56 protein-coding genes and 3 pseudogenes (2 of these 59 cut by a window edge) are annotated in these 57671 nt (G+C 33.0%); 56 read left to right on the top strand and 3 right to left on the bottom strand.

Annotated elements, in window-relative coordinates:
* The 3 genes in view from rsgA to CS873_RS05665 are tightly spaced (at most 11 nt apart) and all read left to right on the top strand, a layout consistent with a single transcriptional unit that may run on beyond the window.
* A protein-coding gene (gene rsgA, locus CS873_RS05675) for a ribosome small subunit-dependent GTPase A (RefSeq protein WP_099974905.1) crosses the window boundary here: on the top strand, positions 1-452 show its 3' portion. The gene continues 439 nt to the left of window position 1, outside the view; the window shows 452 of its 891 coding nt (coding positions 440-891); its start codon lies off the left edge, out of view; its stop codon occupies positions 450-452.
* A gap of 11 nt (positions 453-463) precedes the next feature.
* Positions 464-1132 carry a ribulose-phosphate 3-epimerase gene (rpe, locus tag CS873_RS05670; RefSeq protein WP_099974904.1) on the top strand — a complete coding sequence of 223 codons (669 nt, stop codon included), beginning with the start codon at positions 464-466 and terminating at the stop codon, positions 1130-1132.
* A complete protein-coding gene (locus CS873_RS05665; RefSeq protein ID WP_099974903.1) occupies positions 1132-1803 on the top strand; it encodes a thiamine diphosphokinase in 672 nt (223 codons plus the stop codon). The genes rpe and CS873_RS05665 overlap by 1 nt, the downstream gene beginning before the upstream one ends.
* A 17-nt stretch (positions 1804-1820) precedes the next feature.
* Here the strand turns inward: CS873_RS05665 and rpmB are convergent, their stop codons facing one another.
* Complete coding sequence (gene rpmB, locus CS873_RS05660; RefSeq protein ID WP_099974902.1) at positions 1821-2006, bottom strand: 50S ribosomal protein L28; 186 nt, start codon at positions 2004-2006, stop codon at positions 1821-1823.
* Positions 2007-2189: 183 nt separating this feature from the next.
* On the opposite strand from rpmB, the gene CS873_RS05655 reads away from it, so the two are divergent.
* The 14 genes from CS873_RS05655 (at position 2190) to rplS (ending at position 17245) form a co-directional block, all read left to right on the top strand.
* The gene (locus tag CS873_RS05655) at positions 2190-2558 is read left to right on the top strand and encodes an Asp23/Gls24 family envelope stress response protein (RefSeq protein WP_099974901.1); all 369 of its coding nucleotides are present in this window, start codon (positions 2190-2192) and stop codon (positions 2556-2558) included.
* A 33-nt stretch (positions 2559-2591) separates the two neighbouring features.
* Positions 2592-4274, top strand: coding sequence for a fatty acid kinase ATP-binding subunit FakA (locus CS873_RS05650; RefSeq protein ID WP_179946629.1), 1683 nt, complete (start codon positions 2592-2594; stop codon positions 4272-4274).
* Positions 4275-4339: 65 nt separating this feature from the next.
* On the top strand, positions 4340-6382 hold the full coding sequence (gene recG / locus CS873_RS05645; RefSeq protein ID WP_099974900.1) for an ATP-dependent DNA helicase RecG: 2043 nt from the start codon (positions 4340-4342) through the stop codon (positions 6380-6382).
* A gap of 11 nt (positions 6383-6393) precedes the next feature.
* On the top strand, positions 6394-7404 hold the full coding sequence (plsX, locus tag CS873_RS05640; protein ID WP_099974899.1) for a phosphate acyltransferase PlsX: 1011 nt from the start codon (positions 6394-6396) through the stop codon (positions 7402-7404).
* A 12-nt stretch (positions 7405-7416) separates the two neighbouring features.
* A complete protein-coding gene (gene acpP, locus CS873_RS05635; RefSeq protein WP_099974898.1) occupies positions 7417-7659 on the top strand; it encodes an acyl carrier protein in 243 nt (80 codons plus the stop codon).
* A 92-nt stretch (positions 7660-7751) separates the two neighbouring features.
* The gene (gene rnc / locus CS873_RS05630) at positions 7752-8441 is read left to right on the top strand and encodes a ribonuclease III (RefSeq protein WP_099974897.1); all 690 of its coding nucleotides are present in this window, start codon (positions 7752-7754) and stop codon (positions 8439-8441) included.
* Between the two features lie 13 nt (positions 8442-8454).
* On the top strand, positions 8455-11997 hold the full coding sequence (gene smc, locus CS873_RS05625) for a chromosome segregation protein SMC (RefSeq protein WP_099974896.1): 3543 nt from the start codon (positions 8455-8457) through the stop codon (positions 11995-11997).
* An 11-nt stretch (positions 11998-12008) separates the two neighbouring features.
* Complete coding sequence (gene ftsY, locus CS873_RS05620; RefSeq protein WP_099974895.1) at positions 12009-13325, top strand: signal recognition particle-docking protein FtsY; 1317 nt, start codon at positions 12009-12011, stop codon at positions 13323-13325.
* Positions 13315-13656: a YlxM family DNA-binding protein gene (ylxM, locus tag CS873_RS05615; RefSeq protein ID WP_099974894.1), complete on the top strand. Its 342-nt coding sequence runs from the start codon at positions 13315-13317 to the stop codon at positions 13654-13656. Before ftsY ends, ylxM begins: the two co-directional genes overlap by 11 nt.
* 13 nt (positions 13657-13669) lie before the next feature.
* Positions 13670-15109, top strand: coding sequence for a signal recognition particle protein (ffh, locus tag CS873_RS05610; RefSeq protein WP_099974893.1), 1440 nt, complete (start codon positions 13670-13672; stop codon positions 15107-15109).
* An 85-nt stretch (positions 15110-15194) separates the two neighbouring features.
* Positions 15195-15467, top strand: coding sequence for a 30S ribosomal protein S16 (gene rpsP / locus CS873_RS05605; protein WP_099974892.1), 273 nt, complete (start codon positions 15195-15197; stop codon positions 15465-15467).
* Positions 15468-15540: 73 nt separating this feature from the next.
* Positions 15541-16056 carry a ribosome maturation factor RimM gene (gene rimM, locus CS873_RS05600; protein ID WP_099974891.1) on the top strand — a complete coding sequence of 172 codons (516 nt, stop codon included), beginning with the start codon at positions 15541-15543 and terminating at the stop codon, positions 16054-16056.
* Positions 16056-16781 carry a tRNA (guanosine(37)-N1)-methyltransferase TrmD gene (trmD, locus tag CS873_RS05595; RefSeq protein WP_099974890.1) on the top strand — a complete coding sequence of 242 codons (726 nt, stop codon included), beginning with the start codon at positions 16056-16058 and terminating at the stop codon, positions 16779-16781. Before rimM ends, trmD begins: the two co-directional genes overlap by 1 nt.
* A gap of 113 nt (positions 16782-16894) precedes the next feature.
* On the top strand, positions 16895-17245 hold the full coding sequence (gene rplS / locus CS873_RS05590) for a 50S ribosomal protein L19 (RefSeq protein ID WP_099974889.1): 351 nt from the start codon (positions 16895-16897) through the stop codon (positions 17243-17245).
* Between the two features lie 51 nt (positions 17246-17296).
* On the opposite strand, the gene lexA is transcribed toward rplS, so the two are convergent.
* Positions 17297-17920 (bottom strand): transcriptional repressor LexA, encoded by a 624-nt coding sequence (gene lexA, locus CS873_RS05585; RefSeq protein WP_099974888.1) that lies wholly within the window; start codon positions 17918-17920, stop codon positions 17297-17299.
* Between the two features lie 85 nt (positions 17921-18005).
* Here lexA and CS873_RS05580 point away from each other — a divergent pair, with 85 nt between their 5' ends.
* The 15 genes and pseudogenes from CS873_RS05580 (at position 18006) to purD (ending at position 29944) form a co-directional block, all read left to right on the top strand.
* Positions 18006-18254: a DUF896 domain-containing protein gene (locus CS873_RS05580; protein ID WP_179946642.1), complete on the top strand. Its 249-nt coding sequence runs from the start codon at positions 18006-18008 to the stop codon at positions 18252-18254.
* 63 nt (positions 18255-18317) lie between these two features.
* On the top strand, positions 18318-18533 hold the full coding sequence (locus CS873_RS05575) for a YneF family protein (RefSeq protein WP_099974886.1): 216 nt from the start codon (positions 18318-18320) through the stop codon (positions 18531-18533).
* Between the two features lie 159 nt (positions 18534-18692).
* Complete coding sequence (purE, locus tag CS873_RS05570) at positions 18693-19178, top strand: 5-(carboxyamino)imidazole ribonucleotide mutase (RefSeq protein WP_099974885.1); 486 nt, start codon at positions 18693-18695, stop codon at positions 19176-19178.
* Positions 19138-20307, top strand: a complete 1170-nt coding sequence (gene purK / locus CS873_RS05565; protein ID WP_099974884.1) for a 5-(carboxyamino)imidazole ribonucleotide synthase — start codon at positions 19138-19140, stop codon at positions 20305-20307. Before purE ends, purK begins: the two co-directional genes overlap by 41 nt.
* Positions 20297-21000: pseudogene (gene purC, locus CS873_RS05560) on the top strand (phosphoribosylaminoimidazolesuccinocarboxamide synthase). The gene purK and the pseudogene purC overlap by 11 nt, the downstream one beginning before the upstream one ends.
* A 2-nt stretch (positions 21001-21002) precedes the next feature.
* A complete protein-coding gene (gene purS, locus CS873_RS05555; RefSeq protein ID WP_099974883.1) occupies positions 21003-21245 on the top strand; it encodes a phosphoribosylformylglycinamidine synthase subunit PurS in 243 nt (80 codons plus the stop codon).
* Positions 21246-21917, top strand: a complete 672-nt coding sequence (gene purQ / locus CS873_RS05550) for a phosphoribosylformylglycinamidine synthase subunit PurQ (RefSeq protein WP_099974882.1) — start codon at positions 21246-21248, stop codon at positions 21915-21917.
* Positions 21914-24125: pseudogene (purL, locus tag CS873_RS05545) on the top strand (phosphoribosylformylglycinamidine synthase subunit PurL). The gene purQ and the pseudogene purL overlap by 4 nt, the downstream one beginning before the upstream one ends.
* Positions 24110-25516: an amidophosphoribosyltransferase gene (gene purF, locus CS873_RS05540; RefSeq protein ID WP_099974881.1), complete on the top strand. Its 1407-nt coding sequence runs from the start codon at positions 24110-24112 to the stop codon at positions 25514-25516. The pseudogene purL and the gene purF overlap by 16 nt, the downstream one beginning before the upstream one ends.
* Positions 25517-25531: 15 nt before the next feature.
* Positions 25532-25780 carry a phosphoribosylformylglycinamidine cyclo-ligase gene (locus CS873_RS05535; protein WP_099974880.1) on the top strand — a complete coding sequence of 83 codons (249 nt, stop codon included), beginning with the start codon at positions 25532-25534 and terminating at the stop codon, positions 25778-25780.
* Complete coding sequence (locus tag CS873_RS05530) at positions 25762-26031, top strand: AIR synthase related protein (RefSeq protein ID WP_169922455.1); 270 nt, start codon at positions 25762-25764, stop codon at positions 26029-26031. The genes CS873_RS05535 and CS873_RS05530 overlap by 19 nt, the downstream gene beginning before the upstream one ends.
* The gene (locus CS873_RS05525; protein WP_099974878.1) at positions 26031-26540 is read left to right on the top strand and encodes an AIR synthase-related protein; all 510 of its coding nucleotides are present in this window, start codon (positions 26031-26033) and stop codon (positions 26538-26540) included. The genes CS873_RS05530 and CS873_RS05525 overlap by 1 nt, the downstream gene beginning before the upstream one ends.
* Positions 26541-26544: 4 nt before the next feature.
* Positions 26545-27129 carry a phosphoribosylglycinamide formyltransferase gene (gene purN / locus CS873_RS05520; RefSeq protein ID WP_099974877.1) on the top strand — a complete coding sequence of 195 codons (585 nt, stop codon included), beginning with the start codon at positions 26545-26547 and terminating at the stop codon, positions 27127-27129.
* Positions 27126-28667 (top strand): bifunctional phosphoribosylaminoimidazolecarboxamide formyltransferase/IMP cyclohydrolase, encoded by a 1542-nt coding sequence (gene purH, locus CS873_RS05515; protein WP_099974876.1) that lies wholly within the window; start codon positions 27126-27128, stop codon positions 28665-28667. The genes purN and purH overlap by 4 nt, the downstream gene beginning before the upstream one ends.
* Positions 28668-28678: 11 nt before the next feature.
* Positions 28679-29944 (top strand): phosphoribosylamine--glycine ligase, encoded by a 1266-nt coding sequence (gene purD, locus CS873_RS05510; RefSeq protein ID WP_099974875.1) that lies wholly within the window; start codon positions 28679-28681, stop codon positions 29942-29944.
* On the opposite strand, the gene CS873_RS05505 is transcribed toward purD, so the two are convergent.
* On the bottom strand, positions 29941-30570 hold the full coding sequence (locus CS873_RS05505) for a lysophospholipid acyltransferase family protein (protein WP_099974874.1): 630 nt from the start codon (positions 30568-30570) through the stop codon (positions 29941-29943). The genes purD and CS873_RS05505 overlap by 4 nt on opposite strands.
* Positions 30571-30604: 34 nt before the next feature.
* Here CS873_RS05505 and CS873_RS05500 point away from each other — a divergent pair, with 34 nt between their 5' ends.
* From CS873_RS05500 to lepA, 24 genes and pseudogenes are all read left to right on the top strand, one after another.
* Positions 30605-31330 carry a tRNA1(Val) (adenine(37)-N6)-methyltransferase gene (locus CS873_RS05500; RefSeq protein WP_099974873.1) on the top strand — a complete coding sequence of 242 codons (726 nt, stop codon included), beginning with the start codon at positions 30605-30607 and terminating at the stop codon, positions 31328-31330.
* On the top strand, positions 31323-31592 hold the full coding sequence (locus tag CS873_RS05495; RefSeq protein WP_099974872.1) for a GIY-YIG nuclease family protein: 270 nt from the start codon (positions 31323-31325) through the stop codon (positions 31590-31592). Before CS873_RS05500 ends, CS873_RS05495 begins: the two co-directional genes overlap by 8 nt.
* A 141-nt stretch (positions 31593-31733) precedes the next feature.
* Positions 31734-32489, top strand: a complete 756-nt coding sequence (gene rpsB / locus CS873_RS05490) for a 30S ribosomal protein S2 (protein ID WP_099974871.1) — start codon at positions 31734-31736, stop codon at positions 32487-32489.
* A gap of 81 nt (positions 32490-32570) precedes the next feature.
* Entirely contained in the window at positions 32571-33446 is an 876-nt protein-coding gene (gene tsf / locus CS873_RS05485) for a translation elongation factor Ts (RefSeq protein WP_099974870.1), read from the top strand.
* 116 nt (positions 33447-33562) lie between these two features.
* Entirely contained in the window at positions 33563-34291 is a 729-nt protein-coding gene (gene pyrH, locus CS873_RS05480) for a UMP kinase (protein ID WP_099974869.1), read from the top strand.
* A 2-nt stretch (positions 34292-34293) separates the two neighbouring features.
* Positions 34294-34854 carry a ribosome recycling factor gene (gene frr / locus CS873_RS05475; RefSeq protein ID WP_099974868.1) on the top strand — a complete coding sequence of 187 codons (561 nt, stop codon included), beginning with the start codon at positions 34294-34296 and terminating at the stop codon, positions 34852-34854.
* A 16-nt stretch (positions 34855-34870) separates the two neighbouring features.
* Positions 34871-35605 carry an undecaprenyl pyrophosphate synthase gene (locus CS873_RS05470; protein WP_099974867.1) on the top strand — a complete coding sequence of 245 codons (735 nt, stop codon included), beginning with the start codon at positions 34871-34873 and terminating at the stop codon, positions 35603-35605.
* A gap of 14 nt (positions 35606-35619) precedes the next feature.
* Positions 35620-36414, top strand: a complete 795-nt coding sequence (locus CS873_RS05465; RefSeq protein ID WP_099974866.1) for a phosphatidate cytidylyltransferase — start codon at positions 35620-35622, stop codon at positions 36412-36414.
* Between the two features lie 17 nt (positions 36415-36431).
* Entirely contained in the window at positions 36432-37700 is a 1269-nt protein-coding gene (gene rseP, locus CS873_RS05460) for an RIP metalloprotease RseP (RefSeq protein WP_099974865.1), read from the top strand.
* A 12-nt stretch (positions 37701-37712) separates the two neighbouring features.
* Positions 37713-39419: a proline--tRNA ligase gene (locus tag CS873_RS05455; RefSeq protein ID WP_099974864.1), complete on the top strand. Its 1707-nt coding sequence runs from the start codon at positions 37713-37715 to the stop codon at positions 39417-39419.
* A gap of 45 nt (positions 39420-39464) precedes the next feature.
* Positions 39465-43763 carry a PolC-type DNA polymerase III gene (locus CS873_RS05450; protein ID WP_099974863.1) on the top strand — a complete coding sequence of 1433 codons (4299 nt, stop codon included), beginning with the start codon at positions 39465-39467 and terminating at the stop codon, positions 43761-43763.
* A gap of 118 nt (positions 43764-43881) precedes the next feature.
* Complete coding sequence (gene rimP, locus CS873_RS05445; protein ID WP_099974862.1) at positions 43882-44349, top strand: ribosome maturation factor RimP; 468 nt, start codon at positions 43882-43884, stop codon at positions 44347-44349.
* An 11-nt stretch (positions 44350-44360) separates the two neighbouring features.
* Positions 44361-45413: pseudogene (gene nusA / locus CS873_RS05440) on the top strand (transcription termination factor NusA); the annotation flags it as partial.
* 50 nt (positions 45414-45463) lie between these two features.
* The gene (gene rnpM / locus CS873_RS05435) at positions 45464-45772 is read left to right on the top strand and encodes an RNase P modulator RnpM (protein WP_099974861.1); all 309 of its coding nucleotides are present in this window, start codon (positions 45464-45466) and stop codon (positions 45770-45772) included.
* Positions 45769-46068: a L7Ae/L30e/S12e/Gadd45 family ribosomal protein gene (locus CS873_RS05430; protein ID WP_099974860.1), complete on the top strand. Its 300-nt coding sequence runs from the start codon at positions 45769-45771 to the stop codon at positions 46066-46068. The genes rnpM and CS873_RS05430 overlap by 4 nt, the downstream gene beginning before the upstream one ends.
* Positions 46069-46081: 13 nt before the next feature.
* A complete protein-coding gene (gene infB, locus CS873_RS05425) occupies positions 46082-48769 on the top strand; it encodes a translation initiation factor IF-2 (RefSeq protein WP_099974859.1) in 2688 nt (895 codons plus the stop codon).
* Positions 48770-48782: 13 nt separating this feature from the next.
* Positions 48783-49139: a 30S ribosome-binding factor RbfA gene (gene rbfA, locus CS873_RS05420; RefSeq protein ID WP_099974858.1), complete on the top strand. Its 357-nt coding sequence runs from the start codon at positions 48783-48785 to the stop codon at positions 49137-49139.
* A 107-nt stretch (positions 49140-49246) separates the two neighbouring features.
* Positions 49247-50149: a tRNA pseudouridine(55) synthase TruB gene (gene truB, locus CS873_RS05415; protein WP_099974857.1), complete on the top strand. Its 903-nt coding sequence runs from the start codon at positions 49247-49249 to the stop codon at positions 50147-50149.
* 10 nt (positions 50150-50159) lie between these two features.
* Complete coding sequence (gene ribF / locus CS873_RS05410) at positions 50160-51089, top strand: riboflavin biosynthesis protein RibF (RefSeq protein ID WP_099974856.1); 930 nt, start codon at positions 50160-50162, stop codon at positions 51087-51089.
* 121 nt (positions 51090-51210) lie between these two features.
* Complete coding sequence (gene hrcA / locus CS873_RS05405; protein WP_099974855.1) at positions 51211-52257, top strand: heat-inducible transcriptional repressor HrcA; 1047 nt, start codon at positions 51211-51213, stop codon at positions 52255-52257.
* Positions 52258-52271: 14 nt separating this feature from the next.
* Complete coding sequence (grpE, locus tag CS873_RS05400; RefSeq protein ID WP_099974854.1) at positions 52272-52814, top strand: nucleotide exchange factor GrpE; 543 nt, start codon at positions 52272-52274, stop codon at positions 52812-52814.
* Positions 52815-52836: 22 nt separating this feature from the next.
* Positions 52837-54669 carry a molecular chaperone DnaK gene (gene dnaK / locus CS873_RS05395; protein WP_099974853.1) on the top strand — a complete coding sequence of 611 codons (1833 nt, stop codon included), beginning with the start codon at positions 52837-52839 and terminating at the stop codon, positions 54667-54669.
* Between the two features lie 75 nt (positions 54670-54744).
* The gene (gene dnaJ / locus CS873_RS05390; RefSeq protein WP_099974852.1) at positions 54745-55884 is read left to right on the top strand and encodes a molecular chaperone DnaJ; all 1140 of its coding nucleotides are present in this window, start codon (positions 54745-54747) and stop codon (positions 55882-55884) included.
* A gap of 90 nt (positions 55885-55974) precedes the next feature.
* Positions 55975-57671, top strand: the 5' portion of a protein-coding gene (gene lepA / locus CS873_RS05385) for a translation elongation factor 4 (protein ID WP_099974851.1). 139 nt of this gene lie beyond the right edge of the window; 1697 of the gene's 1836 nt are visible here — the first part of the coding sequence; it begins with the start codon at positions 55975-55977; its stop codon lies beyond the right edge, outside the window.

The raw sequence follows: 57671 nt of genomic DNA, 5'->3' as shown, positions 1-57671 counted from the left end.
GTTACAGCCCAGAGCAAATTAATAGACTAAAAGGATATTTTTTAGATAAAACAACAGTTTTTACCGGTCAGTCTGGTGCAGGAAAGTCTACGATTTTAAATTATATAGATCCTGAATTGGCTCTTGCTACTGCTGAGATTTCTAAAGCTTTGAGTCGAGGTAAACATACAACACGTCAAGTTTCACTATTTGATATAGCGGGTGGGCTAGTCGCTGATACTCCCGGATTTTCATCATTAGAGCTAATAGATATTGATGAAGATGAATTACCTACTTTGTTCCCTGAAATGGTTAAATATAGCCATTTATGCCAATTCAGGGGATGTATGCACTTTAATGAACCAAACTGTGCTGTAAAAGATCAAGTAGAAAAGGGTACAATTATTAAAAGTAGATATAAAAATTATTTATACTTTTTAAATGAAATTAGAAACACAAAAAAAAGATACTGATGAGGTGAATTATGACTGAAAAATTAATAGCTCCTTCAATTTTGGCAGCTGATATTATGAACTTAAAAGAAGATGTACAAATGGCTGATAAAGCTGGTGCAGACGTATTCCATATTGATATTATGGATGGTCATTTTGTACCAAATATGTCATTTAGTCCAGAAGTAGTTGCTGGTATGAAACGAGTTACAGATAAACCTTTAGATATTCATTTGATGATTGATAATCCAGATGAATATATTAAAGACCTTGTTGATGCTGGTGCAGACACAATTATGATTCATGCCGAGAGTTCTCAACATGCTTATAGATCAGTTGAATTGATCAAGAGTTATGGTGTTAAGTCTGGAATTGTTATTAATCCTGGAACACCAATTGAAGCTGTAAAATGGATGTTTCCTATTTTAGATCAAATTCTAGTTATGACAGTAAATCCAGGATTTGGTGGACAAAAGTTTATCACAAGTATGGCTAATAAAGTTCAAAAATTAGATCAATTACGCCAAACTTCAGCCGATGCAAACTTCCTAATTGAAGTTGATGGTGGAATAAATGATAAGACAATAGTACCTTGTGCTGAAGCCGGTGCTGATATATTTGTTGCTGGATCATACTTATATAATGGTGAACCTGGATTTGGTGACAGACTAGAAGGTTTAAGAAAGATTATCGCTGGCTAATGGTCAGAGTAAATATTCTTTTAGGTGGACCTTCAGAGGATTACCCACAAGATTTTGTAGATAATCCCAAGGACATTCCTGGTTATTGGGCAGGAGCTGATAGGGGAAATCTGTATTTACTTCAACATGGAATAACTCCAGATCTTGCAGTAGGAGATTTTGATTCTATCGATCAAGCTGATAGGGAACTTATTGAAAGTAAAGTAAATGATGTTCACCAATATCCTCCCGAAAAAGATGACACTGATTCGGAATTAGTTATGCTAATTGCAAATGAGAAATATAATGCTGACGAGTATTATATTTATGGTGTAACAAGTGGTAGAATTGACCATTTCTTAGTTAATTTGTTTCTTCCATTTGACGAAAGATTTGATTCATTCTTTGATAAGATAAAATTTGTTTCGAATACTAATACAATTGAATTTAGAAGACCAGGTTCTTATACAGTCACTAAAGAAGAAAATATGAAATATATCGGATTTGTCGGCTTGGGTGCTGTCGATAATTTAAGTATTTTAGACGCTAAATACAAACTTTCGAATTTTAATAGTGATCATCCAATAAGTTGGGCTAGTAACGAGTTTGTGAGTAATAAAATTCATTATAGTTTTGATAGTGGCGTTGTTGCCGTTATTCAATCTAGAGACAAAAAAAAGACTAACAACTAAGTTGTTAGTCTTTTTAACTATACTCGAGTAACTTTTCCAGATTTCAAAGCTCTAGTTGAAACCCAAACGCGTTTAGGCTTACCATTTACAAGAATACGAACTTTTTGCAAATTTGGCTTCCAAGAACGTTTTGATGAATTAAGAGCGTGAGAACGTTTGTTACCGAACGCAGTCTTACGGCCTGTAATAATATCTTTTGCCATGGGACCGACCCTCCTTTGGCTACATGTTTTCTTTTAAAATATCACCTAAATAACTTACCATATCTAATTCTTTCTTGCAATAGACTAAATATATTGATGTAAAAACTTTTATTAGAAATGTGGCTATGATAAAATTTTATTGTTTATAACTTTGATCCATAGTGTAAATAGGAGGATCTAAAAATGACTGTTACTATTAATACAAAAAATGGTAAGATTGATATTTCAACAAATACTGTTGCTACTATAGTCGGTGGAGCAGCTTCTGATATATATGGAATTGTTGGAATGGCAAGTAAACATCAATTACGAGATGGTATGAACACAATTTTGAATCGTGAAGATTATTCACGTGGGGTTGTTATATCTCAAGAAAACGATAAATTATCTGTAGATGTTTATGTAATTGTTGGTTATGGAATTAAAATATCTGAAGTAGCTAAAAATTTAAAAGAAAAAGTTAAATATAATTTGGAATCAATGTTGGGAACACCTGCTGGTTCCATCAATGTGTATGTTCAGGGTATTAAAGTACTAGATGACATTGGTTAATATACTTACCAACCTATTTGTGGAGGATGTATTTTGAGTAAAGAGTTAATTACCAGAGATGAGTTTTCTGACATGGTACGTGTTGCTTCTCATCGATTGGAAAAGAATGCAAAGTTTGTTAATTCACTAAATGTTTTCCCAGTTCCCGATGGGGATACAGGAACAAATATGAGTTTGACCATTAAGAGTGGTTTTAAGGCTGTTAATGAATCAACTAGTAATCATGTAGGTACTTTAGGTAAAGCTCTTGCTAAGGGACTATTAATGGGAGCTCGTGGTAATTCTGGGGTTATTACTTCACAATTATTCCGTGGTTTCTCAAAAAGTATTGAAGATAAAGAAAATTTGAGTGCTATGGATTTGGCTCAAGCCTTTGATAACGGAGTAAAAACTGCATATAAGGCAGTTATGAAACCAGTTGAAGGTACAATTTTGACAGTTGCTCGAGTTGCTTCTGAATATGGAATGAAAAAGGCAAATGAAACAAATGATACTGTTGAAGTTATGAGTGCCTTAGTTGCCGGAGCAAAAGACGGTCTTGAACAAACACCGTCTCTTTTACCTGTTCTTAAAGAAGTAGGGGTTGTGGACTCTGGTGGACAAGGTCTTACTTTTATTTATGAAGGATTTCTAGAAGGACTTTCAGGTATTGCAGGTGAAGACGTTTATCAACCTGATGAGGTTGAAATGGACGAAATGGTCAATGCTACTCATCATCAATCAGTTCAAGGTAAGTTTGATACAGATGATATCGAACATGGTTACTGTACTGAAATGATGGTTGAATTAGGCGAAGGTGCAACTACTGATGAAAAATTTGACTATGAAAAAATGAGAAATGATCTAAATGAAATTGGTGATTCGTTGTTAGTTGTATCTGATGACGAAGTTATTAAAGTTCATGTACATACAAACTATCCTTACAAAGTTTGGGAAGAAGGACACAAGTTTGGTTCACTAGTAAAAATTAAAATTGATAATATGAAGATACAACATGAAAATATTATTGAAGAAGATGAAGTGGAACCAGAAAAAGAAACTGCTGAAAAACCAAAAGAAGTAGATTTTGCAGTAATTACTGTTTCTTCAGGTGCAGGAATTACTGAGTTATTTGAAAGTTTAGGAGTAACTCATGTAATTAATGGTGGTCAAACTATGAATCCTTCTACAAATGATTTTGTAGATGTGTTGAATGCTTCAAAAGCCAAGAAAGCTATCATTTTACCAAACAATGGAAATATAGTTATGGCTGCTAAACAAGCAGTTGATTTAGTTGATATTCCCGTAGTAGTAGTAGAATCTAAGACCATATCACAAGGAATGACTGCTATGTTCTCGTTTAATCCAGAAGGTGACCTTGATGAGAACAAAGAAAATATGACAGAAGCCTTGGCTACTGTTAAGAGTGGACAAGTTACTCAGGCAATTAGAGATACTGAAATTGATGGTATTAAGATTACTAATGGTCACTTCATGGGTATCGTTGATGGCAAGATTGTCATTGATAATGAAGATATTATTGAAGCTACAGAAAAAATGCTAGATATCATGATTGATGAAGAAAGTGAAGTTATCACTATCTTAGTTGGTGAGGACGGTTCTGAAGAAGGAGCCAAGCATATTGAAGAGTATATTACTTCAAAATATCCTGATTTAGAATTAGAAATTCATAATGGTGGACAACCAGTCTATCAATATTTAGTTTCAGTGGAATAATTAGATACATCTAATTCAGTTGAATTAGGTGTATTTTCATTTTTAGATAAAGGGAGGATAGTAAAGTGGAATTAATAGATATACCTATTACATCGCTTTCTGGTGTTGGTCCCAAGAGAGTTCAGGCACTCCAATCACTTGGAATAACAAATATTTATGATTTACTTTTCTATTTTCCTTTTAGATATGAGGATATGGAAGTTAAGTCGCTAGATGAAGCGTTAGATCAAGAAAAAATTTTGATCAAAGGAATAGTAGCTAGTGATCCGGTGGTCTCGAGATTTGGATATAAAAAAACAAGATTAAATGTCAGAGTTTTAGTGGAAAACGAGTCAGTTATGATTACAATTTTTAATCAACCTTGGTTGAAGGATAAATTTATGACTGGCGAAGCGACATCAGTTTATGGAAAATGGGATGAAAACAGCCGTTCACTTGTTGGTATGAAGGTAATAACAAGTTCATCAGTAAACGACTCTGGCCTAGAATCAGTTTATTCTGTAAATAAGAATATTCATCAAAAGACTCTGATTGGATTAATCAAGCAAGCATATGAAAATTATGGAGATCAAATTACAACCCTGATTCCATCCCATATTAGAGAAAAATATCATTTACTAAATGACCATGATATTGTTAAGGGAATGCACTTTCCTGAAAATGAAGAAATAAATGAAGACGCCAGGCGTAGTGCTAAATTTAGAGAATTTTTCTTATTTCAATGTGGTATTCAAGAAATTGCTCGTAAAAATAGCGATGAACAATTTGGTTTGAAACAGACATATGATAAGAAATTTATTGCAGATTTTATTGCTAATTTGAAATTCGATTTGACCAATGCTCAGTCAAGGGTTGTTGAAGAAATATTGTCAGATATGTCTTCTGAAAAACATATGAACCGGCTTCTACAAGGGGATGTTGGTTCTGGAAAGACGATTGTGGCAGTAATTGCGATGCTTGCTTCAGTTACATCTGGATTTCAAGCAGCAATAATGGCACCAACAGAAATACTTGCACAACAGCATTTTGATAAAATAGCAGGAATGCTAGAACCATATGGAATTCGTACATCATTGTTGATTGGTTCTCAAACTAAGAAACAGCGCGAACTTATAAACGAATCTATCAAAACTGGAAAAACCAATATTATTGTTGGTACGCATGCTTTAATTCAAGAAAATGTTGAATTTAAAAGTTTAGGATTAGCTGTAATAGATGAGCAACATCGATTTGGTGTTAATCAGCGAAAACAACTGCGACAAAAGGGCGTAAATCCTGATATCTTAGCAATGACAGCGACCCCGATACCAAGAACTTTAGCCATCACAACGTATGGTGATATGACGGTTTCTAAAATTGATGAGTTGCCTGCAGGTCGTAAGGAAATTAAGACTTACTGGATTAGAAATCAAAAAATTGATCAGATGTATCAATTTGTAGAGAAACAATTAAAAGACAACGCACAAATTTATGTAGTCACACCATTAATCTCTGAATCTGAAACAATAGATTTGAAAAATGCTGAACTCATTTTTGAAAAATTTGAAGAACTGTATGGCGATAAATATAGGGTGGGATTACTCCATGGTCAGATGAAAACAATAGAGAAAGAATCTGTTATGGAAAAATTTACCAATCAGAAGATTAATATATTGGTTTCTACTACAGTAATTGAAGTCGGTGTTGATGTACCAAATGCTTCGGTCATGGTAATTTATGATGCTAATAGATTTGGACTTTCACAACTTCATCAGTTAAGAGGACGTGTTGGTCGTGGTGACAAGCAATCGTACTGTATTCTTATTTCAGATCCTAAAAACAAATCTGGTGCAGAAAGAATGAAAATGATGACTTCTACGAATGATGGATTTGTTCTGGCAGAAGCTGATTTAAGAATGCGAGGTTTTGGTAATTTATTAGGAAGTCAACAGTCCGGACTGCCCGAATTCAAAGTTGCTAATCCGGTTAATGATGTTAATATATTAGAAATTGCGCAACGAGAAGCAAAAGAATTTTTTGAAAAAGAACAGAATGTAGATAATTTAGAAACTAAAGTGTTAAAATCTTTCTTATCCAAAGAATTTGATCAATTAAATAATTTTGATTAGTGAGGAAATATATGAAAATTGCAGTTGATGCTATGGGTGGAGATAATTCTCCAGAAGTAGTAGTTCAAGGAATTGAGCAAGCACGTAATGAGTGGAAAGATTTAGAATTTATTCTTTACGGAGATGAATCTAAAATTAAAGCTGTATTGACTGACTCTGAAAGAATTACAATTGTCCATACAGATGAAGAAATTTTAGGAACTGATGAACCTGTCAAAGCAATTAGATCTAAGAAACAATCTTCTATGGTTCTTGCAGCTACAGCTGTTAAAAATGGTGATGCACAGGCAGTATTATCTCTTGGAAATACAGGGGCACTTTTGGCTAGTGGTATTTTCATAGTTGGCCGTATCAAACAAGTTGATCGTCCTGCACTTATGCCAACACTTCCAGTTATTAATTCATCAAATGGTGTTAATATTCTTGATGTTGGTGCTAATGCTGAATCGAAGGCTTCATTTTTACAACAATGGGCCATTATGGGATCAATTTATGCACGTGATGTTAAGAAAATTGAAAATCCTCGTGTTGCTCTGCTTAATAACGGAGAAGAATATGATAAGGGTGATACTTTACATAAAGATGCCCATCAATTGTTAAAAAATACTGAGGGAATTAACTTTATTGGAAATGTAGAATCTGGTGATATTCTAGCCGGAGTCGCTGATGTAATTGTTACTGATGGATTTACTGGTAATGCTGCCTTGAAGGCAACTGAAGGAACTTCTACAATTCTTTTAAAACAATTAAAGCAAGCGTTGACTACTAATGGGATTTTTACAAAATTGGGTGCTGCAATAGTTTCACCAGCTCTAAATGATTTAAAAAAGATCTTTGATACTTCACAAGCTGGTGGAGCAGTTTTACTAGGTCTCAAATCCCCAGTTATTAAAGCTCATGGATCAGCAGATGCAAAAACTGTTTACTATACAGTTAAACAAATTAGAGAAATGATAATTAATGATACAATTAGTAAAGCAAATAAATATTTTGAACAAATAAATAAAGAAAAAGATGCTTAGTGAGGAAATAAAATGACACAAGAAGAAATTCAAACAAAATTAACAGCGATGATTGCTGACAAATTTGAGATTGATGCATCAACAATTACACCAGAAACTTCATTTACTAATGATCTTGATGCTGACTCAATTGATCTTGTAGAACTTGTTTTGGAAATGGAAGAAGAATTTGGATCAGAAATTCCTGATGAAGATGCTGAAAAATTAATTACTGTCAAAGATGCAACTGAATATATATCTTCACATCAAAAATAAGGCTAATTGGTCTTATTTTTTTTGTAATTTAACATAATTAAGTTAAAAATTTAGTATAATTATAGCTATGTAAACTAGGAGGAGTCTGAATATTGCTTGATCAAAAATTTATCGATTTTATACACAGAGAATATGGCGTTATTTTTAACAATATAAGTTTATTGGAACAAGCTATGACTCACTCTTCATATTCCAATGAACATAGAGAACTGGGAATTGGTGATTATGAACGATTAGAATTTTTGGGAGATGCTGTTCTAGAGATAAATATTTCAAAATATTTATTTGATCATTTTCCTGAACTACCTGAAGGTAAGCTAACTCGTTTGAGATCGGATATTGTGAGAACAGATAGTTTAGCCAGATTCTCGAGAATTGTTGGAATTGATAAATACCTTCAAGTCGGTCGTGGTGAAGAAAAAAATGGTGCACGTCAACGTAATACTCTTCTAGAGGATATTTTTGAAGCATTTAATGGTGCACTTTATTTGGATCAAGGTAATGAGGCAGTTATAAATTTTCTATCACAAGTAGTTTTTCCACATATTGAATCAGGAGAATTTTCCGAAAACACTGATTTTAAGACTAAACTTCAAGAGAAACTTCAAGAAAATGGTGAAATAGATATTGAATACAACATTCTAGATGAAGTCGGACCTGATCACGATAAAAAATTTGTAATCGAACTTGTTGTTGATGGTAAATCATTATCTAAAGGGACCGGTTATAGTAAAAAACATGCTGAACAAATGGCAGCGAAGGCAGCACTTGAACAGCTATAGGAGTTTTTAATTTATGGCGCTAAAATCGCTAACAATAAATGGATTTAAATCATTTGCAGATAAAACAAAAGTAGAATTTAACGGTGGAATTACTGGTATTGTTGGTCCTAACGGTAGTGGTAAATCTAACGTAACTGAAGCTATTCGCTGGGCAATGGGTGAACAGTCGGCCAAAAATCTTCGTGGAGATAAGATGGCAGATGTTATCTTTTCAGGTAGTGCAACCAAGCCGGCAATGAATAGGGCAGAAGTTTCACTAGAATTTGATAACAGTGATCAACAGTTGAAGACTGATTTAGAAAATATTGTTATCAAGAGAAAACTTTTCCGCAATGGTGATAGTGAATTCACAATTAATAATAAAAATGTACGTTTGAAGGATATTACAGAACTTTTTCTTGATTCAGGTATGGGAAAAGGTTCTTTTTCGATTATTTCTCAAGGTCGTGTTGAGGAAATATTCAACAGTAAACCGGTTGAACGTAGATATATTATTGAAGAATCAGCTGGTGTTGCATTATTCAAGCAGAAGAAGCAACAGGCAGAAAATAAGCTGGCAGAAACAAATGACAATTTGAGTCGTGTCTCTGATATCGTTTCTGAATTATCTAAGCAAGTTGAACCATTAAAAGAACAGGCAAGTATAGCAAGAGATTATCAAGAACAGAAAACTAAATATGATGCTATTTATAAGCAATTAGTTACTCTTCAAATAAAAGATTTGTCTGACAAAAAGAATGTTTTGGATTCCGAAATTGGTGAAGTTAAATCCGCACTAGAGAAAATTGAACAAGAAACACGTAAATCAAATATAGAGTTGAATAAAAATAGAGATTTAGCTAATAATTTAAGTCAACAAATTGATAGTGCACAATCTAATCTGGTCGAAAAGACACAACTTCTTGAAAATCTTAAGGGTAAGATTGCAATTTCTTCTGAGAGAAATGAATTTAATTCATCTACAAAAGATGAATTACAAAATCAAATTGAATCTTCTAATGGTGAAAAAAAGCAATTAGAAGAAAGACTAGTAAATAGCAATAAGCAGTTAGAGGAATACAGTCAAAAAATAGAGACGCTAGAATCAGAACTAACTGAAATTCAAAATGATCAAACTAAAACTCCCGAAGAAATGCAAGAAGTTATAAATAACCTCAGAAATGATTACGTTAATGCATTACAGGAACAAGTAACAAACAGTAATGAACAAAAATTTACTCAAAAAGAATTAGAACGATTACAAAGAAGTTTGACAGAACAAGACAATCATTTGTCAGAGTTAAACGATGATTTATCTAGTAAGAGTGAAAAAATTGCAGATTTGAAACAAAAAATTACTGAGTTAAAAGAAGACAATTTAGATTTAATTCAGGAAGATGCAGGTTTAAATCAGAAACTTGAAAAGCTAACTAGTAACCAAGAGTCTATTCAAAATAGTTATATTAAATCTATGTCTGAGTTGCGAGAATCTCAAGCAAGAAAGAGATTACTGGAAAATCTTGAGCAAGAACATGCTGGATTTTATGAAGGTGCTAAGAATGTTTTAAATAATAAAGAGAAAATTGGTGGGGTAGTCGGTGCTGTTGCAGAGCTTATGGTTGTTCCGTCAGAGTACCGTTTGGCCATAGAAACCGTTGTTAGCAATCAATTGCAATCAATTGTAACTAATGATGAAAAATCTGCCAAGAAAGCCATAGACTATCTGCGTAGACAAAGTGCTGGTAGAGCGACGCTTCTACCAATCGATGTTATAAAAGGCCGTAAAATCAATAATTCAGATATCTCTAATGTAAAATCAGTCAATGGATTTATAGGAGTTGCGAGCGACCTAGTTAATTACGACGATAACGTAAAAAATATTATTGAAAATATTTTGGGTAATATTCTAGTAGCCAAAAATATTGATAGTGCAACAGAAGTTTCTAAAAAACTAAATCGAAGATACCGAGTAGTTACTATAGATGGTAATGTTGTTAATGCCGGCGGATCAATGACAGGTGGTCAACAGCGTAAAAACAACTCTAGTTTGTTATCAAGACAACAAGAATTGCTATCATTAGAAAATCAGATCTCCAAACAAGAAGCTGTAATAGATAATTTCAAACAAGATATTGATCAAAATAAATCTGAGATTGAAGTAAGTAACTCTAGGAAGCAAGAGTTGGAAGAACGATTAAGTCATTTTAATTCTGAAAAAGAGCAATTAGATAAAGAATTAGATACACTTGATAATGATTATCGTCATTTAAATGAACAGAAACAAATAACTGACTACAATAAATCCAAAATTCAAAATGAGTTAAGTAGTGTTGAAAAAGATCAAACTGAACAAATTAATTTATCAGTAAAATTGCAAGATGATATCAATAAAATTCAGTCTGATATTGAAGACAAACAAAAAATCATGAAAGATTTTGATTCCAAACTTTCAGTAATAAATGTTAAAGTTCAAGAAATTCAGACACAACTTGCTATCGAGAAAAATAATTTTCGTAATGAAGAATCACAGAATCACAGAATCAAAAATGATCTTCAACGTGTCAATGTGAATATTGCAAAATTAGATGAACGTATTGCTCAATTATCATCAGAGAAAAATGAACTTGATGTAAATAGTAGTGAAATAAGTGAAAAAATAGATAATTTAACTGAAGAAGTAAATCGTATTAATAAAAACCTTTCTGATTTACAAGAGCAGAGAAAGATTACCGAAGTTAAAAGTAAAGAACTAGACGATGTTGCTCAGAGAAACTTTGATCTTCAAAGAAATGCTTCTAATCAACAGGAAGATTTAGCTATTCGTAATACTAAACTGTCCAATGAATTGGACAGTAAACTTGCAATACTTCGCGAAGATTACCAAATTAGTTTTGAAGCATCTTATGCAGAATTACCTGAGGATCTAGACGAGGAAAGACTAAAGAAAAATGCAAAACTATTAAAAACTGGAATAGATGAGCTGGGGACTGTCAACCTATCTTCTATTGAAGAATATGATAAAGTTAAGGATCGATATGAATTTTTAACTAATCAACAAAATGATTTGGTTTCTGCACGTAAACAGTTACTGGATAATATGTCTGAGATAGATGATGTTGTAACAACTAGATTCAAACAAACATTTGATGAAATTGAAGCGACATTTGAAGTTATTTTCCCTGAGATGTTTGCTGGTGGAAAAGCAAGATTAGAATTAACCGATCCAGAAAACTTATTAGAAACAGGAATTGAAATTGTAGCTCAGCCACCTGGAAAGAAATTCCAAAGATTAAGTCTGTTATCTGGTGGAGAAAAAGCATTAACTGCAATTGCGTTACTATTTTCTATTATAAAGGTTAACCCAGTGCCTTTCTGTATATTGGATGAGGTTGAAGCGTCTCTTGATGATGCAAATGTTTATCGTTTTGCAAATTATTTAAATCGTTATGACGATAATACAGAATTTATTGTTATTACCCACAGAAAGGGTACAATGATGAACGTAAATCGATTATATGGTGTAACAATGGAAGGATCCGGGGTTTCTAAAATCCTTTCTGTAAAAGTACAAGAATAAGGAGAAAACCTATGGGGTTATTTGATAGATTTAAAAAAACATTTTCCAATGAACCAAAAGTTGAAACACCCGAAGAAGAGACTAAAGAAACACCCAATCAAGAAGAATCAGTTGAGAGTGAATCAAGTCAATCCCAGACTGATGCATCTGAATTAAACAAAAATGAAGAATCAGATAATATTTCTTCAACAGAAGAGCCATCTTCTGAAGAGAATGATTATAATGAAGATGTTGAATTAGAACAGATAGAAGCAGAACCCGAACCTGAATTTATCGAAGAAACAGTAGAAGAAGCAGATGTTGAAGAGCCAGATATTGATGATTCTGAAACAGAAGAAACTGAAGTAGATAACGAAGAAGAAGAAAAAGAAGAACTTAAAGAATATGACAATGGACTTGAAAAAAGTCGTACTTCATTCAGTCAAAGGTTTAACAAGTTCTTATCTAACTTCAGATCTGTTGATGAGGATTTCTTTGAAGATTTAGAAGAATTATTAATTGAATCAGATGTTGGTTATGAAACTGCTATAAAAATTTCTGATGAACTTCGTGAAGAAGTTAAATTGGAAAATGCTAAAAAGAAATCAGATGTATCAGATGTCATTATTAAAAAGATGGTTGATATGTATGATGAAGAGGGTAAGGAAGAGAATAACTCTCTTGCTGTCAGCAAAACACAATCACCAACCGTATACTTGTTTGTAGGTGTTAATGGTGCTGGTAAAACAACTACTATTGGAAAATTAGCACACCGTTTTGAAAGCCAAGGTAAAAAAGTATTGTTGGCTGCTGGTGATACATTTAGAGCAGGAGCAATTGACCAGTTACAAGAATGGGGTAGACGAGTTAATGTTGATGTACAGGCTAGTGCGCCCCAAACTGATCCCGCTTCTGTAGCATTTGATGCTGTTCAAAGAGCAGTCAAAGATAATTATGATGTTCTTTTGGTAGATACAGCTGGTAGACTACAAAATAAAGAAGGATTGATGCGTGAATTAGAAAAAATTAAACGTGTAATTTCTAGAGAAATTCCTGATGCACCACAAGAGGTATTATTAGTACTAGATGGGTCAACAGGACAAAACGCATTGAGTCAAGCTAAAGAATTTAATAAGACAACGAATGTAACAGGAATTGTTTTGACAAAACTAGACGGATCATCACAAGGTGGTATAGTATTACCAATTAGAAATGAATTACATATTCCTGTTAAGCTAGTGGGATTAGGGGAATCAATGGATGACCTAAGAGATTTCGATCCTGAGAAATTTATCTATGGACTATTTAAGGATTTAATTATTTCAGGAGAATCATCAGATGAAAATTGATGAAACAAATAAAATCAATTTGTTGTATGATTTTTATCATTCACTACTAACTGATAAACAAGATCAATATATGTATTTATATTATGTAGAGGATTTTTCATTATCTGAAATTTCGGAACAGCTGAATGTTTCAAGACAGGCTGTACTGGATAACTTACATCGAACAGTCAATACTTTAGAAAAAATTGACAGTGAATTAAACTTAATTAATCGAACTCAAGAAATTGATTATGTTTCTCAACGACTATCTCAAATTGTTGAAGATAAATATCCAGATGATAATGAACTCCATGAATTAGTAGATCGTATTTCTAAAATAAATGAAAAGTAAGTAGGGTTATAAAATGGCTTTTGAAGGCTTAAGTGATAGATTACAAAAAGTTTTCTCTAATCTAAGAGGAAAAGGTAAACTTTCTGAAGACGACATTCGTTCTGTTACTCGTGAAGTTAGAATGGCTTTATTGGAAGCTGATGTTAACTTTGATGTTGTTAAAGATTTCGTCAAAGTAGTTAGAGAACGCTCTCTAGGCGCAGAGGTAATGGAAAGTTTAACACCTTCCCAACAAGTTATTAAAATTGTTGATGAAGAATTAACTAAGTTAATGGGTAATGAAGCAGAACCATTAAATAAATCACCGCACATACCAACAATCATCATGATGGTTGGTTTACAAGGTGCTGGTAAGACAACTACTGCGGGTAAATTAGCAAATAGATTAAAGACAAAACAAAATGCACGACCTTTATTTATTGCTGCCGATGTTTATAGACCTGCTGCTATTGAGCAATTAAAAACAATTGGTGAACAATTGGATGTGCCTGTTTATGACGAAGGTACTGATGTAAATCCAGTTGAAATTGTAAGAGCAGGGTTAAAAGTTGCTGCTGAAAATAAAAACGATTATGTAATTATTGATACTGCTGGTCGATTAGAAATCGATGAACAATTGATGAATGAGCTTAAAGAAATCAAAGAGCTAGCTTCTCCTGATGAAATTTTGTTCGTAGCAGATTCAATGACTGGTCAAGTTGCTGCAACAGTTGCTGAAGGATTCAATGAGCAATTGGATATTACTGGTGTTGTACTAACAAAATTAGATGGTGATACTCGTGGTGGTGCTGCTTTATCAATTCGCTCAGTTACAGGTAAACCTATAAAATTTATTGGACAAGGTGAAAAACTTGATCAATTAGATGTTTTCCATCCAGATCGTATGGCCGATCGTATTTTGGGAATGGGAGATATGCTAAGTCTTATTGAAAAAGCTCAAGAAGACTACGATCAAAAACAAGCTGAAGATTTAGCAACAAAAATGAAGGAAAATAGTTTTGATTTTAATGATTTTGTTGATCAAATGAATCAAATTCAAAATATGGGTCCTTTAGATGAAATTTTGAAAATGATTCCTGGAATGGCTAATAATCCAGCTGTTGCAAATATGCAAATGGATGAAAAGGATATCGAACATTTGAAAGCCATTGTTTATTCAATGACTCCTCAAGAAAGAGAAAATCCAGATATTTTGAATCCATCTAGACGTAGAAGAATTGCTAGTGGTTCTGGTCGTGACATACAAGAAGTTAATAGAATGATTAAGCAGTTTAAGCAATCCAAAGAAATGATGCGTCAAATGAGCAAGGGTAACATGTCAGGGATGGAACAAATGTTTGGAAACGGAGTTTCTGGCCGTCTTGGTAAAATGGCTATGAATTCAATGGTTAAGAAGAATAAAAAGAACAAGAAAAAACGAATGAAGAAAATGAAACGTTACAAGTCAAAATAAAATATAAATATGTAAAGAAAAAAACTTTACAGGAATATATTTTATATGTATACTATTAAAGTTAAGTAATTAGGAGGAACAAATTATGGCAGTTAAAATCAGAATGAAACGCATGGGTAGTAAGTTAAGACCATTTTACAGAATCGTTGTTGCTGACTCACGTTCACCACGTGATGGTCGCTTTATCGAACAAGTAGGTTACTACAACCCAATTTCACAACCAGAAGAACTAAAATTAGATGATGACAAAATTATGGACTGGCTACAAAAAGGTGCACAACCTTCAGATACAGTTCGTAACTTGCTAAAACAACATGGTATTATGCAAAAATATCATGAAAGCAAATATTCAAAATAATTTGTTCTAATTAAAATAGGATCCGATAATTAATTTTATCTGATCCTATTTGTTTATAATGGAGGATTTAAGTATGCCTGAAAAATTATATCGTGTTGGAACAATTGTAAATACTCATGGTATTCGTGGTGAAGTAAGAGTTATTTCGGTAACTGATTTTCCAAAAGAACGATTTCAAAGTGGTGCTACACTTTATTTGAAATATCAAAATAAATATATAAAGATGACAGTTGAGTCATCAAGACCACATAAAAAATTTTATTTGTTAAAATTTAAAGATTTGGATAACATCAATGATGTTGAAAAATATGTTAAATCAGAGTTATTTACAGATGATGAAGTAATGCCAGAGTTAGAAGAGGGCGAGTTCTATTATCGTCAAATCATTGGATTAGAAGTTCAAGATCCTAGATTTGGCAATGTAGGAAAAATTACTGAAATCATGGAATTAGGTCCAAATGATGTATGGGTAGTAAAAAGTCCCAAATATGATGAAGTTTTAATACCATATATAAAAAGTGTAGTAAAAAATGTAGATTTAGAAAAAGGTATTGTTAACGTAGAAATACCAGATGGATTGATAGAATAATGGATATAACTGTATTAAGTATTTTCCCAAAAATGTTTGATTCTTTGAATGAATCACTTATAGGTAAAGCACAAGAAAAAAATCTTGTTGATTTGGATGTAGTCGACTTTAGAGAATTTACTACACAAAAACAAAAACATGTTGATGATACTATATATGGTGGTGGTGCTGGTATGCTCTTAATGCCACAACCTATATTTGATGCTATGGATTATGTAGATAAAAAGAAACCAGGAAAAAAGAGAGTTGTTTTATTGGATCCTGCTGGAAAAACGTTTGATTCTCATATGGCAAGGGATTTTGCTAGAGAAGATCACCTTGTCTTTATTTGTGGACATTATGAAGGATTTGATGAGCGAATCAAAGAATTAGTAACAGACGAAGTATCAATAGGAGATTACATTCTTACTGGTGGAGAGTTACCAACTATGAGTATGATTGATGCTACATTGAGATTTGTTCCAGGTGTTCTGGGTAATGCACTTTCAGCAGAAGATGAATCGTTTAATGGTTTATTGGAATATCCTCAATATACTAGACCGGCAGATTTCAGAGGAATGGAAGTACCAGAAGTTCTTAGAAGTGGCAATCATGAAAATATTCGTCGCTGGAGAATGGAAAAATCCATACAGAAAACATTAGAACGACGACCTGATTTACTCGAAAAAACTTATTTAACCGATGAAGAAAGTAAATATTTAGATAAGTTAAAACGTGAAATGTAGTTTACATATTACTATTCATAATGTAATATGTATAAGGTGTTTACACACATAATTAACGATGTTCCGCTGTATATAGTAGAATATATAAGAGTGTCGAATAGGGAGATTTTCAAATGAATCAATTAATTCAAGATATTACAAAAGAACAATTGCGTTCTGACGTACCTGATTTCCGCCCTGGTGACTCTGTACGAGTTCATGCTAAGGTTGTTGAAGGTTCTCGTGAACGTATTCAAATTTTTGAAGGTGTTGTTCTTAAGAGACGTGGTACAGGTGTTAGTGCTACATATACTGTTCGTAAGATCAGTAGTGGTGTAGGTGTTGAAAGAACATTCCCACTAAACACACCTCGTGTTGACAAGATTGAAGTTATCAGACGCGGTAGTGTACGTCGTAGTAAACTTTACTACCTACGTGATCGTACAGGTAAAGCTGCTCGTATCAAAGAACGCCGTATTGACTAAAAAAAGATATAAATAAAAAAGCTATACATCTTAGATGTATAGCTTTTTTATTTAAAATATTTGTGATCTATATAAACCGACTACCTTGCCAATAATCTGACAATCATCTAGAATAATTGGATCCATTTCATCATTTTCAGGTTGAAGACGTATGTGATCTGATTCTTTATAGAATCTTTTACATGTAGTTTCAATTTCATCTGTCAAAGCAATAACTATTTCACCATTCTTAGCAGTGTTTTGCTCATGAACAATGACATAATCTCCATCAAGAATACCTGCATTAATCATACTCTCACCGTTAATCTCTAGCATATATAATTCACCAGAGTCTCTATTCAAGTCGGGTGGAATAGGGAAGAATCCCTCTGGATTTCTCTCAGCTGTTATTGGAACTCCTGCGGCAACTTGTCCAAGGATAGGAATATCAGTAGATTTTACTCCAATAGCGTCAAGTCCAAGCTCAGTTACTTCGATGGTTCTAGGCTTAGAAGGATCACGTTGAATATATCCTTTTTTCTCTAGTCTTGAAAGGTGGCCATGGACTGTAGACGTAGATGATAAATTAACCTCATCACAAATCTCTCTGACAGTAGGTGGATATCCCTTTTCTGATAAATGTTCATGTATATAAGAAAGGATTTGTAACTGTTTTGATCCTTCTAATTTTGACATTACTGCACCTCATTGATAGTATCATTTATATGAATTGTAACAGAAACAACAAGTTATATCAAACAAGTGTTCGTATATAAAGGAGATAATTATGGAAGAACAAGAAAAATTAGTAAACGAAATAAATATGTTGGCTAAAAAGGCAAAAGAAGGGAAATTAACTGCTGAAGAAAAAATTCAGCAAGAAAAGCTTAGAAAACAATATCTTGCTAATTTCAGAGAAGGATTTAAATCTCAAATTGAGATGATGCAAGTCTTCGACAAAAAAGGTGCTGAAGTTACTCCAGAAAAAGTTAAGAAAATTCAAAGAGAAAAAGGACTTCGTGACGATTAGTCTTTTAATTAAGTTGTTTTTTTTGTAATATATAAGATAGTTATTTAGAAAGGTGTTTGTATAATGATTACAATAATTATTGCAGTAATAATTGCACTTCTTGCAGGAGCACTACTTGGATTTTTTGGTGCCAGATGGTACATGCAAAGATATTTCCAACAAAATCCTCCAATTAGTGAAGATATGGTAAGACAAATGATGGCTCAAATGGGACAAAAGCCTTCACAAAAGAAATTGAATCAAGTTATGAATTCAATGAGACAATCACAAAAAAAATAATTACTTTTTAGAACTTCGAGCGTAATTTACGTTCGAGGTTTTTTTTTGTGCAAAAAAACATACTATCTAAAATTATTTTCAAATAATGTACGTATTCTATTTATAGTATCAATTTTTATTTCTTATTTATCTATTAAAAAGTGAGAAAGGTCGAATAATATGGATGTTTCAGTAGTAATGGGATCTGTATCAGATTTAAAAACTATGCAATTAACTTCAGATTTGCTAGAAAAACTCGAAGTTAACTATGATATGCAAATTATTTCTGCACATCGTACACCAAAAGAAATGATGAATTTTGCTGAAAGAGCTGCAGACAGAGGTACTAAAGTAATAATCGCCGCTGCGGGTGGCGCAGCTCATCTGCCAGGAATGCTGGCGTCTTTAACTGAAATTCCTGTTATAGGAGTACCTATAAAGAGTAATGATCTTAATGGAATAGATTCGCTTCTATCAATTGTACAAATGCCTTCCGGAATTCCAGTTGCAACAGTTGCAATAGGAGAATCAGGTGCGAAAAATGCTGCAATATTAGCTACAAAAATTTGTGCATTATCAAATAAACAATACAAGTCAAATATTCTGAATTATATGAATGAATTACATGACAAATCAATCGAAAGTGGAAAGAACATTGAATATTAAATCTGGCTCAACGATAGGAATAGTTGGTGGTGGTCAATTAGGAAAAATGATGGCACAGTCTGCTAAGCAAATGGGATATTATGTTGTCATTTTAGATCCTCAAAAAAATTGTTCTGCAGCTCAGGTTTCTGATCAACAGATTGTTGCTGAATATGACGACTTAGAAAGCTTAATTGAGTTATCTAAGGTAGTAGATGTTTTAACTTATGAATTTGAAAATGTCAGTGCTGAGACAATAAGTGAAATTCAAAAGTATACTGAAGTACGTCAAGGAATAACTGCACTATCTATTACTCAAAATAGAAAATTAGAAAAAAATAAAATTAAATCATTAAATTTACCGGTGACAAATTTTCAAATTGTTTCCAATATTGAAGAATTTTCTAAAAGTTTATCTGAAATAGGCATACCTGCTATTTTAAAAACTACAAACGGTGGTTATGACGGAAAAGGACAGATCAATATTGATACCCTGGATTTTTCTGAAAATAAAATTTTGGAATTATTAGAAAATGGCGAATGCATTTTAGAAAAAATGGTCGATCTTAAAGAGGAAGTCTCAGTAATAATATCTCGAAATATTAATGGAGATATTTCAATTTTTCCGATAATAAATAATGAACACAAAAATAACATTTTAAATATTAGTTACTTTTATCAAGATATTTCAAAAGAAATAGCAGAAGAGCTCACATCCATTGCAAAAAAGCTTGCTTCAGAACTTTGTCTAGTTGGAACAATGTGTGTTGAATTTTTCATCTCTAAAAATAATCAAGTCTATATAAATGAAATTGCCCCACGTCCACATAATTCTGGTCATTTAACAATTGAGGCATGTAATTTTTCTCAATTTAATACTCATATACGAGGAATTTGTAATTTACCAATGCCTAACATTTCTTTAAAGAGCAACGCGGTGATGATTAACGTCTTAGGTCAACATTATGATGCAGTGAAAGAAGCTGTATTTGAAAAACATATGTGGCATTTTCATGATTACTGCAAAGAATTACCTAAAAAGAATAGAAAAATGGCTCACATAACGGTATTAACAAATGAAAATCCGGTAATTTTAAAACAAGAATTTAAGAAAAATAAGATATGGGATGATAGTAAAAATGAAGGATAAATTAGTATATTCGGGAAAAGCCAAGAATCTTTATAGTACCGATAATGATGATGAACTTTTAATGGTTTATAAGGATCAAGCAACCTCGTTGAATGGTAAAAATAAAAAAATATAGAAGGCAAAGGTTTACTTAACTTTCAAATAACAAATATAATTTTTGACTATCTTCAAACAAATGGAATAAAAACACATTTTATTTCTAATTTAGATGACAAATCTCAAATTGTTCATAAGACAGAAGTCATTCCTCTGGAATTAGTTGTTAGAAACAAGATAGCAGGTAGTTTTGCTAAAAAATTTAATTTGCAGAGAGGTTTGAAATTAAAATATCCAGTTATCGAGTTCTACTATAAAAATGATGAACTCGATGATCCATTTATTAATGATTCACAGATTCTTGCGATTGATTTGATGAGTAAAGAAGAAATGATTTTTTTGAAAAATGAAGCACTAAAAATTAATGATCTTTTACTACCATACTTTGATTCTAAAAAATTAGATTTAATCGATTTTAAATTGGAGTTTGGTAGATTTGAAAATTCAATTATTTTAGTAGATGAATTTTCACCAGATAATTGTAGGTTGTGGGATAAGAGTACAGGTGATTCTCTGGATAAGGATGTATTTAGAAATAGTACTGGTAGTCTGATTGGTTCATATAAAGAAGTCTTAAAAAGATTGGTGGAATATTAGTTATGGCAACTGTGAAGGTATTAGTAAATTTTAAAAAATCTATTATTGATGTCCAAGGTCAGGAAGTGGAAAAAATAGCTGATGGAATGGGATTTAAAAGTATTGAAGCAATAAGAATTGGAAAGTATTTTGAAATTGATATTTCAGATAACACAGATAATGAAGAAGAAATTATTTCAGAATTGTCAGAGAAGTTATTAATTAATCCTAATTTGGAAGAATTTACTATTTTGGAGGAAAGATAATTGAAATTGGCAGTTATTGTCTTTCCAGGTTCAAATTGTGATAAAGATTTGTATCATGCACTAAAAATAACTACAAACCATGAAATTGAGTTTGTTAATTCTGATGAGTCCAGTTTAGAAGGATTTGATGGTGTTTTTATTCCAGGTGGCTTCTCTTATGGAGATTATTTAAGAAGTGGTGCTCTAGCAGCTAAAACTCCAATTACTAAGGCTATTAAACAACTTGCTGTCCAAGGCAAACCCGTACTAGGAATATGTAATGGATTTCAAATTTTAACTGAAATGAATCTATTACCAGGGTCACTGATAAAAAATGATTCTGGAAAGTTTATTTGTGATACACCTACTTTAATCGTAAAAAATAATCAGACGATGTTTAGTAATGAATATAAAGAAAATCAAGAGATTAGATTACCAATAGCACATGGTGAGGGTAAATTTTACTGTGACTTAAGTACATTAAAAAATTTAAAAGAGAACAATCAAATCATTCTTCAATATTCAGATGATGTTAATGGCAGTATCGATAAAATAGCAGGCATTACAAACATCAAAGGAAATGTAATGGGATTAATGCCACATCCGGAGAGAGCAATTGAAGAAATGCTTGGTTCCAAGGATGGAATTAAATTATTTAAATCTATATTCAAAAGTAGTGAGGTAAATCAATGAATGAGCCAACACCCATTGAATTAAAAGAAACAAAATTGTATAAAAATTGGGGTCTAACAACTGAAGAATACGATTATTTATGTGAGGACGTATTAAAAAGATTACCCAACTATACTGAGTTAGGCATTTTTTCAGTTATGTGGAGTGAGCATTGTTCATATAAAAACTCTAAAAACGTATTAAAAAAATTTCCTTCGTCGGGTAGTAATGTTATTACAGGAGCAGGAGAAGACGCTGGTGCGATTGATATAGGTGACGGTATGGCAGTAGTTTTTAAGGCAGAAGGCCATAATCATTCCTCAGCAGTTGAACCTTTTCAAGGAGCAGCAACAGGAGTCGGTGGAATTATTAGGGATATTTTTTCCATGGGAGCAGAACCAATAGCATTAACCGATAGTTTGAAGTTTGGACTTTTGGAGGATAAAGAGACCAAAAACTTAGTAAGTGAGGTTGTTTCCGGAATTGGATGGTATGGGAATAGTATTGGAATACCAAATATAGCGGGAGAAATATCTTTTGAAAATTGTTATAAAAAGAATCCACTTGTTAATGCGATGTGTATAGGACTTATAAAAAAATCAAATCTAACTACAAGTTCTGCAAAAGGAACTGGGAATCTGCTAATCTACGTCGGATCAAAAACAGGAAGAGATGGAATTCACGGGGCAACATTTGCATCAGATGAGTTTGACGAAAACAACAGTACTCAAAAATCTGCTGTCCAAGTAGGAAATCCATTTATGGAAAAGTTGTTTATGGATTCTTGTTTAGATTTAGTTATCAATCATCCTAACTGGGTTAAGGGGATGCAAGATATGGGCGCTGCTGGATTAATATCTTCGACATCAGAGATGGTTTCCAAAACTGGATGTGGAATTACTTTAAATATTGATAACATTCCACAAAGAGAATCAGATATATCTGCATATGAGATGTTACTTTCAGAATCGCAAGAGAGAATGGTTTTATGTATTGAAAAAGAGAACAGTTCAAAAATCATTCAACATTTTAAAAAATCAGGTTTGGATGCTGTAATCATCGGAGAAATTACTGACAATGATACTTATAAAGCAACATTCAACGGAGAAACAGTTGTAGATGTGCCTTGTCAGTGGAATTGTTGATAAAGCTCCTATATACATTAGATCTGTGGTGGAATCAAAAAGAGTTTCATCTCAGCCATCATCGCAGTATGTTCCTGAAATAAGTAATTTAGAAAATACATTAATAAATATCTTAAAACAGCCTAACATTTCTGATAAAAGTTTTTTTTATAAAACCTATGATTCTCAAGTTAAATCAGATACTGTGGTTCTTCCGGGAGGAGATGCCGGAGTAGTAAGAATTAAAGAAACAAGTAAGGCAATTGCCGTAACCAATGACAGTAATTCAAGGTTTGTTTATTTAGATCCATTTATTGGTGGACAAATTTTAACATTAGAATCCGTAAATAATCTTATTTCAACAGGTGCTAGGCCAGTAGGATTGACGGATTGCTTGAACTTTGGAAATCCAGAAAATCCAGAAATTTTTTATGATTTTTCAAAGAGTGTTGATGGTATTTCTGATATCTGTACAACATATGAGCTGCCTGTAGTATCTGGAAATGTTTCCTTATTTAATGAGTTTGAGGAAGATGCTATCTATCCAAGTCCCATGATTGGGATGGTTGGTTTGGTAGATGATACAGAAAATATAACTACAATAGATTTTAAAAATGCAGGAGATTTAATTTATTTAATTGGGGAAACTAAAGACGATTTCAATGGGTCAGAAATTCAAACATTAGAAACCGGAAAAATATTTGGTCAGTTATCTAATTTAGATATTTCAAAGATTCAGGAAAATCAAAATTCAATAGTGCAACTTATAGAAGAAAAATTACTTATTAGTTGCCATGATATTTCAGAAGGTGGTCTTTTTACTGCACTAGCAGAATGTTCATTTAAAAATAATTTTGACATTGATATAAAAACAAAATTAAATAGTAAACAACTGTTTTCAGAGACATCTTCACGATTTGTAGTAACTGTTAATCCTTCTGACAAGTTAATTGTTGAAAGTTTTATAAGTGGAACATATGAACTTATTGGAAAAGTTACTGATGATTCAGAATTTAAAATTCAAACTGCTGATGAACGTGTGAATTTAAATAAAGATGTTGCTTACAGATCATGGAAAGAAGGTATATCTTGTCAAATGAAATAAGAAGCTTAAACGAAGAATGTGGAATTTTTGGGATCTGGAGTTCCAAACAAGCAAGTAATTTATCTTACCTTGGTTTAAACAGTTTACAACATCGTGGACAAGAGGGCGCAGGTATTGCTGCTTTAAATAATGGCAGAATTAACTGCATAAAAAATATCGGATTATTAACTCAAGTTTTTCAAGATATGTCATTGTTGAATCAGTTAAATGGAAGTTCTGCAATAGGTCATGTTAGATATTCCACATCAGGTGATAATAAAATTTCAAATATACAACCATTATTATTTGAATTCACTGATGAACAAATTGCTTTAGCTCATAATGGAAATTTAACAAATTCCAAAACTTTGAAGAGTGATCTTGAAAAGCGTGGTCATATATTTCATTCGACCTCTGATTCTGAATTATTGATGCATTTAGTCAGACTGTCTGACAAGGCAACATTTCAAGAAAAATTAAAAGAGGGTCTTAATTTTTTGAAGGGTGGATTTGCATATCTTACTCTTACAAAAGATGCATTGTACGTAGCTCTTGATAGACATGGTTTCAGACCAATATCAATAGGTACTTTAAATGATGGTGGTTATGTAGTAGCAAGTGAAACATGTGCTATCGATGCGGTCGGTGGGGAGTTTTTAAGAGACGTACTTCCTGGGGAGTTAATAAAAATATCTAATTCTGGATTAGAGATAGATCATTGGACTGACGAAACTAAACAAGCAATTTGTTCAATGGAATATATATATTTTGCAAGACCAGATTCTAATATTTTAGGAATAAATGTTCACAAAGCTAGGAAAAGAATGGGGATTAATTTGGCTAAGGAATCACCTGTAGATGCAGATATAGTTATAGGTATTCCCAATTCATCACTGTCAGCAGCAAGCGGATACTCTGAGCAGTTGAATCTGCCTTACGAAATGGGATTGATAAAAAATCAATATGTGGGAAGAGAGTTTATTCAACCCAATCAAGAACTTCGAGAGGCAAGTGTCTGTCAAAAGTTATCTGCTATTAAGGGAGTAGTCAAAGGAAAAAAAGTAGTTTTAGTAGATGATTCAATCGTTAGAGGAACAACATCAAAAAGAATTGTTAAGTTGTTGAGAGATGCTGGCGCCAAGGAAGTCCATCTACGAATTGCTTCCACTCCGTTTAAATATCCTTCTTTTTTTGGAATCGATATTCAAAATAAAGACGAATTGATTGCTTCTAAATTATCAATTGAGGAAATGAATAATTTATTTAATTCAGATTCATTAGCATTTCTAAGTGAGGAAGGTCTAATTGATTCTATAGGCACAAAATTTTCCGAAAAATATAATGGTCTTGATATGTCATATTTCAATGGTGATTATCCAGAGTATCTTTACGACTATGAATATAGAAAATAAAGCGAGGTAATTATATTGAATGACTTGTATAAAGAATCTGGTGTTGATATAAATAACGGAAATCAAATTTCAAAATTCATAAAAGATAATTCTGAAAATATAGGATCATTTGGGGCAATTTGCAATATACCAAATAACATAAATAATCCTGTGGTTGTATCAAGTAATGACGGGGTAGGAACAAAACTATTATTAACTAACGAATTAAAAAAATGGGACACTATTGGGATTGATTGTGTTGCAATGTGCGTAAATACTTGCTAGCACAGGGGGCAATTTCCAGTTCATTTATGGATTATATTGCTGTATCAAAAATTGATTCTAAAGTTAATGAATTATTAAAAGGAATAATTAAAGGATGCCAATTAGCTGATATAAAACTAATTGGAGGAGAAACTGCTGAAATGCCTGGGGTGTATTCAGAAGATATATTTGATATTGCTGGTTTTTCTATGGGAATTGTGGAAAAAGAAAACTATTTAAAAAAGACAATGTTAAATCAGGGGATGTTTTAATCGGAATCAAATCAAGTGGTGTACATTCAAATGGTTTTTCTTTAATAAGGAAAATTCTTTTTAAGGATTACAAATTAAATATTAATTCGTTACTTTGGGATGATTGTAATAAAACAATAGGACAGATTTTAATAGAACCGACAAAAATATATACAAATGAAATGAAACCACTTATTGAACAAAATATTATAAATGGTGCTGCTCATATAACTGACGGGGGTCTATTAGAAAATGTTCCAAGAATGTTTAATGATAATCTTTTCGCTCGTATAAATTTAGATTCGTGGCAAATACCCAATGTATTTCGGTTACTGAAAGACTATGGGAATATTGATGATTTTGAAATGTACAGAGACTTCAATATGGGAATTGGTATGGTAATTTCTGTTTCAGCAGATAATGTCTCATCAGTAATGAAAACTTTTCAAAATCAAAATAAAGCAGATGATGCAATTGTAATCGGGGAAATTATTCCGAAAAGTGATTCATCCGTTGAACTAGTGAGGTAAAAATATGAAAATAGCCATATTTGCATCTGGAAATGGTTCTAATTTTGAAGCAATTATAAAAAACACTTTGCTCAGAGATAAGGGCTTATCAATAAGTATCATGGTATGTGATAAACCTGAAGCAAACGTTATTAAATTGGCTGAGAAGTACAAAATATCTATATTTATTAATCAATTAGAGAATTATCCAGATAGATCCTCTTATGAGGAAGCAATAATTAAATTACTGAAGCCGTATGACATTGATTACATCATTCTTGCAGGATATATGCGTGTTGTGACTGCTACATTATTATCCGAATATCCACGAAGAATAATAAATATTCATCCATCATGTCTTCCAGCTTACTCAGGATTAAGAGCTATAGAGAGAGATTTTGAAGCAGATGAGGAAGAAACAGGGGTTACTATTCATTACATAGATGAAGACGTAGATACAGGTCCTCTTATCCAACAAAAAAAAGTACCAATTTACAAAAACGATACACTACCAATATTAGAAAAAAGAGTTCATTCAGTAGAACACGAATTATATTCAGAAGTTTTGGCAAAATTATTAGATCAATATAATAAAGGGGAACAATTATGAAAAGAGCTCTTATAAGTGTGTCAGACAAAACAAATATTACAGAATTTGCAAAAAAACTAATAAAAAATAATTATTCGATAATTTCTACAGGTGGAACATTTAAAGTATTGAAAGATAATAATATTGAAGTAACAGAAGTTTCTGATATAACAAAATTTCCTGAGATGCTTGATGGTAGAGTTAAAACACTTCATCCTAATATCCATGCTGGGTTACTAGCAAAGAGAAGTAACAAGGATCATATGGAAACTTTAGATAAATATTCAATAGAACCAATCGACTTGGTTTGTGTAAATTTATACCCTTTTAAAGAAACAATTCAGAATTTAGATATAAGTTTAGATGAAGCAATAGAACAAATTGATATCGGTGGTCCATCTATGATCAGATCAGCATCAAAGAATTTCAAAGATATTACAGTTATAGTGGATCCAAAAGACTATAATGAGGTGATAGATAAAATTGAGTTATCTCAAAATGATGTTGATTATAGAAAGCAACTTGCTTGTAAGGCATTTGAACACACTGCTAACTACGATTCTATAATTGCAGGTTATTTTGAAAATCAAATTGGAAAAGAATATCCCCAAGAAAAGAGTATTTCTTTAGAATTTAAGGATTCTTTGAGATATGGCGAAAACTCGCACCAAAGTGCTGCATTCTACAGAAATTCTATTCCTACAAGTTACTCAATTGCCTCAAGTAAACAATTAAATGGTAAAGAATTATCATATAACAATATTAAAGACGCTGATGCTGCAATCAAAATCATTGCAGATTTTGATGAACCTTGTGTTGTGGCTTTAAAACACATGAATCCATGTGGAATTGGCGTTGATAGTGAGAATATTTTTAATGCATGGGAAAGAGCATATTCCGCAGATAGGACTTCCATTTTTGGTGGTGTCATTGTTTCTAATCGTGAAGTATCTAAAGCAATGGCGGAACAAATGCATAAGATTTTTTTGGAAATCATAATTGCACCAAGTTTTTCAGAAGAAGCTGTAGAAATTCTTTCAAGCAAAAAAAATCTTAGACTTTTAGAGTTAGATTTTTCAGAGTATCAAAAAGCAGACAAGATGGAGTATGTTTCGGTTCTTGGAGGCACGTTAGTACAAGAAAGAGATTCTTGTGTTGATTCTCTGAACGATTTTGAAATTGTTACAAAAAAAGAACCAAGCACTGATGAGATAGAAGCACTATTATTTGGTCAAAAAGTTGTTAAACACGTAAAAAGTAATGCGATAGTTATTTCAGGTAAAAATCAAACCTTGGGTATTGGTGCAGGTCAGATGAATAGGATTGGATCTGTAGAAATTGCATTAAAACAAGCAATACAAAATGAATCTAAAGAATTAATGATTATGGCGTCAGATGCCTTTTTCCCAATGGATGATTGTGTTGAATATGCTGCTAAGCATGGAGTAACAGCAATTATCCAACCTGGTGGATCAATTAAGGATCAACAATCTATTGATAAAGCAAATGAATATGGCATTTCTATGATTTTTACAGGAAGAAGACATTTTAAACATTAAGGAGGATTCTGTTGAAAATATTAGTAATTGGCCGTGGTGCGAGAGAACATGCAATTTGTAAAAAAATAATTAAAGATGGTAATGATGTTATTTGTGCTCCAGGTAATTCCGGTATGAGTTTGTTTGGAATAAAAACTGTTGATATATCAGAAAATGATTTTGAATCTCTAATTCAGTATGTTATCGATCAGAAAATAGAATATTCTATTGTGGGACCAGAGGAGCCTTTAGTTGCAGGAATTGTAGATTATTTTAGAGAACGTGGGTTAAAAATATTCGGTCCTACTAAAGAAGCAGCAAAGATTGAGGGATCAAAAATATTTTCAAAAAATTTAATGCTCGAAAATGATATACCTACAGCTAGTTATGAAGAATTTACAGATTATGATTTGGCAACAGAATATGTAAAAAGTATCGAGTCATATCCAATAGTTATTAAAGCAGATGGTTTAGCATCCGGAAAGGGTGTGTACATTGAGAAAGATATGGAATCATCTCTAAAAACAATTAAAAATCTTTTGTTAGATTCTAAATTTGATACAGAAAAAATTGTTATTGAAGAGTATCTAACTGGGACAGAATTTTCTTTAATGTCTTTTGTTTCGGAGAACAATATTAGTTTTATGCCAGTTGCTCAAGATTACAAGAGATCTTTGGAAAATGATATGGGTCACAATACAGGAGGCATGGGGGCTGTTAGTCCAGTGTCATCACTCACTGAAGAAACTATAGAATTTTCTAAACAGAAGATTGTAATTCCTTTTGTTGAAAGTTTAAAAAAACAAGGGATATCTTTTACAGGTATTTTGTATGCAGGATTAATTTCAACAGAGACTGGTGTCAAAGTAATTGAATTTAATGCACGATTTGGTGATCCAGAAACCGAAGTAATTTTAAGAAGATTGGAAACGAGTTTATCAGAGATAATAAATTCATATATTAATGATGAACCAATTGATATATCTTGGAATCAAAGTGGATATTCTGTTGGTGTCTTCATTGCCAGTAACGGTTATCCAATAAAAATTCAAAAAAATGAAATAATACTTAAAAATGAAAATATTAAAGAAATAGAGAATATTGATTTTGCTGGTGTTAAAGTAATTGATGAGAATATTGTTAGTGATGGCGGTAGATTGTTTTTAGTTTCTGCAGATGATGAGAATTTTCATCATGCAAGGTCAAAGGCATATAAACAAATTTCTAAATTAAATCCTCAAAATTCATTTTATCGATCAGATATTGGTATTAACGCTAAAAAAAAGACTGAACTTTAATGTTCAGTCTTTTTTTGTGGAATATATTTAAATTCAGGATTAATTTGATTGTCTACAACTTTCCAAGCATCTTCCATATCAACATTAACTTTTTCTATTTGATCCTCAGTTAATTTGGCTTTGAAATCAAAGTCTATTTCCTTACCTATACCGATAGTGATTTGTTGATGTTTTAATAGTCCCCAAAACGTTAAGGGACCTTGGTAAACTACAGGGACAAGAGGCGCTTTTGAAAGTTTTGCTATTAATGCTGCACCACCTTTTAAGTCTTCAGAATATCTTGTTCCTGATGGAAACATTATTAGCACTTGACCTTTATTTTTCATGTTTTTAATTGGTGTTTTAACTACAGAAGGACCTGGTTTTTCCCGATCAACAGGGAAAGCGTGTGAGTGGAAAAGAATAAATCTCAAAATAGGATTTTTAAATATTTCTTTTTTAGCCATAAATGTAGCTTCTCCGGGAGATATTGCTAGCGCAAAAAATAATGGTTCCCACCAAGTTCTGTGAGGTGCTACTATAATATATGGACCGTCAGGAATATTTTCTTTTCCATCAATTTTGAAACGACCATTTAAAATAAACACGATAATACGTACTAAAACACGAATAAATTTATAGAACATAATTAAATAATCTCCTAAAGGTAAGAGTATAAATATGGAAAAAATTACAAAAGACATTATATCTAATAGCGGTATAGAAATATACCAAGACAAAGATCTTTATTCATTTAACTTAGATACCATTTTACTATATAATTTTGTAAATCCGGTAAAAAAAGGAACTATTGTAGACTTGTGCTCTGGAAATGGTGTTATTGGACTGAGTTTGGCATCAAAAACTGATGCAAATATTAAATTAATAGAGATACAAAAAGAACTTGCTCAGTTAGCGGTGGAGAGTATCAAATTAAATAATCTTGAAAATAGAGTTGAAATGATTAATATCGATTTAAAAAATGCACAGAAATATATTAATCACGATAGCGTTGACCTAATAACTTGTAATCCACCTTATTTTAAAATTGATGACAATACAAAAACTAAGAATAATGAGGTGCTTTCAAAAGCAAGGCATGAACTACTAACCAACTTAGATGATATATGTAACATGGCTAAGATATTGCTAAAAGAAAACAAACATTTTTACATGGTACATCGCCCAGAAAGACTAGTGGAAATATTTAGTTCTATGAACAAACATAATTTACAACCAAAAAAAATTCAGTTTGTCAGAAGTTATGACGACAAAGATGCTAATTTAGTTTTGATTGACGCAATCAAAACTGTTAAATCGGCTTCCTTAAAAATAATTCCTGATTTAGTGATATATGATGAAAACGGAAATTTAACTTCAAAGGCAGAAAAAATAATTAATGGATGAAAACAATTATTACGTCTATATATTACTTTGCTCGGATGCAACATTTTACATTGGGACAAGTAATGACGTCGACAAGAGAGTGGCAACACACAATTCGGGTAAAGGTGCTAAGTATACTAAATTTAGAAGACCCGTAAAATTATTGTATAAAGAAGGACTCAATTCAAAATCTGAAGCTTTAAAGAGAGAAGCAGAATGGAAAAAGAAAACTAGAAAAGCTAAGGAATTATTTTTGCAGAATCACGGAATTAATTGGCAATAATTATTGAAACATTTCTAAGTATTCTGTATACTAGAAATTTGTATGAATAAATACGCACACTTAATGATTTAGATATTGGTGCACAGATGTGTTTTATCTAAAAGTGATTTAAGTGGAGGAAAAAACCAGGAGGAAATTTTTATGTCAGTTATTTCAATGAAACAACTACTAGAAGCAGGTGTTCACTTTGGACACCAAACAAGACGTTGGAACCCTAAGATGGCTCCATTCATCTTTACACAAAGAAATGGTATCTACATCATCGATCTACAAAAAACAGTTCGCATGATTGACGATGCATACAACTATATGAAGGCTGTTGCCGGTGATGACGGAATTTTCCTATTCGTTGGTACAAAGAAGCAAGCTCAAGATGCTATTGCTGAAGAAGCACAACGTTCAGGTCAATATTATGTAAACCACCGTTGGTTAGGTGGAACACTAACAAACTGGAACACTATTCAAAAACGTATCAAGAGATTAAAAGAAATCAAAGCTATGGCTGAAGACGGTACATTTGAACGTCTACCTAAGAAAGAAGTTGCACTTCTTACAAAACAACAAGCTAAGCTTGAAAAATTCCTTGGTGGTATCGAAGATATGCCAAGAATTCCAGATGTTATGTTTATCGTTGACCCACATAAAGAAACAATTGCAGTTAACGAAGCTAAGAAACTTAACATTCCTATCGTAGCTATGGTTGATACAAATACTGATCCTGATAACATCGATGTTATCATTCCATCTAACGATGATGCTATCCGTGCTGTTAAGCTAATCGTTTCAAGAATGGCAGATGCTATCATTGAAGGTAAACAAGGTGAAGAAAGTGTAGCTGCTGAAATGACAGAAGCTGCCGAAGAATCAACAGAAACTGCTACTTCAACTGAAGAATAATTTAATATATAATAAAATAGTATTTTAAATAGCCGTCTGATAAAGATGGCTTTCTTTTTAAAGAATGGAGGATATTAAAGAATGGCTAATATTACTGCTGCTCAAGTAAAAGAATTACGTGATAAAACAAGTGTTGGTATGATGGACGCTAAAAAGGCCCTTGTATCAGCTGATGGAGATATGCAAAAAGCTATCGACGAACTACGTGAAAAGGGTATTGCTAAGGCTGCCAAGAAGAATGATCGTATTGCTGCTGAAGGTCTTGCACATATTCAAATTGATGGCAACAGAGCATCAATCATCGAAGTTAACTCAGAAACAGACTTTGTTTCTTCAAATGATAAATTTCAAGCTCTTGTAAATAACATTGGTAATGCAATTGTTAAAGAAGCTCCTAAGACAATGGACGAAGCATTAGCACTTAAGATTGATGGTGAAACAATTGATGAAGCTATTACTAATCTAACAGCTGTTATCGGAGAAAAAATCACTCTAAGACGTTTTGAAGTGGTTGAAAAAACAGATTCACAATCATTTGGTTCATACTTACATAATGGTGGTCTAATTGCTGCACTTACTGTTATTGAAGGTGCTGATGAAACAACAGCTAAAGATGTTGCTATGCACGTTGCTGCTGTTAATCCACTATATATGACTCGTGAAGATGTTCCTGCTGATGTTCTTGCTCATGAAAAAGAAGTTATCACAAAGGAAACTCTTGAAGAAGGTAAGCCAGAAAATATCGTACCTAAGATTGTTGAAGGACGTATTAACAAATATCTATCAGAAATCAGTTTAGCAGATCAAGAATTTGTTAAAGATTCAGATATGACAGTTAAACAATACGTTGATTCAAAAAATGGTAAACTTATTTCTTACACAAGATTTGAAGTTGGTGAAGGTATTGAAAAAGCCGAAAACAACTTTGCTGAAGAAGTTATGAATCAAGTAAAATAAAAAGCCAATAAGGCTTTTTTTTTATACTTTTTTCCGAAAAATCAACCATTATGAAGACCGGAACTAGTTAATATGTTAAAATATTTATTAGTAAAATTTCAAAAAGGAGTTTATTTATGCCTGAAATCAAATATAAAAGAGTAATTTTAAAAATTTCCGGTGAAGCACTTGCCGGAGAAAAGGGTTTTGGAATTAATCCACCTGTAATTAAGTCAATTGCTGAACAAATTAAGAGTGTCAATGATCTTGGAGTTCAAGTCGCTATTGTTTGTGGTGGCGGAAATATTTGGCGCGGTGAAACAGGTGCTGAAATGGGCATGGATAGAGCTCAAGCTGATTACATGGGTATGATGGCAACAGTTATGAATGGTCTTGCTTTACAAGATGGGTTAGAACAAGTGGGAGTCCCTTCACGTGTTCAAACATCCATTGAAATGCGTCAAGTAGCTGAACCATATATTAGAAGAAGAGCAATCAGACACTTAGAAAAAGGTAGAGTTGTTATTTTTGCTGGTGGAACAGGTAATCCTTACTTCTCAACAGATACAACTTCAGTTCTACGTGCTGCTGAAATAGAAGCAGATGTAATATTGATGGCTAAGAATAATGTTGATGGTGTTTATTCGGCAGATCCTAACAAAGATCCAAATGCTGTGAAATTTGATGAGTTATCACAATTAGACTTAATCAATAAAAATCTTGGAGTTATGGATTCAACTGCTTCTTCATTATCAATGGATAATCATATACCTCTAGTTGTTTTCAATCTAAATGAACCTGAAAATATTAAAAAAGTTGTTCTTGGTGAGAATATTGGAACAATTATTAAGGACGGTAATAACTAATTATGGCTGATAATAATGCAGTATCTAAATCAAGAGAAAATATGAATAAATCTATCAGTGTTCTGCAACAAGAACTAGGTAATATTAGAGCTGGTAAAGCCAATGCATCAATTTTGAATAATGTTAAGGTTATGTACTATGGATCTGAGGTACCTTTGAATCAAGTTGCTTCTATAAATATTCCAGAAGCTCGCGTTTTATTAATAACTCCTTTTGATAAAACAGCACTTGATGATATAGAGTATGCTATAAACAATGCTGACTTAGGTTTAAATCCAGCCAATGATGGAAATGTAATAAGACTAGTTATTCCTCAACTAACTGGAGAACGAAGAAAAGAAATTGCTAAGCAAGTGGGTAAAGAAGCCGAAAAAGCTCGTATTGCTGTTAGAAATATTAGACGTGATGCAATGGATGATGTTAAAAAACAACAAAAAAACAGTGAAATCACAGAAGATGATTTGCATGATTTAGAAAAACAAATTCAAAAAGTTACAGATGATGCTGTTTCTAAGATTGACGAATTAGCTGCAAACAAGGAAAAAGAAATTACAGAGGGTTAAATCTGGTAATTAATTTATGTTAAAAAATAGTGATTCTGAACTGAATATTCCCAACCATATTGCTATCATAATGGACGGTAATGGACGTTGGGCTCAAAGAGTAGGTAAACCTAGAATTTCAGGGCATAAAGAAGGAATGAATAACGTTAAAAGAATTGCAACAGCTGCAAGTAATCTTGGCGTGAAAGTTTTAAGTCTTTATGCTTTTTCTACTGAAAATTGGACAAGACCTAGTGCCGAAGTTAGTTTTTTAATGAAATTGCCAATTGATTTCTTTGATGTTTTTATGCCTGATTTAATTAAGGAAAATATCAAAGTTGAAGTCACTGGTTTTGTTGATGATTTACCTAATAAAACTAAGAAAACTGTTTTAAAAGCCGTTGAAGATACAAAAGAAAACACCGGAATGATACTTAACTTTGCGTTTAATTATGGAAGTAGAGCTGAAATTGTTAATACTACAAAGCTAATTGCTCAAAAAGTAAAAGAAGGATCAATAGAAATTGATGATATCAATGAAGATCTTATCAATAATAATCTATTGACTAGTATCTTAGGTAAATATGCTGATCCTGATCTTTTGATTAGAACTAGTGGTGAAGAACGTATCTCTAACTTTATGTTATGGCAAATGGCATATACTGAAATGATTTTTGATGAGACTTACTGGCCCGATTTTACGTCTGAAAACTTGGTTGAAGATATAAAAATATTTAACGAGAGAGACAGACGATTTGGATCTGTAAAATAAGGGGACATATTATTATGAGACAACGTGTTATTACTGCTGTGATTGCATTAGCCATTTTTATTCCAATATTACTTGTTGGAGGTATTTGGCTAGAAGTTACAGCTGCAGCACTTGCTGTTGTGGGTATTTTTGAAATATACATCATGCGTAAGAGAATCATTGTTTCAATGGATTTTGTTATAAGTGTCTTGGGAACCATTTCTCTAGCTTTACCTGTAGGATTTTATAAGATTTGGTTACCTGATAAATTCTCAAGAATTGATGTATTCTATATTTTTGCTATTCTATTGTTAATCTGGACAGTTCTTTCAAAGAATAAATATACATTTGAAGATGCCGCTGTTTCAGTAATTTCAATGTTATATATTGGAATGGGATTTCACTATCTAGCAGCAGTTAGAAATACTAATGATGGTTTTGCATTGTTGATGTATGCATTTATTGTAATTTGGTCAACTGATATTTTTGCATATGTTTTCGGTAGAAAAATCGGAAAACATAAACTATGGCCAACAATTAGCCCAAATAAAACTTGGGAAGGAACAATTGCCGGTATCATATGTGCATTAGTCCTTTCGGGAATTTATATGTATTTTGTTCCACAACATTATTCAATGGCAACAATGCTGCTAATTGCCTTATTCCTTTCAATTATGGGACAAATGGGTGATTTGATTGAATCAGCGTATAAGAGATACTACAAAGTTAAAGATTCAGGAAACATTCTTCCAGGACATGGTGGAATTTTAGATAGATTTGATAGTATGCTTATTGTTCTACCGTTATTACATTTATTTGGATTAGTTTAATCCATTCGGAGGTTTATATGACCGCAATAATTACTTTTATAATTGTATTTGGTATTTTAGTTATTGTTCATGAGTTTGGACATTACTATGCAGCCAAGAAATCTGGAATTTTAGTCAGAGAATTTTCTGTTGGAATGGGTCCTAAGCTTGTTGCTTATCGCAGAAATAGCACTACATATACTTTAAGACTATTGCCTTTGGGTGGATATGTCAGAATGGCTGGATCTCAAGAAGACGATTCTGAAATTAAACCAGGAACAATGATTTCTTTAGTTTTAAATGACAACGAAAAAGTTACTAAAATAATTATTTCTAGTAAAATTCAAGAAGATAATGCTATACCAGTTCAAGTTTCTAAATCTGATTTAGTCGATGATTTAGTAATTGAAGGTTTTGAAAATGGTGATGAATCAGAGACAAAGAGTTATACTGTAGATCACGATGCAACTATTATTGAACAAGACGGAACAGAAGTTCAAATAGCACCTCGAGATGTACAACTTCAATCTGCTTCTGTTTGGCAAAGAATGATTACAAACTTTGCAGGACCACTAGGTAATTTTATTTTAGCGATTCTTTTATTTATGCTATTTGCATTTATGTCAGGTAGTGTACCATCATCAAGTAATCAAATAGGTATGGTACAAAAGGATTCTGTGGCTCAAAAGGCTGGAATTAAAAAGAATGATAAAATTATAAAAGTTAATGGTAAGACAACTAATAAGTGGACAGATGTTCAGAATAATATTCAAGATAATCCTGGTAAGAAGATAACTGTTCAAGTTAAATCAGGAAATAAGACCGAAAATATCAATTTAGTTCCTAAGTCCGTTTCTTATAATGGTGATAAATATGGAATGATTGGAATTGGTGGAAGTACTGATTCTGGATTTGGTGCTAAAATAACTTACGGTTTCACTCACAGTTGGGAAGTTACAAGTCAAATATTCCATGCACTAAAGGTCATGGTCACTGGTGGATTTAATCTTAACCAATTGTCAGGTCCAGTAGGTATCTATTCAATGACAGCACAAGCTTCATCAAACGGATTGCTTTATGTAATATCATTTATGGCTATGCTTTCAATCAATTTGGGAATTGTTAACTTGATTCCTATACCAGCTTTAGATGGTGGTAAAATTTTGCTAAACATCATTGAAGCTATCAGACGTAAACCAATTCCAGAAGAATACGAAAATGTTATAACACTTGTTGGTGTAGCTATTCTTGTTATTCTAATGGTTTCAGTTACATGGAATGATATTCAAAGGTTCTTTATTAAATAGGGGGAAGAAAACTTGAAACAATCAAAACTGCTTATTCCGACATTAAAGGAAACACCATCTGATGCAGAGGCGATTAGCCACCAGTTGATGCTTAGAGCTGGATATGTTCGACAAGTATCAGCAGGGGCATATAGTTACCTTCCTCTTGCCTGGACAGTTATTCAAAAAATAGAAAACATTATTCGTAAAGAAATGGCAAAAATAGATGCTGCTGAAATGCAGATGCCATCGTTACTTCCTGCCGATTTATGGCGTGAAAGTGGACGATACGAAACGTATGGTGAAAATCTATTTAAATTAAAAGATCGTCATGGACGAGATTTTATATTAGGTCCTACACATGAAGAAGTCTTTACAAATATTGTAAAAGAAAGTTTAAACAGTTATAAAAAATTACCATTAGTTCTCTATCAAATGCAGACTAAGTTTCGTGATGAAGATCGTCCTCGTTATGGACTACTTCGTGGACGTGAATTTATTATGCAAGATGTTTATTCATTTACAGCTAATACTGATCAGCTAGATGTAGTATTCAATCAAATGGAACAAGCATACCGCAATATTTATGATGCCTGTGGATTAGATTATCGAGTAATCATCGGTGACGCTGGAGCTATGGGTGGAAAAACTTCTAAAGAGTTTTCTGCTATGGCTGCTATCGGTGAAGATACTATCGTTTATTCAGATGAAAGTGATTATTCTGCTAACATCGAAATGGCAGTAAGTAAAATTGATGATAATGTATCTGAAGATAAGTTATCCATTGAAGAAGTTTCAACACCAGATGTACATACAATTACTGAACTTTCTGATTTATTAGACATTGATGCAAGTAAGATAATGAAGGCTGTTGCATATGTTGTTGACGAAAAACCAGTTCTAGTTATGATCAGAGGAGACTTTGACGTAAATGATGTAAAAGTACAGAACTATTTGGCTGCTGACTTTATGGAAGAAGCAACACCAGAACAAGTAAAAGAAATGTTTGGAAGTGTACCAGGATTTATTGGACCTAAGAATATTAAAGAAGACGTGGAAGTTCTTTATGATAGTTCTGTTGCTGGGTTAACAAACTTTGTATTGGGACCAAATAAAGAGAATATTCACTATATCAATGCCAACTTTGAAGATATATCAGAAGCAACACCTGAATTTCATGATTTCCGTGTTGTGAAAGAAGGAGAAGGTTCACCAGATGGACATGGTGCTCTAAAATTCACCCGTGGTATTGAAATTGGACATATCTTTAAATTAGGTACAAGATATTCTGAGGCACTTGGAGCTAACTTCTTGGATGAGAATGGTAAGAATAATCCTCTTATTATGGGCTCATATGGAATAGGTATATCAAGACTTCTTTCTGCCATTATTGAACAAAATAACGATGAAAATGGTATTGTTTGGCCTCATTCACTTGCTCCATACCAAGTTCACGTTGTTCCAATAAAATATGAAGATAAAATCCAAGGTGACTTAAGCAATGAGATAGTAAGTAATCTTCAAGATGAAGGTTTTGACGTATTACTTGATGATCGTAAAGAAAGACCAGGAGTTAAATTTGCAGATTCAGACTTGATGGGATTACCAATAAGAATTACAGTAGGTAAAAAAGCTGATCAAGGTATTGTTGAATTGAAAATTAGAAACACTGATGAAACAATTGAAATTAATAAAGATGAATTAGTTAATTCAGTAAAAATTTTGCTTAAGAACAATTAGATTGTCTTAGGCTTTTTTTACGTAATGATTACGAAGGTTATTTAAATGGACAAAAATCAATCATTTAACGTTTTACTAAAACAAATCAAAATGGAAAACCAGCTAAATGGTAGCGGTTCTTTTGATAATGCCAAAATAGAAAAACTTGAAGTTCACAGAAACTCTAGAAGCTGGACATTTTATTTTGAATTTAATAGTGTTATTCCTTTTAATGAATTTCAAATATTTACTGAAGCACTAAATGAATCATTCAGAGATATTGCAGAAGTAGATTTTGAAATATCAACAGTTAATTCACAATTGAATAAAAATGATTTGTTAGATTATTGGCAATATGTTCTTAAACATGCTGACCTAAATTCACCAATTGTTCCGCAATTATTAAGTCAAAATCCTCCTAAACTAGAAAATGATCAGGTATTTCTTGAAGTTACAAATGGTTTTGTAAAAGACATAATGAATGGAGATTTAACTACAAAGATTGAACAAGAATATATCAATCTAGGATTTCCAAACTTTAAAATTAGACTGAATGTTGATGAAGAAAAGTCTCAAGCATCTCTTGAAGAAATTAAGAGTCTAAATGAACAAAAAACAAAAGAATTTCAAGAAAAAGTATCTGCATCTAATAATGAAAAGAAAGCTGTCTCTTCTAAATCCGTCTCAAGAGTTGGTAAGAAAATTGCTGACAAACAAGAAATTACCAATATGGTCGACATAATAGAAGAAGATCGTAACAAAATTGTAGAAGGTTACGTATTTGATAAAGATGTGCGTAAACTTAAATCCGGTCGTGAGTTATTACTTTTAAAGGTGACTGACTATACATCATCTTTTAGTATAAAAAAATTCTCTAACGATTCAGGTGATGAGGCTTTCTTTGAATCTCTAGGAAAGGGATCATGGATAAAAGCACGCGGAAATGTTCAAGAAGATAACTTTTCTAGAGAACTTGTCATAATGGCAAATGACATCGAAGTTATTAAACATGATGATAGACAGGACACAGCAGAAGAAGATAATAAACGAATTGAGCTACATACTCACACTAATATGAGTCAAATGGATGCTATCTCTAGCGTTACTGACATTGTTAAACGTGCAAGTGACTGGGGACAACCAGGTATCGCCATAACTGATCATCATACTCTTCAAGCTTTTCCAGATGCATACAGTGCAGGAAAAAAATTTGGAGTAAAAGTAGCTTATGGTGTAGAGGTCGACTTAGTAGATGAAGGAAATCCAATTGCATATAATCTTCGAGACGAAGAGATTTTACCAGCTGAATATGTAATTTTTGATGTGGAAACTACAGGTTTATCTGCAGTTTATGACACAATTATTGAGTTGGGAGCAACAAAAATGAAGGATGGGGAGGTTATTGATTCATTTGATGAATTTATTAACCCTGGACATCCCTTATCTGATATAACAACCAATCTAACAAGTATTACAGATGCTATGGTTCAAAATGCACCTGATGAACAAACAATAATTTCAAAATTTATGGATTTTGTAGGTAATGATGTACTTGCAGGGCACAACGTTACTTTTGACATGGGATTTTTGAATGCAGCCTTAGTGCGAATGGGTAGAGAAAGACTTTCTATGCCAGTTATAGATACACTAGAAATGTCTAGAAATCTTCATTCAGAACACCGTAATCATAAATTAGATGCTTTAGCAAAAAGATATAATGTATCACTGGAACATCATCATAGAGCTAATCATGATGCTGAATCTACAGGTTATATTATGTATAAGATGTTCTCAGAGATGTTGGACGCTTACGGAACTAAGAATATTAATCAGTTAAATGATAATGTTGGTGGAGCAGATTCTTATAAACAAGCACGTCCAAATCATGCAATTTTATTAGCTCAGACACAAACAGGGCTTAAAAACCTATTCAAATTAGTTTCTAGTTCAATGACTGAATATTATTACCGAACAGCTAGAGTTCCTCGTAGAATACTGAACAAGTACCGAGAAGGTATATTGGTAGGATCTGCATGCCAAGATGGTGAAGTATTCACAAGTATGATGCAAAAAGGTTACGATGAGACAAAAGAGTTAGCACAATTCTATGACTACCTAGAAGTAATGCCAAAACCTATTTATCAGAATTTAATAGATCGTGAAATTATTCAAGATGAAACATCCTTGGAAGAAATAATTTCAAACATTATTAAACTAGGTAATGAAATAAACAAGCCTGTAGTCGCTTCAGGAGACGTTCACTATCTAGACGCTGAAGAAAAAATATATCGAGAAATTGTTATCAAAGCAGTCAAGAGCAATCCTCTTGCTAGAAGAGAATTACCAGACGTGCACTTTAGAACAACTAATGAAATGTTTGATGAATTTAATTTCTTAGATGAAAATACTGTACAAGAAATAGTTGTTGATAATCCTCAAAAAGTTTTGGATATGATAGATAATGATATTTCTCCTGTTAAGGATAAATTGTATACTCCTAAAATTGATGGTGCTGAAGACGAAATACGCAATAGAACAATGGACAAGGCACATGAATTGTATGGTGAAGATCTACCTGAAATTGTGCAGGAGAGAATGGATAAAGAATTGAAAAGTATCATTGGTAATGGGTTTTCAGTTATTTATCTAATTTCACAACGCTTAGTTTCTAAATCCAATAAAGATGGATATTTGGTTGGTTCCCGTGGATCTGTCGGATCAAGTTTTGTCGCTACAATGACGGGAATTACGGAAGTTAATCCTTTACCACCTCATTATCGATGTGGCGAATGTAAATATTCAGAGTTCTTTACAAAAGGTGAAGTAGGTTCAGGATATGATCTTCCAGATAAAAAATGTCCTAACTGTGATATAGATCTACTAAAAGATGGACAAGACATCCCTTTTGAAACTTTCTTAGGATTTAAAGGTGATAAGGTTCCTGATATTGATTTGAATTTCTCAGGTGATTACCAACCAGTTGCTCACAATTATACAAAAGTGTTATTTGGTGAAAATAATGTATTTCGTGCGGGAACAATTGGAACAATTGCTGATAGAACAGCCTTTGGTTATGTTAAGAACTATGAAGAATTAACAGATCAACAATTCAAAAATGTAGAAGAAGAACGCTTGGCTTTGGGATCTACAGGAGTTAAGAGAACTACAGGACAACATCCTGCCGGTATTTTGGTAGTTCCTGATTATATGGATATTTATGATTTCACACCTATTCAATATCCAGCAGATGATCAGACTTCTGCTTGGAAGACAACTCACTTTGATTTTCATTCAATTCATGACAATATTTTAAAACTTGATATTCTGGGTCATGATGATCCTACCATGATTCGTACTCTTCAAGATTTAACAGGAATAGATCCGTTAACAATACCTGTTGATGATGCAGAAGTTATGAAACTATTCTCAGGTACCGACTCATTAAAAGTTGCTCCAGAGCAAATTTATTCAAAAACAGGTACGCTAGGTGTACCTGAATTTGGTACTCGATTTGTTCGAGGTATGTTGGAGAAAACACATCCAACAACATTTTCAGAGTTACTACAAATATCAGGATTATCACATGGGACCGATGTATGGTTGCAAAATGCCGAGGACTTGATTGATCAGGGTATTGTTACTTTGAAGGAAGTTATTGGATGTCGTGATAATATTATGGTCGATCTAATTCACTACGGAATGGACGACCAAACGTCATTCTTGATAATGGAAAGTGTACGTAAGGGTAAAGGAATTAACGATGATTGGAAACAAAAAATGAAGGAAGCTGATGTTCCAGATTGGTATATTGAATCATGTTTAAAGATTAAATATATGTTTCCTAAGGCTCATGCCACTGCCTATATTCTGATGGCATTGCGTATTGCATACTTTAAAGTTCATTACCCAGTTCAATATTACAGTGCCTACTTCTCAGTACGTGCTGACGACTTTGATTTGGTTGCTATGTCTAAAGGTAAGTTATCAGTTAAAAATTCTATGCAAGTTATCAACGATAAAGGTATGGAAGTTTCAACTAAAGAGAAAAATCTGCTTACAGTTTTAGAAATAGCTAATGAGTGTTTGGAACGTGGCTTTACAATTAAAATGGTTGATATTGAAAAATCAGATGCTTTTGATTTTAAGATTGTCGATGAAAACACATTACTGGCTCCATTCAATGCTATTCCTGGACTAGGAGATAACGTTGCTAAGCAAATAGTTGCAGCACGTGAAGAAAAACCATTCTTATCAAAAGAAGATTTATCAACACGTGGTAAAGTGTCTAAAACAATTATCGAATATATGACTGATAATGGAGTTTTAGACGGTATGCCAGACGAGAATCAACTTTCTTTATTCTAATTAGCAAAATTTGTATATGGCGCTAGTTTATGATATTCTATACGAAGTTAATATTTGTGTATTGAGTGAGCAGAAATGCTCACTCATTTTTTTGCCAATATTTTATGGAGGTTAATTTTTGGATACAAAAATCGAAGAACTAAAAGCTATTTTGCAACCCATTCTAGATGAACATGCCTTTTTCTTGGTAGATCTAGAATTTGTACATGAACGTGGTGATTGGTACTTGAGAGTTTATGCAGATAAACCAGGTGGAATCAACATCGAAGATTGTGCATTGATAAGTGAAGAATACGGTGAAAAATTGGACGAACTCGATCCTATTTCACCAGCTTACTATTTGGAAGTTTCTTCACCAGGTGCAGAACGTCCTTTGAAGAACGATGAATCATTACAAGATAGTATTGGTGAATATATTAATGTTTCCCTATATCAAAAGCTTGATGGGGAGAAGTCTTACGAGGGTACATTACTAGAATTAACTGATGATCAGATTACTCTTGAAATCAAAGTAAAAAACTTAAAGAAAAAAGTTGAAATATCTAGAGATAAAATCGCCAAAATTCGAATGGCTATTGAATTCTAAGGAGAGAATTTATGAGTAAAGAAATGGTTGATGCGCTTGATGCGCTTGAAAAAGAAAAAGGTATCAAAAAAGAGTATGTGATTGAGTCACTTGAGGCAGCACTTGTTGCAGCTTATAAGAGAAATTACAATCAAGCTCAAAACGTTGAAGTAGAATTTGATGCTAAAAAAGGTAACATTCATGTATATGCCGTTAAAGAAGTTGTTGAAGAAGTAGTTGATGATAGACTTGAAGTAAGTCTTGAAGAAGCACTTGAGAAGAGCAAAGGTTACGAACTTGGTGATCATATGCAATTTGAAGTAACACCTAAAGATTTCGGTAGAATTGCTGCTCAAACTGCTAAACAAGTTATAATGCAAAGAGTTCGTGAAGCAGAGAGAGATATCATTTACAATGAATACAGCCAATATGAGCATGAAATTATTCAAGGAACTGTGGAAAGAATCGATAGTCGCTTTGTTTATATTACATATGGACGTATTGAAGCAGTTATGGCTAAACAAGACCAAATGCCTGGTGAAATATATAATCCTCGTGATCGAATTAGGGTATATGTGACAAAAGTTGAAAATGCTACAAAAGGTCCTCAAGTCTTTGTTTCAAGAACTGATCCAGGTTTGGTTAAGAGATTATTCGAACAAGAAGTTCCAGAAATTTATGATGGAACTGTAGAGATTGTATCTATTGCTAGAGAAGCAGGAGATAGAACAAAAATTGCTGTTAAATCAACAAATCCTGATCTTGATCCAGTTGGTACATGTGTTGGTCCTAAGGGATCACGTGTTCAAGCAGTTGTAGATGAATTGAACGGTGAGAATATTGATGTTGTACCATATGTTGATGATCCAGTAGATTTCATTGCTAATGCATTGAACCCTGCAGAAGTAATTGCAGTTCAATTTGAAGAAGAAGATAGTAAGAAGTGTTTAGTTATTGTTCCTGACTATCATCTATCTCTTGCCATTGGTAAAAAAGGTCAAAATGCTAGATTAGCTGCCAAGCTGACTGGTTATAAGATTGATATCAAGCCAGAATCTCAAGTTGAATTCGTTGATGAAAATGATCAAGATGTAGACATTGAAGATATCTAATAAATTTTAAGGAGGTGATAGCTATGGGTACTAAAAAGATTCCTATGAGAAAAGATATTTTAACCAATGAAATGTTTCCCAAACGAGAAATGGTTCGTATTGTGAAAGATAAAGAGGGTAATATATCTATTGATCCAACCGGAAAAAAATCTGGTCGAGGTGCATATGTTGGATTAGATCCAGAAGCTGTCATAAAGGCAAAGAAAAAGAAAACTTTGGAAAAAACTTTTTCTGCTTCTATACCTGAAAACTTCTATGATGAACTTCATGATTTTGTGGAACATCAACAAGCACGTAAGGAATTATTTGGAGATTTAGGTAAAAAACATTGAAAAATGAATTTTTAAATTTACTTGGAATTGCCAATAGAGCAAGAAAAATAATTGGTGGAACTGAAATTACAATAGACGGTGTGAGAAATCATAGTGTTAAGCTAATCATTATGGGTAGTGATTGTAGTGATAGAACAAAAAAAGAAGTTAACAATAAAGCAACTTTTTACAAAGTTCCCGTAGTTGACCAATTTAGTAGCGAAGAGATAATAAAATCAATTGGTCGTAAGCGCAAAGTAATAGGTATTACTGATGCCGGATTTGCTAAGAGATTAGTTGAAATAACTGAAAAATAAGGAGAGTGATAGGATGGCTAAAAAGAGAATTTATACTATTGCAAAAGAAAATAGTGTTGAAAATCAAGCTGTACTAGATGCTGCCGCAAAACTAAACATTGATGTGAAAAATCACATGTCTTCTGTCGATGAAGATGCTGAAAAGAAAATTATTTCTACTTTAAAGGGTGGAAATAATTCTGCTGCACCTGAAAAGGCTAAAAAAGCAGTTAAATCAGATGAAAAATCTACAGCTGCTAAACCAGCTTCTTCAGATAGCAACAAACCATCTGAAAAGACAAAAATTAAAATTAGTGCTGTTCGTCGTGATCCAAACAAGAACAAAACTAATAAATTTAATAATAATAATAATTCTAGAAATAACTCTAACGGTCAAAGACCTAATAATGGACGTCCTAACAACAATAACAATTCAGGTCGCCCTAATAATAACAACAATAATCGTCGTAATAACAATATTTCTAGTCAACAACAAGCGCCAAGACCTCGTCAAGGTGGAGCAGGTGCTAAGTATCTAGATCAATTTAAGACTGATATGCAAAGTGCTTCTAGAACACCAGAAAGAAGTACTAACAACAATCAATCACGACGTAATAATAATAGTTCACGTCCTACAAACAATACTGGAAGTAACAATAGACCAGCTAATAATGTAAATAGAGACAAGAAACCTGTTACTAATAATAATCAAAAACCAGTGCAAAATTCGGCTGCTAATAAGCCAAATGTTGAAATACCAAAAGAAGCATTTTCAGCTGCTCCTTCAAATGGTCCTGCTGAAAATACACGCGGTAAGAAACCTGTAAATCGTAACTTTGATAATAAGCAAAATCTTGGAAATCCTTATGGATCTCGTAAGAAAAAGAAGAATCGCAAGAAGCAACAACAACAGCGTAACAATGAACCTAAGAAGGTTATGCCACAAAGAAAAGAACGTCCATTACCAGAAACACTTGTTTATACAGTTGGTATGAATGCTCAAGATTTAGGTAAAATTCTTCACCGTGAACCAGCTGAAATTGTTAAAAAAGTGTTCATGCTGGGAATGATGATCAATCAAAATCAATCACTAGACAAAGATACAATTGAACTTATAGCTGAAGATTATGGAATTCAATCAGAAGAAAAAGTTCAAGAAGATATTGCTGATATTGATCAATTTTATGAAGAAGAAATCAAAAATTCAGAGAACAGTGTACCTCGTCCTCCTGTTGTTACAATTATGGGACACGTTGATCATGGTAAGACAACCTTGCTAGATAATTTGAGAAATTCTCACATTACAGATTCTGAAGCTGGTGGAATTACTCAACATATTGGTGCTTATCAAGTTAGATTGTCTGATAGATTAATTACATTCCTTGATACTCCTGGACATGCTGCATTTACTAACATGCGTGCTCGTGGTGCTGACGTTACTGATATTGTTGTACTAGTTGTTGCTGCTGACGATGGTGTTATGCCTCAAACAATTGAAGCTATCAACCATGCTAAAGCAGCTGGTGATCCAATCATCGTTGCTGTTAATAAAATCGATAAACCAGGTGCAAATCCACAACATGTAATTGACCAACTTATGGAATATGAATTAATTCCTGAAGAATATGGTGGAGATACAATCTTTGTTCAAATTTCTGCAAAACAAGATATTAATATCGATCAATTGTTAGAAATGATTCTTCTACAAGCAGATGTGCTTGAATTGAAAGCAGATCCTGATCAAAAAGCTGTTGGTACTGTTATCGAAGCTAAACTTGATAAGGGTCGTGGACCAGTTGCATCACTACTAGTTCAACAAGGTACTCTTCATGTGGGAGATCCGATTGTTGTTGGTAATACCTTTGGTCGTGTTAGAACAATGACTGACTATCAAGGTAAAGAAATAACTGAAGCATTACCTTCTCAACCAATTGAAATTACAGGATTAAATGATGTTCCAGAATCAGCAGATAAGTTTGTTGTCTTTGAAGATGAGAAGACAGCTCGTGCAGCTGGTGAAGAACGTGCTAACCGTGCTCTTCAAGTTGAACGTCAAAAAACAAATCCAGTTACTCTAGATAATCTATTCGAGACAATGCAAGAAGGAGATCTTAAGAAAGTTGACGTTATTATTAAGGCCGACGTTCAAGGATCTGCTGAAGCTATTGCAGGAAGTCTTAAGAAGATTGATGTTGAAGGTGTTAGAGTAAATATTATCCATCAAGCAGTTGGTGCTATTACTGAGAGTGATATCAACCTTGCTGCAGCAAGTAATGCTATTGTTATTGGATTTAATGTTCGTCCAACAGCACAAGCTAAACTTCAAGCAACAGAAGATAACGTAGATATTCGTCTACACAGAGTTATTTATCAAGCAATTGATGAAATTGAAGCTGCCATGAAGGGTATGCTAGAACCAGTTTATGAAGAAAAAATCACAGGTAACCTTACTGTTCGTGAAACTTACAATGTTTCTAAGATTGGTACAATTGCCGGTTGTATTGTTGACAATGGATACATAAATCGTGAAAGTGGCGTTCGCCTTGTTCGTGATGGAGTTGTTATCTATGAAGGTAAGCTAGCATCACTTAAGAGATTCAAAGATGATGTTAAAGAAGTCAAGGCAGGTTTCGAATGTGGTGTAACAATTGAAAACTACAATGACATCAAGATTGCTGATCAAATTGAAGCATATGTAATGGAAGAAGTTCCTGTAAAATAGGAGATAATTATATATGAAACACAGAATTGGTAGAGTTGAACAAGAAATTCAAAAAGAAGTTAATGATATTTTATTGAAGAGAGTCAGAGATCCACGTGTTCAAGGTGTTACAGTTACTGGTGTTGAAATGACAGGTGACTTACAAACAGCTACTATTTATTATAGTATTTTATCTAACAAGGCTAGTGATGCTGAAAAAACACAAACTGGTCTTGATAAATCTAAAGGTATAATAAAAAAAGAACTAGGTTCAAGATTAACTCTTTATAAAATTCCAGATCTAAAATTCAAACAAGATGAATCTGTTAGATATGGTGAAAAAATTGATCAACTTATAGCAAAACTTCATCAAGATGAAGCAAATAAATAAAATAAAAAGAGCCAAGTTCAGATATCAAAATATCTGACTTAGCTCTTTTTTTGTCTAAAATTTGATATAATTAATCTCTGTATAGCTTTAGAACAGGAGATTCAAGAATGAATGGAATTGTTCCTTTAAATAAAGATCTAGGTAAAACTAGTTCAGATTATGTATATAAGTTACGTAAGATTTTGCAAACAAAAAAAATAGGACACACTGGGACTTTGGATCCACTAGTTGATGGTGTATTACCTATATGTGTTGGTCAGTCTACAAAATTGGTTGAGCGTTTGACTAGCTCATCTAAAGAATACTGTGGAGAAATTACTATTGGTCGATCTACAACTACTGAAGATAGAGAAGGTGAAACAGTAGATTCCAAACCAGTTTTAAATGAAATTTCTATTGAGAATATTAGAGAAACCCTTAGTTCTATGGAAGGAGAAATAGAACAAATACCTCCTATGTTTTCTGCAGTTAAAGTAAATGGTAAAAAATTATATGAATATGCTAGAGCTGGGGAAACGGTCGAGCGCCCTGTCAGAAGAATAAATATTTATAAATTTGAATTAAATGGTGAAATAGAATTCAATGAAGACACAAATGAACAAACAGTACCTTTTAGAGTTCGTTGTTCTAAGGGAACTTATGTTAGAACACTAGCAGTTCAAGTTGGTGAAAAACTGGGATATCCAGCATTTATGTCACAACTAACACGAGTTGAAAGTGCAGGTATTTTGATAGAAAATACTTATCATTTAAGTGAAATAGAAGAGATGGTAAAAAATGAAAATTATGAATTTTTAACTTCAATAGAAAGTGTTCTTTCATATCTACCAAAGTATTCATTAAACGATGATGAATGGAATCTTGTGTGTAATGGTGTAGGGTTGCAACTAAATAGTGATAAAAATTCCGAAGTAGCACTCTATTTTGAAGATAAAATAAAAGCAATATATAAGTATGATCACAGTAAAAATCTTTGGGTAGCTTCTACTATGCTACTTCAAAATAATTAAGAGTAAAAATATGAAAATATACTACGTAAGTTATCCAATTAAAAAAAATGAAAGACCACAAAAAGATACTGTCTTGATTATGGGATTTTTTGATGGAATTCATAAGGGTCATCAAGAAGTAATCCAAAAGGGTGTTGAATTAGCACAAAAAAACAACTTGGAATCAGTCTTGATTACGTTTGATAGATCACCAAGAGTAGTTTATCAAAATGAAAAAAACTATACTTATTTATCTACTATGCGTCGAAAATCAGAACTAATTAAAGAATTAGGAGTAGATGACGTTTACTTTTTAGAATTTAGTGACGAACTAGCTCATCTGAGTCCTCAAGACTTTGTAAATCAATATATGATTGATATGAATGCAAAATTTGTAGTTGCTGGTTTTGATTATACATATGGTAAAAAAGATATAGCTAATATGAATTTATTACCTAAATATTCTAAAGGTAACTTTGAAGTAATAAGTGTTCCTAGACTTGATAATAAAGATAGAAAAATCGGTTCTAGTGAAATTAGGGAATTACTTAAAAATAATAAAGTAACTGAGGCCAATGATTTATTGGGTTACGCCTATCAGAATCAAGGGGTTGTAGTTCACGGATTAAAAAGAGGTCGTGAAATGGGTTTTCCCACAGCTAATATTAAACCAACAGCGGATCAGCTGATTCCTGGTGTCGGTGTTTATGTGACACGTGTTTTTATAAAAGGGAAATGGTATGAAGCAATGACTTCAGTTGGTTACAATGTTACTTTTGAAGAAGAGACAGGATTAACAATTGAATCAAATATTTTAAATTTCCATGATGATATATATGACGAACCTATTAGAATTGAATGGTTAAAATATTTGCGTGGAGAAGTGAAATTCAATAGTATGGATGAGTTAATCGATCAACTTCATCAAGATCAAAAAGATACAGAAGAATATTTTAAATAAAAAGAAAGTTCATTATGAACTTTCTTTTTTATGTGTAATCACTTGACACAAAGCGTTTAGATTGATATATTTTAGGATGTTAGCACTCAAGGTTTAATAGTGCTAAAGGAGGCTGGTAGTAATGCTAACACAACGTCAAGATGCTATTTTACGCGAAGTTGTAAGTATTTATACAGATACTGGTCAACCAGTTGGTTCCAAGACACTAATGAATAATTTACCATTTTCGGTAAGTTCAGCTACCATCAGAAATGAGATGGCTGCCTTAGAAGATTCAGGGTATTTGGAGAAGACACATTTATCTTCTGGAAGAATTCCGTCTGTTCAAGGATATCGTTATTATCTGGATAATTTGGTGCAACCAGTTTCAGTATCTGACGAAATTTCTAGAAGTATTGATCAGAATTTTGGTCGTGAATATCATCAAATTGATGATTTGATTCAGGAATCTGCCAAAATTTTATCACATCTAACAAGTTATACGGCTATTACTTTGGGACCAGAAGGGCAGTCAATTCTCTTAACAGGATTTAGAATTGTCCCTTTAAATCCACATCAGATAATGGCAATTATTGTTACAAGTGATAATAATGTCGAAAGTAATATATACACAGTAGATGAAAAAATTGACTCAGAATTAATAGAAAAAATCGTTCGAATTGTAAATGACAAATTGATCGGTAAACCTTTAATTCAAGTTCAAAAATTACTTCAAACAGAAATTCCAGCTATATTAACGCAATACATGTATTCTGATAGTGGATTTATTGATATGCTTTCGGGATTGTTTAAGAAAGCAGAGTCAGAAAAGTATTTTGTTGATGGTCAATTGAATCTTTTAAATTATGCGCAGGATTATGATTCCAGTAATGTTCAATCATTATTTTCAATGATTAATGGGAGTGATGATTTGAAGCAGTTACTTGATACTGGTGAAGATAACAACGAAATAATTGTTAGATTTGGTAGTGAGCTCGGTAATGATACTCTAAAAAATTATAGTCTTATTACCACAAATTATGATGCTGGAGAACATGGAAAAGGTTTAATAGCAATTTTAGGACCAACACAAATGCACTATTCACAACTTATTGGTTTAATGGGTGAATTCAGACAAGAGTTCTCAAAAAGACTAATGGATTATTATTCAAGGTATGATGATTCATAATATAGGAGGAATTTATGGCAGATAAAGAAAACAAAATCGAATCTACAGATGAAGAATTAGAATTGGATGTAGAATCAGATGACTCTGTTAAAAATGATGAAACTAATGAAGAAATAGAAGCTCTTAAAGAAGAAAAATCTGAGCTTGAGGATAAATATTTACGTGCTCAAGCTGAAATGCAGAATATGACAGCTCGCCATCAAAAGGAAGTTGCAAGCATCCTAAAATATGATGGACAAAATCTAGCAACCGAAATTCTTCCTGTTCTAGATAACTTAGAGAGAGCTCTGACAGTTGAAGCCGATGATGAGGCAAGTGCTCAATTGAAAAAGGGGATTGAGATGGTTCAGACACATCTGATCAATGCTTTTAAAGATAATCAAGTTATTGAAATAAATAATAAAAACGAAAAATTTGATCCAACTGTTAACCAAGCTGTACAAACTGTTCCAGCGACTGAAGACAATCCCGCTGATACAGTAGTTGAAGTACTCCAAAAAGGCTATATGTTAAATGATCGAGTTTTAAGACCAGCAATGGTAGTCGTTGCAAAATAAAAAATAGAAGAGGTTAATATTAATGTCAAAAGTAATCGGTATTGATTTAGGAACTACAAACTCTGCTGTTGCAGTACTTGAAGGTGGTTCTCCAAAAATTATTACAAATCCAGAAGGAGCTAGAACAACTCCATCTGTTGTTGCTTTTAAAGATGGTGAAATTCAAGTTGGTGAAGTTGCAAAACGTCAAGCAATCACTAACCCAGATACAATTTCATCAATCAAACGTCACATTGGTGAAGCAGGTTACAAAGTAACTGTTGGTGATAAATCTTATACACCACAAGAAATTTCAGCAATGATTCTTCAATACATCAAGAAATTCTCAGAAGATTATCTTGGTGAAGAAGTTACAGATGCTGTTATTACAGTTCCTGCATATTTCAATGATTCACAAAGACAAGCTACAAAAGATGCCGGTAAAATTGCCGGACTAAATGTTCAACGTATTGTTAACGAACCAACAGCATCAGCATTGGCATATGGACTAGACAATGAAAATGCTGACGAAAAAGTTCTTGTTTATGATCTTGGTGGTGGTACATTTGATGTTTCTATCCTTGAACTAGGGGACGGAGTTTTCGAAGTACTATCAACAAATGGTGATACACATCTTGGTGGTGACGACTTTGATGAAGCTATTATTGATTGGTTAGTTGCTGAATTCAAGTCTAAGAATGGTATCGACTTGTCTCAAGACAAGATGGCTTTACAACGTCTAAAAGATGCTGCTGAAAAAGCTAAAAAAGATTTATCAGGTGTTAGTCAAACATCAATCAGTCTTCCATTTATTTCTTCAGGAGATAACGGTCCTCTTCACTTGGAAGAAACACTTTCAAAAGCAAAATTTGATGAATTAACAAGTGACCTTGTTGAAAAAACAAGAATCCCTGTTGAAAATGCATTAAAAGATGCTGGATTAACAAATGGTGACATTGATAAAGTTATCTTGAATGGTGGTTCAACACGTATTCCTGCTGTTCAAGCTGCTGTTGAAAAATGGACTGGTAAGACTCCAGATCACTCAATCAACCCTGATGAAGCTGTTGCTATTGGTGCTGCTATTCAAGGTGGTGTTATCTCAGGTGATGTTAAGGATGTTGTTCTTTTGGACGTTACACCTCTATCACTTGGTATCGAAACAATGGGTGGAGTTTCAACAAAACTTATTGATCGTAATACAACTATTCCAACAAGTAAGTCACAAGTGTTCTCAACTGCTGCTGACAATCAAAGTGCTGTGGATATTCACGTTCTTCAAGGTGAAAGAGCAATGGCTGCTGATAACAAGACATTAGGTCGTTTCCAATTAACAGATATTCCTGCAGCACCTCGTGGAATACCTCAAATTGAAGTTAAATTTGATATCGATAAAAATGGTATTGTTAATGTTTCTGCTAAAGATTTAGGTACAAATAAGGAACAAAAAATTACTATCAAGAGTTCATCTGGTTTAAGTGACGAAGAGATTGAACAAATGATGAAAGATGCCAAAGAAAACGAAGCAGAAGACGCAAAACGTAAAGAAGAAGTTGATGTTAAGAATCAAGTAGAACAAGCATTGTTCGCTACTGATAAAACATTGGAAGATGTTAAAGACAAAGTTTCTGAAGAAGAAATTAAAAAAGCAGAAGATGCACGTGATGCATTGAAAGCTGCACAAGAATCTGACAACATTGATGATATGAAAGCTAAACTTGAAGAACTTAACAAAATTGTTCAAGAACTTTCTGTAAAACTATATCAACAAGCTCAAGATTCACAAGAAGGTGCTACATCTTCAGATGACAGTAAATCATCAAAAGATGATACAGTTGACGGAGACTTCAAAGAAGTTGATCCAGAAGATAAATAATTAATTAAAAGAGCAGAGTTAGACTAGATAATCTAGAATAAGGCTGCTCTTTTAACAATGTAAAGGTGAGATTATATGGCAGATAGAGATCCGTATGACGTTTTAGGTGTTAGCAAAGATGCCTCAGAGGATGAGATTAAAAAATCATTTAGAAAATTATCTAAAAAATATCATCCTGATATTAATCAAGAGGCAGACGCTGAAGAAAAATTTAAAGAAGTAAACGATGCCTATGAAATTTTGAAAGATCCTCAAAAGAGAGCTCAATATGATCAATATGGTTCTGCTGGTATGAACGGCGGAGCTGGTGGCTTTGGCGGTGGAGGATTTAATGGACAAGCCGGAGGCTTTGGTGGTTTTGAAGATATATTTAGCCAATTCTTTGGTGGTGGTAGTACTGCTAGACAAAATCCTAATGCTCCAAGACAAGGTAATGATCTACAATACCGCATGGATTTGAAGTTTGAAGAAGCAATTTTTGGTAAAGAAACTAACATTACCTATAATCGTGAAGAAGATTGTTCAAACTGTAATGGATCAGGTGCTAAACCAGGTACTACACCAGAAACATGTAGTAACTGTAATGGATCTGGATATGTAGAAGTTGATCGTCAAACTCCACTTGGACGTATGCGCACTAGAGAAGTATGTAGTGTATGTGATGGTACTGGTAAAGATATTAAAGAAAAATGTGATGTCTGCCACGGTGCTGGTAAAGTAAATGAAAGACATGAACTAAAAGTTACTGTACCTGCTGGTATTGAAGATGGACAACAAATGCGTCTTGACGGTCAAGGTGAAGCTGGAGTTAACGGTGGACCTTACGGTGATTTGTACGTTGTTTTTGTCGTAGCTCCAAGTAAAGAGTTCAAACGTGAAGGATCAACAATATATTCTTCTGAAAATATATCATTCCCTCAAGCAGCATTGGGTGATGAAATAGAAGTAAATACTGTTCATGGGAAAGTTAAATTAACTATTCCTGCAGGAACACAAACAGGTACTTCATTCCGATTAAAGGGAAAAGGAGCACCTGTACTTCATGGCAACAATAATGGTGATCAGAAGGTTACAGTTAATATTGTTACACCTAAGAAGTTAACATCCGAAGAGAAATCTGCATTGAAACAGTATGCTGAAGTAGGCGGAAATGTAGTTAAAGAAAAAGACAGTAATTTCTTTGATAAAGTAAAAGATGCTTTCAAAGGTGAATAAACAAAAAAAGAATCAGATTAGTCTGATTCTTTTTTGTTGGTCTGATATAGTGTAAAATAGACTGTTAGAAGATGATAGGCAGGAAAAAATATGGACTTAAATTTAAACGATTTAAAAGAACGTCAAAAGAGAATTCGTAATTTTTCCATTGTTGCTCATATTGACCATGGCAAATCCACAATTGCAGATCGTATTTTGGAAAAAACAGATACAATCTCAAAAAGAGAAATGAAAGCTCAAATTTTGGATGATATGGATCTTGAGAGAGAACGTGGAATTACAATAAAACTAAATGCTGTTGAGTTAGAGTATAAAGCAAATGATGGAGAAACATATATTTTTCATCTTATTGATACTCCGGGACATGTGGATTTCTCATATGAAGTTTCTAGATCTCTTGCAGCGTGTGAAGGAGCATTGTTAGTAGTTGATGCTGCTCAAGGTGTGGAAGCACAAACATTGGCTAACACATATTTAGCAATCAATAACGATTTAGAAATTGTACCAATAATCAACAAAATAGATCTTCCATCGGCTGAACCAGATAAGGTAAAAACAGAAATCGAAGATATGATAGGTATTGATGCTTCAGATGCTGTGATGACAAGTGCCAAAACTGGTATCGGTATTGATGAGTTACTTGAAAGAATAGTTACAGATGTACCTGCACCAGAAGGTGATATCGATAAGCCATTGAAAGCTCTGATATTTGATTCAGAGTATGACAGTTATCGAGGAGTGGTATTAAGTATCAGAGTCCGTGAAGGCATCGTAAAAGCTGGTGATACTATTGAACTTATGAGTAATGGCAAGAAATTTGAAGTTACTGATGTTGGTGTAATGTCACCTAAGGCAGTTTCAAGAGATTACTTAATGGCTGGTGATGTTGGATATATCACTGCAAGTATCAAGTCTGTTCAAGATACACAGGTAGGAGATACAGTTACTCTGGCTAATAATCCAACGGAAGAACCTCTAGATGGTTATCGCAAGAGTATTCCAATGGTTTATTCTGGTATGTATCCAGTTGATAATTCAAAATACGAAGATTTACACGAAGCTCTAGAAAAATTACAGTTGAATGATGCAGCGTTAGTTTTTGAACCAGAAACTTCTCAAGCACTTGGCTTCGGATTTAGATGTGGATTCTTAGGATTGTTACACATGGATGTTGTTCAGGAGAGACTTGAACGTGAGTTTAATTTGGAATTAATTATCACATCACCATCTGTAAACTATCATGTAGAAAAAACTGATGGTGAGAAGATAGTCGTGGATAATCCTGCTGATCTACCAGATACTTCAGAAATAAAAGATATAAGCGAACCATTTGTTAGAGCAGAAATAATGGTTCCTGAAGAATACGTTGGTGCTGTTATGGAACTATGCCAGAGAAAACGTGGTAACTTCATAACAATGGATTACCTAGATAAATATAGAGTGAACATTATTTACAAATTGCCACTTTTAGAAATAATATTTGATTTCTTTGATGATTTAAAATCAAACACTAAGGGATATGCTTCATTGGATTATTCAGTGGATGACTATGAATCATCTGACCTTGTAAAAATGGATATATTACTAAATGGTGAACCAGTTGACGCATTGAGCTTTATAGTCCATAGAGATTTTGCATACGAAAGAGGTCGTGATATTGTAGCACGGCTAAAAGAAGTTATTCCGCGTCAAATGTTTGAAATTCCTATTCAGGCCGCAATTGGTAACAAGATTGTAGCTAGATCAACAGTTAAAGCATTCAGAAAAGACGTTACTGCCAAATTGTA

Source organism: Companilactobacillus metriopterae, assembly GCF_002762335.1.
GTDB lineage: Bacteria > Bacillota > Bacilli > Lactobacillales > Lactobacillaceae > Companilactobacillus > Companilactobacillus metriopterae.
This window is presented reverse-complemented; position numbering and strand designations above follow the sequence as displayed.

Coding starts and splice junctions, on each gene's coding strand:
- rimM (WP_099974891.1), top strand. CDS start 15,541: ATGCCTGAAAAATTATATCGTGTTGGAACAATTGTAAATACTCATGGT.
- smc (WP_099974896.1), top strand. CDS start 8,455: ATGGCGCTAAAATCGCTAACAATAAATGGATTTAAATCATTTGCAGAT.
- hrcA (WP_099974855.1), top strand. CDS start 51,211: ATGCTAACACAACGTCAAGATGCTATTTTACGCGAAGTTGTAAGTATT.
- rpsB (WP_099974871.1), top strand. CDS start 31,734: ATGTCAGTTATTTCAATGAAACAACTACTAGAAGCAGGTGTTCACTTT.
- tsf (WP_099974870.1), top strand. CDS start 32,571: ATGGCTAATATTACTGCTGCTCAAGTAAAAGAATTACGTGATAAAACA.
- frr (WP_099974868.1), top strand. CDS start 34,294: ATGGCTGATAATAATGCAGTATCTAAATCAAGAGAAAATATGAATAAA.
- rnpM (WP_099974861.1), top strand. CDS start 45,464: ATGGGTACTAAAAAGATTCCTATGAGAAAAGATATTTTAACCAATGAA.
- CS873_RS05465 (WP_099974866.1), top strand. CDS start 35,620: ATGAGACAACGTGTTATTACTGCTGTGATTGCATTAGCCATTTTTATT.
- purK (WP_099974884.1), top strand. CDS start 19,138: ATGACAAATCAATCGAAAGTGGAAAGAACATTGAATATTAAATCTGGC.
- CS873_RS05655 (WP_099974901.1), top strand. CDS start 2,190: ATGACTGTTACTATTAATACAAAAAATGGTAAGATTGATATTTCAACA.
- CS873_RS05450 (WP_099974863.1), top strand. CDS start 39,465: ATGGACAAAAATCAATCATTTAACGTTTTACTAAAACAAATCAAAATG.
- rpmB (WP_099974902.1), bottom strand. CDS start 2,006: ATGGCAAAAGATATTATTACAGGCCGTAAGACTGCGTTCGGTAACAAA.
- ftsY (WP_099974895.1), top strand. CDS start 12,009: ATGGGGTTATTTGATAGATTTAAAAAAACATTTTCCAATGAACCAAAA.
- dnaK (WP_099974853.1), top strand. CDS start 52,837: ATGTCAAAAGTAATCGGTATTGATTTAGGAACTACAAACTCTGCTGTT.
- ffh (WP_099974893.1), top strand. CDS start 13,670: ATGGCTTTTGAAGGCTTAAGTGATAGATTACAAAAAGTTTTCTCTAAT.
- rseP (WP_099974865.1), top strand. CDS start 36,432: ATGACCGCAATAATTACTTTTATAATTGTATTTGGTATTTTAGTTATT.
- ylxM (WP_099974894.1), top strand. CDS start 13,315: ATGAAAATTGATGAAACAAATAAAATCAATTTGTTGTATGATTTTTAT.
- rpe (WP_099974904.1), top strand. CDS start 464: ATGACTGAAAAATTAATAGCTCCTTCAATTTTGGCAGCTGATATTATG.
- CS873_RS05575 (WP_099974886.1), top strand. CDS start 18,318: ATGATTACAATAATTATTGCAGTAATAATTGCACTTCTTGCAGGAGCA.
- truB (WP_099974857.1), top strand. CDS start 49,247: ATGAATGGAATTGTTCCTTTAAATAAAGATCTAGGTAAAACTAGTTCA.
- rbfA (WP_099974858.1), top strand. CDS start 48,783: ATGAAACACAGAATTGGTAGAGTTGAACAAGAAATTCAAAAAGAAGTT.
- purH (WP_099974876.1), top strand. CDS start 27,126: ATGAAAAGAGCTCTTATAAGTGTGTCAGACAAAACAAATATTACAGAA.
- CS873_RS05665 (WP_099974903.1), top strand. CDS start 1,132: ATGGTCAGAGTAAATATTCTTTTAGGTGGACCTTCAGAGGATTACCCA.
- CS873_RS05495 (WP_099974872.1), top strand. CDS start 31,323: ATGGATGAAAACAATTATTACGTCTATATATTACTTTGCTCGGATGCA.
- lexA (WP_099974888.1), bottom strand. CDS start 17,920: ATGTCAAAATTAGAAGGATCAAAACAGTTACAAATCCTTTCTTATATA.
- rplS (WP_099974889.1), top strand. CDS start 16,895: ATGAATCAATTAATTCAAGATATTACAAAAGAACAATTGCGTTCTGAC.
- trmD (WP_099974890.1), top strand. CDS start 16,056: ATGGATATAACTGTATTAAGTATTTTCCCAAAAATGTTTGATTCTTTG.
- pyrH (WP_099974869.1), top strand. CDS start 33,563: ATGCCTGAAATCAAATATAAAAGAGTAATTTTAAAAATTTCCGGTGAA.
- CS873_RS05500 (WP_099974873.1), top strand. CDS start 30,605: ATGGAAAAAATTACAAAAGACATTATATCTAATAGCGGTATAGAAATA.
- purE (WP_099974885.1), top strand. CDS start 18,693: ATGGATGTTTCAGTAGTAATGGGATCTGTATCAGATTTAAAAACTATG.
- CS873_RS05470 (WP_099974867.1), top strand. CDS start 34,871: ATGTTAAAAAATAGTGATTCTGAACTGAATATTCCCAACCATATTGCT.
- plsX (WP_099974899.1), top strand. CDS start 6,394: ATGAAAATTGCAGTTGATGCTATGGGTGGAGATAATTCTCCAGAAGTA.
- infB (WP_099974859.1), top strand. CDS start 46,082: ATGGCTAAAAAGAGAATTTATACTATTGCAAAAGAAAATAGTGTTGAA.
- purS (WP_099974883.1), top strand. CDS start 21,003: ATGGCAACTGTGAAGGTATTAGTAAATTTTAAAAAATCTATTATTGAT.
- rpsP (WP_099974892.1), top strand. CDS start 15,195: ATGGCAGTTAAAATCAGAATGAAACGCATGGGTAGTAAGTTAAGACCA.
- grpE (WP_099974854.1), top strand. CDS start 52,272: ATGGCAGATAAAGAAAACAAAATCGAATCTACAGATGAAGAATTAGAA.
- CS873_RS05505 (WP_099974874.1), bottom strand. CDS start 30,570: ATGTTCTATAAATTTATTCGTGTTTTAGTACGTATTATCGTGTTTATT.
- purN (WP_099974877.1), top strand. CDS start 26,545: ATGAAAATAGCCATATTTGCATCTGGAAATGGTTCTAATTTTGAAGCA.
- ribF (WP_099974856.1), top strand. CDS start 50,160: ATGAAAATATACTACGTAAGTTATCCAATTAAAAAAAATGAAAGACCA.
- acpP (WP_099974898.1), top strand. CDS start 7,417: ATGACACAAGAAGAAATTCAAACAAAATTAACAGCGATGATTGCTGAC.
- dnaJ (WP_099974852.1), top strand. CDS start 54,745: ATGGCAGATAGAGATCCGTATGACGTTTTAGGTGTTAGCAAAGATGCC.